Origin of the sequence: Gorillibacterium terrae (assembly GCF_051594785.1) — a bacterium.
Lineage (GTDB): Bacteria > Bacillota > Bacilli > Paenibacillales > NBRC-103111 > Gorillibacterium.
The window spans coordinates 1-57,671 of the sequence record NZ_JBPPGI010000006.1 but is presented as its reverse complement, the minus strand read 5'-3'; the positions used below and the strand labels follow the sequence as shown (position 1 = coordinate 57,671).

The following is a 57,671-nucleotide window of genomic DNA, read 5'->3' as shown; positions in this document are numbered from 1 at the left end:
GCCAAAGCGATTCGCAAAAACATTGACGCGTACTTAAGCGGAACCGGAAATCCGGAATCCGGATGGGGGTGGGAGCGTACCTACGGCGAGACCGGCGCCTTCGCCATTCTCGATCAGTACCAGAAGAACCGCCAGCTGCTGTACGAAAGCTTTGTCGGCAGTCCGACGGCAACCATGCTGGAAAAGCAGTCGGTGTTAAACGAGCTGCAGATCGAGGCGTACATCCGGATTATCATGGGCCATTCCCTCGATGAATTCGACCGGTTCGTCGAGGAATGGCGCAAGCTCGGCGGGGATCAAATCACGGACGAAGTTAACCGCTGGGCAGCGGAAAGAGCTCACGGAACGAATGCAACCAAGCCATGACATGGAGGAGTCCGCGTGCTGAACAATGCCCCCTTCCGTAAAACCCTCTTCGTCCGGCTGGTCATCGTGCATTTGCTGGTGATTCTGCCCGTGCTGCTGCTGGGGATCTACTTATACAATTGGAGTTACGGCAATGCCAATCACAATCTGTCGAAGACGACCATGGTTCAGCTGGCCGACTATCTGGGGGACCTGAACCGGGAGATCGATTGGATGGAGCTGCAGCAGTTCGATATCTTGGAGGACGGCGACTTGAACAAGCTCGCCGTGGCTTGGGAGATGACCGACAATGTCGAGCGCCGGGCGAGCCTGAACCGGTTGGTGCACCGGTTGACCACGATCAAGAGCAGCAATGCCTACGTCAAGGATATCGTGGTGTACATCCGTCCGATCCGCAAGTCGGTGTCGGCCGCCGCAGCCGTCAACGATTTCGACAGCGAGAGCTTCCGGTTTTTCAGCGCACTCAATGAAACCGGGGGAAGCCGGCTGATCCGTTACCGCGACGCTCTCCATCTGAGCGCCTTCAAGCGAAGCGGGGTGAAGGACGAGCCGCCGCTCTACGTCGTCCAGATCGAGCTGGATACGCAGATGCTGCGGGATTCGCTGCATCAAATCGACGTGTATCCGGAAAGCCGCTCCATTCTGACGGAGCGGAGGTCGGGCTTTTTCCTGGGGAGCGATGCGGAAACCGAGCGAATGCTGGAAGCCTATGCCGACCGGTTTAAAGGAACCGACAACCGCTCCTTTGTGCTTGAGATGGACAGCCGGACGTATTCTATCGACACGGCATTCTCCGAATCGATCGGGCTCACCGTGTCCACTTGTCTGCCCGAAGGCTTGGTGCGCAAGCCGCTAAGGTGGTTCAACCTGTGGGCCTGGCTCTTCACCGCCTCGACGATCGGCGCCATCATTCTCTATTCCTATTCGACGTATCGATTGGTTCACAAACCTTTATTGCTGCTGATTCGGAGCTTTCGAAGAATGGAGGAGGGCACTTTGGATATCCCGATCAAGCATGACCAAACCGATGAGTTCGGCTACCTGTACACGCGTTTCAACCATATGCTGGGGAAGCTTCAAGCGCTGATCGATCAGGATTTCAAGCAAAAGCTGATGATGCAGAAGGCGGAGCTGAAGCAGCTGCAGTCGCAAATCAACCCGCACTTTCTCTACAATAGCTTCTTCATTCTCAATTCCCTGGCCAAAGTCGGCGATGTCGACCGGATTGAGCAGTTCACCAACATGCTGGGCGAGTACTTCCGCTTCATCACCCGCAACGGCGAGGATCAAGTGAGACTCGGCGAGGAAATTCGGCATTCCCGCATGTATACGGAAATTCAGAAGCTCCGCTTCTCCAGGCGGATCACCGTTCAGTTCGACGAGCTGCCGAAGGAAATGGAGGACCTGCTCGTGCCGAGGCTGATCATTCAACCGATCATCGAGAATGCGTATGAACACAGCCTGGAAAAGATGGCGGAGGAAGGGCATCTGCGCATCACGTTCGAGCAGGACGCGTGCGAGGTGCGCATCGTCGTGGAAGACAACGGCAACATGGCCGACGACGCGACCCTCGAAGCGCTGCGGGATCGGCTGACGAACCCGAGCCCGTCGCAGGAGATTACCGGGCTGATCAACATACACAAGCGCATTGCGCTCGTGTATGGAGAGCCGAGCGGATTGGTCCTGTCCCGAAGCGAGCTGGGCGGCATGAAGGTGACGGTCCGCATCGGACGAGAGGCATGGACGGATCGGGAACTGCCGGAGAAGACGGGAAGCGGCGGAAGAGCCGGAGAAGCCGAGGGGGGCGTAGACGCATGACGCTCTATCGTCTCTTGATCGTCGATGACGAGGAAATCATAACGGACAGCCTGTACGAGGTGTTCGCCCGCTTCAACCCGGATGAACTCGATGTATGTAAGGCTTATACCGCCAGGGAAGCGCTGCAATGGATGAATCGAACCCGCATCGACCTCGTGCTGACGGATATCCGGATGCCGGGGATGAATGGGCTGGAGCTGACCGAACAGATTCAAGCCCATTGGCCGCATTGCAAGGTGATCTTCCTGACGGGATACAGCGAGTTCGATTACGCTTATCGGGCCATGCAGCTCCCCGGCATTCGCTATGTGCTGAAAACCGAAGGCTACGACAAGGTCATACGCACGGTCGAAGAAGCCATCGGGGACATTCGCCGCGACCATCAGCTCGCCCGCTTGCAGGAGCAGTCGAAGGAGCAGGAGCTTGCCCTGAGGCTGCTGACCCAAGGGAACTATCTCCTGGATCTGCTGCAGGACAGCCCGGTTCCCTGTGACGAGCGCACGCTGCTGGACGATTTCCAGTCGCTTGGCCTTGAGCTGGACCCGGCCGCACCGGTCGTACTGGTGCTGGGGAGGCTCGCCTATCCGGCGAACGCGGCCTATCGGGAACGGAATCGGCTTCTGATCGCCTCCAAACGAATCTGGGAGTCCTACCTGTCCGGATCGGTCCGGCGGGTCGGCATTCTCGACCGGTACGGGGATGCCGTCTGGTTTATCCAGCCCGCCCGGGAGGAGGGAGAGGACGGCGGGCTTCGGTTGATTCGATACCTGGAGGGAACCCTGGAGCTGGTTCAGGAGGCTTGTCTGGAATCGGTGGGAGTGACCGCAAGCTTTGCCATTGGGGTCCCCTGCCGCTGGCAGGCGATCACCGCGCAGTACGACCGTCTTCGCCAGCTGCAGCAAGCGAAGGGCGGCGGGGACTTGCCGATGATCGTCCTGGAGCGCCCCGCCTTGGAAGGGGCGGCAGGAACGTCCGAATCCGCTGTCAAGGAGGAGTTTCGGCTGGGGCCCAAGCTCGAAATTCTCGGGGCTCATCTGGAGGCGAACGGGAAAGAGAAATTCGAGGAAGTGCTGAAGGAAGTCAGGGACAGTGTCCTCCAAGAATACTTTCCCGCCTCGCGGCGGAGCGAAGCCTACTATTCGATCGCCCTGCTGCTGCTCTCGACGATCAATCGGCGGAATTTGCTTCGGGAAGTCGGCGAGTGCCGCAAGCTGATGCGGCTCGACGACCACGCCTCGCTGCAGGAGGCGTTTGAGTACCTCTCTCGGGTGGCCGGCCGCATCTTCTCCGTCAAACAGGAGGAGGAGCCCCCCTCCTATGTCATCGACCAGCTCTGCACGTATATCGAAGAAAACCTGAATGCCGATCTATCCCTGGTCCGCCTGGCCGAGAAGAGCTATTTCAATCCGACGTACCTGTCCCGCTATTTCAAGCAGGAGCGGGGAATCAACCTGTCGGAGTACATCGACCAAAGCCGGCTGCGAAAAGCATTCGAGCTGCTCCGGGACGAATCGTTGAAGGTGCGCGAGGTGGCCGGCGCCGTCGGCTACGAGTCCGCCCACTCCTTCACCCGCTTCTTCAAAAAGGAGACGGGCATGACCCCCCAGGAATACCGGGATACCTGCGACCCGGCGGGCAGGGCGGCGCATGGCCGCCCGCTCGGGTAGCCCTTCCGGCCCTGTAAGCCAGCCGTCCGGGTGTCACGAACGGCGGGATGAACCAAAGAAAGCGGCAACCCCCGAGGCGATTGGCCTTCGGGGGTTGCCGGTTAAAGGCGGCTGGTTCCCTGTTCCTCGAACACAGGGTTCCGCTCAAGCAATCACGGAGATGCGCTTGCGGTAATCGTTGGCGCTGGTTCCGGTATACTCCCGGAACTTTCGGTAGAACCAGTCGATTTCCGTATAGCCGACCTCTCCGGCGATTTCATAGATGCGCAGGTCGGTGCTCTGGAGCAGCTGCTTGGCGCGCTCCATGCGCTGCTGGAGCAAATAATCGTTGAACGATATGTTCATTTCCTGTTTGAACTTCTGTCCCAGATACGCGCAATTGAAATGCAGAGCTTGGGCGATCTTTTTGAGCGAGATGTTCCGGTGCAGTTCGTTTTGCACAAGCTGTTGGATCAATTCCCCGATGCTCTCCTGGGGATGCCGCTGCCAGCGCAGATCCGTCGCGGGGATAGGCTCCGCGTCGAGGGAATCCTCCAGCTCACGCCTCAGACTCCGCAGGCAGGCGGAGAGCTCTTCCGGTTCAACCGGATCGGGCAAATATTCCTTTACTTGAAGAGTAAGCGCTTTCCTTGCAAGGTTAAAATCATGGGCTCCGCCGAGCAGAACGATCGGAATGTCGCTCGTTTGCCGAATCTGGGAGCAGATGTCCAGTCCCGTCGAATGTAAGCGCTTAATATTGAGGAGAACGAGAGAGATGGATCGGGTTTCGATCAGAGCCAGGGCATCGGGCGTGTTGTTTACAACCTGCTGGAGGAGGAACCCGTGTTTCGTCCAGTCCAGCATTTTCCTCGTTGTTTCCCGCGATTGATCGTTGGGGTCTACCAGCAAGATCCGATGCAACTGAATCAGCCTCGCTTTCGGTGAAGTCATCCAGTAGGAATAGAGGGCGGCCGCTCCTCGAATCGATTGTGGTTCTATTATGTCTGCCTTTTTGGAAGGAGATCAATGTGCATCTCTTTGCATGGGGTGCAATTGTTTACCTTTTGAACAAAGTTAATTTCGAGCTTTTTTAAACCTATAGATTGACGGGTGAACAGCTGAAGGAAGGCAGGTTGTTGAGGATTTTTGAAAGCGTTACACTTTGCCTGTAATCCAAACCTAGAGGGGGAAAATCGATGCGCATCAAACCGATCGCTGCGCTGTTCGTCAGTTTATCCTTAGCCGCTTCCTTGGCCGGTTGCGGAGGAGGATCTACCACCAAGCAGGGGGAAGAAACGACCAGCCCCGCGCCGTCCGCAGCACCCAGCGAAAGCGCCAGCGCGGCTCCGGCCGAGACGAGCCAAGGCACGCCGGATATGGATTTCGACATGGGCGGCCGGGTGATCAAGGTCGTCGCTTGGTGGGATATGACGATTCCGGAGGATAACCCGGACAACATTCAGCGCAAGAAGAACCTGGAGGCCCTGCAGAAGAAGCACAACTTCAAGATGGAATACGTCAACATCAATTACAACGAGTACGAAAAGAAAGTGACCGCTTCCTTGCTGGCCGGCGAACCGATCGGCGACATCGTGCGGTTGGGCCGAAACTATACGGTCCCGGCGCTGGTCAAGCAAGACCTGCTGTGGCCGCTGGACCAATATGTGAAGAATGAGAAAGTATTCAACATGAAAGTTACCAACGAGTTCTACACGTACAATGGACGCGGCTACGCCTTCACCGAGGATCCGGGGAACGGAGGCTCGGGTATCATCTACAACAAGACGCTGATGAAGCAGCTCGGTCTGAAGTCCCTGCAGGACTATGTGAACGACGATACCTGGAACTGGGATACCTTCATCGAGGTCGCAAAGTCGGCGAACCGGGACACCAACAACGACGGCAAGCTGGACCGTTGGGGCTTGGCCAACAATGGGGTATTGGATCCGGCGCTGTACTCCAATGAAGCGACGCTCGCCAAGGGCGACAAGCAGACGCTCGACGATCCGAAGACGGTGCAGTCGTTTAACTTCCTGAACAAATTGGCTACCGAAAAGGTCTACCGCCCGACCGAAGGCGGAGATTGGCAGGAGCCGGGTCAATTCTTCCGGCAGGGCAACACGCTGATGGTCGCCGGCGCCTTTTATCAAGTGAACGATTACAAGAAGGACATGAAGGACTACGAGCTGGGCTTCCTTCCCTTCCCGAAAGGACCGAGCGCAACCAATTACCACACCGGCGAAATGCTGTACCAGGCGCTGACGATTCCCAAGTCCGTTAAAGACCCGGACAAATTGATCTATATCTGGGAGAAGATCAACGATATCCAATCGGTGGACGATTATCCCGGACAGTCCTATTACGAAAGCGTGCTGTCCAGCGAAGACGATATCAACAACATTCGCCAAGTTTCGGCCAACGCCATCGTCTATGAGCACGGAGCCTATCCGAAGTTCCCGTACTGGGAAATCAACGCCGATCTGAACAGCGGAACGTCTCCCTCGACGATCATCGAGAAGTACAAAGCCAAAGCGCAAGCGGCGATTGACGAGGTTTACAAAAAATAAGAGGAACAGGCTGGCCAGTCCCCATTTAGGTTCCTTCTAAAAATGGGGACTGCTTCTATCCTAAGGATCTCTTGCTGCTGGAGGGGAGAAGAGTTGAAACTCGGAAAGAGGAAACGCACCATCGCCATCCTCGCCATTGTGGCCTTGCTGGCGTCCGCCTGGACATTCTATCCATCGGGCCGGTCGTCTCACGGGAAGGCCCATGCTACGGGCCTATTCACGCCGGTTATCGACAGTGAAGCCAAGGACGGTTATGACGCTTATCGGGCTGCTCATTCGACGGCCGATCATCCGGAACCGATCATTCGCGTCGAGGGCGAAAGCTTCGCGGAGACCGAGGGAGACGGATTCGAGGTCGCCGACGGGTACGAAGGACTGGACGGAAAGGCGCTGCTCACGCCGGATACCGGCTCGGTCAGCTGGAACGTGAAGATTGACCGGCCCGGTCTCTACAATTTGCGGATTCATTATTACCCCATCGAGGGCAAGAGCTCGGCCGTCGAGCGGGAGGTCCGGATTGACGGGGCCCTGCCGTTCAAGAGCGCAGGGAACATCCTGTTCTCCCGGCTATGGGGCAACCGCGATGCCGAAATCAAGCGCGACGACCGGGGCAACGATATCCGCCCCAGGCAAGTGGAGAAGCCGAGCTGGCAGCTCGCGGCCTTCGCCGACAGCGAAGGCCTGTACGAGGAGCCCTACCAGTTTTATTTCGACGGAGGAACCCGGCGGCTGACCTTGAAGGCCCAGCGGGAACCGATGGCGATCGATTACATCGAGCTGTACCAGGAGAAGCCTGTCCCGACCTACGCCGAGGCGAAGGCGGGCTATGAAGCCGCGGGACTTCAACCGGTTAAAGATCAGTCCATTCTCATCCAGGCGGAGGAGGCCGCCCTGAAATCCTCTCCGACCCTGTACCCGCTGTCCGATCGGTCCAACCCCTCGGTCATTCCGTACCATGTCTCCAAGATCCGCATGAACGTCATCGGCGGCGTCAACTGGAAGCTGCCCGGTCAATGGATCGAATGGACGGTGGATGCACCGGAGGACGGTTTGTATCAAATCGCCCTGAAGCGAAAGCAGGATCAGCTACGCGGCATTTACGCCACACGGAGCCTCACCCTCGATGGGGAATACCCCTTTGAGGAGATGAAGCGGCTGCGCTTTGATTACAACATGGGCTGGGAGATGGAGGTGCTCGGCGGCCCGGACACTCCCTACCTGTTCCATTTGACCAAAGGCACGCATCGCATTCGCTTGACGGTCACCATGGGCGACGTCGCCCCGCTGGTGCAGACCATCGAGTCCAGTGTTCTGAAGCTGAATGAGATGTACCGGAAGATTCTTGTCATCACCTCGAATACGCCTGACCCGTATCGCGATTACCAACTGGAAAAGCGCATCCCCGACCTGGTGGATACCTTTAAGCGGCAGGCCGAGATCATCGGCAGCGTCGCGCAATACCTGGAGCAATCCACCGGAGAAAAGAGCGATAAGGTGTCCGTTCTCTATACGATGGTTACCCAGTTGAACGAAATGACGGCGAACCCGGATACGGTGGCGAAGCGGCTCAGTTCGTTCAAGGTCAACGTGGGCGGTCTCGGCACGTGGATTCTGACCGTACAGCAGCAGCCGCTGACGCTCGATTATCTGGTTGTCTCCTCGCCGGGAGCGAAGCTTCCGGCCGCCAAGGCCTCCTTCTTCTCCCGGGTAAAGCACGAGCTGGGCGGCCTGTTCGCCTCCTATACACAGGATTACGACAGCATCGGCAATGCCAAGAAGGGAGAACGTTCCGTCACGGTGTGGGTGACGGCGGCGAGAGACCAGGCGCAGGCGCTGAAGGGACTGATCGACGATACCTTCACGCCGGAGACGAACATCTCGGTCCAGCTGCGGCTTGTTCCCGGCAATATTTTGCTCCCGGCGACCCTTGCCGGCCAAGGGCCGGATGTCGCTCTGCAGATCGGGGAAGATGTCCCCGTCAACTACGCGATGCGCAAGTCGGCCGCCGACTTGACCCAATTTCCCGACTTCCAGGAGGTGGCCTCGCGGTTCCGCGACAGCGCCCTCGAGCCCTACCGCTATAACGGCGGGGTATACGCCCTGCCCGAGCAGCAGACCTTCCCGATGCTGTTCTACCGCAAGGACGTATTGAGCCAATTGGGCCTTACTCCGCCCAAGACCTGGCAGGATGTTTACAACCTGATCTCGGTGCTGCAAAAGCACAACATGGATTTCTGGCTGCCGATCGAGAATCCGACGAACAATGCGACGCTCGCCCCGAATGCCACCTTCGCCATGTTCCTGTACCAGAACGGCGGCTCGTTCTACCAGCAGGACGGCAAGCGGAGCGCGCTCGATTCCGACATTTCCATGAAGGTGTTCAAGAAGTGGACGCAATTCTACACGAGCTATAAGTTCCCTTTGATCGCCGACTTCCCCAACCGGTTCCGGACGGGCGAGATGCCGATCGGCATCGCCGATTACACGACCTATAATTCGCTCAAGGTCATGGCCCCGGAAATCAAAGGGCTGTGGGATTTCACCGTCGTTCCCGGAACGGTCCAGTCCGACGGAACCGTCAGCCATGAGGTAGCCAGTCGTACGGTCGGAGCGATGCTGCTGAATAATTCGCAAGACAAGCAAACGGCCTGGGAATTCATGAAATGGTGGACCGACAAAGAGACTCAGGTCGCCTACGGTCGGGCGATGGAAGGACTGCTCGGCGAATCCGCGCGTTATCCGACGGCCAACATCGAAGCCCTCGAGGAGCTGCCTTGGCCGGTCAAGGACTACAAGAACCTGGAAAGCCAATGGCAGGATGTGAAGGGAATTCCGCAAGTGCCCGGCGGTTATTTCACCGGCCGCCATCTGGACAATGCCTTCCGCAAGGTCGTGAACGCGGGCGAGAACCCGCGCGAGGCCCTGTCCGATTACATCCTGTACATCAACGACGAAATTGGCGTTAAGCGCAAAGAGTTCAATCTATCGTATTAGTTTGGGGGGTTGACGATGCAAGCAGAACCATCCGTGCGGCCTGAACCCCGCTCCATGCCGATCCACCATCCGACCCGGCGGGCCATGAAGTGGAGAGAGATCAAACGGAACAAGCACTATTACATCCTGATGAGCCCCTACATGGTCATCTTCTTCACCTTCACGGTCATTCCGGTCGTGTTCTCGATGATCCTCAGCTTGTTTTATTTCAACATGCTGGAATTTCCGCGGTTTGTCGGCCTGCAGAACTATTCTCGGCTGCTGCTGAACGACGACGTCTTTTTGATCGCGGTAAAAAATACGCTGATGTTCGCCGTCATTACCGGCCCGATCAGCTATTTCGCCTGCTTTGTCTTCGCCTGGATCATCAATGAGCTGTCCCCGAAGGTTCGGGCCTTCATGACGCTGGTGTTTTATGCGCCGTCGATCGCAGGCAACGTCTATTTTATCTGGCTGGTCGTCTTCTCCGGCGACCGCTACGGCTATCTGAACGGATTCCTGATGAAGATCGGAGCCATTCTGGAACCGGTTCAGTGGCTGACGAACGAGAAATATATCATGACGATCATCATCATCGTTCAGCTCTGGCTGAGTCTCGGAACCAGCTTCCTCGCTTTCATCGCCGGCCTGCAGACGATTGACCCGTCGCTGGTCGAGGCGGGGGCGATCGACGGCATCCGCAACCGCTGGCAGGAGCTGTGGTTCATCACGCTGCCCTCCATGCGGCCGCAGCTGCTGTTCGGCGCCGTCATGCAGATCACGGCAGCGTTCTCCGTGGCGGATGTCTCGATCTCGCTGGCGGGCTTCCCCAGCGTCAACTACGCGGCTCATACAATCGTCACCCACCTGATGGACTATGGGACGATTCGCTTTGAGATGGGCTATGCTTCGGCGATCGCGACGGTGCTGTTCGCCATGATGATGGGCGCCAACCTGCTGACGCAGAAGCTGCTGAGAAAGGTCGGTGAGTAAGGTGAGCGTAAGAACTCTCCGCCTGCTGCGGCCGGCCCACCGGATCAACCGGTCCTTCGCCGTCAGCTTCCTGCTGTTCGCGCTGCTCGCGGTCTTCGGCGCCTTCATGGCGCTGCCGCTGGTCTATGCCGTGAACAACGCCTTCAAGCCGCTCGACGAGCTGTTCATCTTCCCGCCGCGGTTCTTCGTGGTCAATCCGACCGTCAACAATTTCTTCGACCTGGTCGCCCTGCTGGGCAATTCCTGGGTGCCGCTGTCGCGCTACATCGCCAATACGGTGCTCATCACGGCGGTGGGAACGCTCGGCCACATTTTGCTGGCTTCGGCAGCCGCCTACCCGCTGGCGAAGTTCCGTTTCCCGGGGTCCCGGGGACTGTCCCGGATTGTCGTGCTCTCGCTCATGTTCTCCGCCCAGGTTACGGCCATCCCCAACTACATGGTGATGTCCTGGCTCGGCTGGATCAATACGCATGCCTCGATCATCGTTCCGGCGCTGGCGTTCCCCCTCGGCCTGTTCCTCATGCAGCAATTCATGCAGCAGATTCCCGACGCGCTGCTGGAGGCCGCCAAGATCGACGGAGCGAACGAGTACCGAATTTACTGGAGTATCGTCATGCCCAACGTCAAGCCGGCCTGGTTGACGCTGTTGATTCTGCAGTTCCCCATGCTCTGGGGTACCGATGGCGGCAACTTCATTTACAGCGAAAACCTGAAGACGCTTCACTACGCGATGGGCCAGATCGCGGCGGGAGGGGTCGCCCGGGCGGGCGTCGGCGCGGCCGTCGCGCTGCTGCTGATGATCGTTCCGATTACGCTCTTCATCATCTCCCAGAGCAGCGTCATCCAGACGATGGCGACTTCCGGGATGAAGGAGTAGAGGGGACATGAAGCCGATGAAGCAAAGCCTACGAGGGTTCAATCGATACCTGGTCATCGTCCTATGCGCACTGCTGGGCTGGGGCGCCGCAGGGGCGACCGCCCGCGCCGACAAGGCCGATGCCTCCTACAACTATTCGTATTGGGAAGACACGGTTGCCGCTCCCCAAGCTTACCAGGCCACCCGCCTGTACAAAGGGAGCGATTTCGGCGTGGGTCCGCTCAAGGAGCCGGCCGACCTGCATGTCACGGCCGACAAGCAGATCTATCTGCTGGATTCCGGCAACAATCGCATCATCATCCTGGACGCCGATTTCCGGCTGCTGCGCGTCGTCGATTCCTTCGACCGGTCCGGAAAGAAGGAGCAGTTTAACAAGCCGCAGGGGCTATTCGTCACGAACGACAAGCACGTGTATGTGGCCGATACCGGCAACAAGCGGGTAGTCCATCTGGATGAGGCCGGCAAACTGGTGCAGATAATCGAATCGCCGAAATCGGAGCTGCTGCCCGGCAACTTCGAGTTCCAGCCGATTCGGCTCGTCGTGGATAAAGCCCAGCGGGTCTACACCATGGCGGCCGGCGTCTTCGACGGCTTGATGGAATTCAGCAGCGATGGGACGTTCACCTCGTTCATGGGCGCCAACCGGGTGTCGGTCAATCCGATGGATTACCTGTGGAAGCGGCTGTCCACCAAGGCGCAGCGGAGCCAGATGGTGATGTACACGCCGACCGAATTCTCCAACCTGGACATCGACGACGAGGATTTCATCTATGCGACGAACAGCCAAAGGCACGATAACGTCAAGAAGCTGAATGCCCAAGGCAGCGATATTTTGCGCCGGCAGGGCTATTATCCGCCCGAAGGCGACCTCTACTATACCAAGGAGACCGGTGCCACCCGGCTGGTGGATATCGATGCCGGCGACAGCGAGATGTATTCGATCCTGGACGCCACCCGCGGCAGAGTCTTGACCTACAACGGAGACGGATTCCTGCTCTACGTGTTCGGCCGGCTGGGCAACCAATTGGGCGAATTCAACTCGCCGGTGGCGCTGGATCGCTTCGGAGACGATATGCTCGTCCTGGACAAAGGGCTGGGCGAGGTCACCCGCTTCCAGACCACCGCCTACGGGCGGACGCTGAACGAGGCGGTCCGCAGCTATTACAAGGGCGAAGAGGACAAAGCGGCTCGTTCCTTCGAACAGGTGATCAACTTGAACGCGAACCTGGAGTATGCCTACGACGGTATCGGCAAATCGCTGATCCGTCAGGGCAGGTACGCGGAGGCGATGAAGTATTTCAAGAACGGCATGGACCAGTCGCACTATTCCAAGGCCTTTCTCCTCCACCGCAAGCAGGTGATGAAACAGCATTTTACGGCTATCGCGCTCGGATTGCTGGCCGTGGTCGCGCTGTTCATCGCTTGGAAAAAAATCCGTAAACGGAGAGGAGGGAACCGATTTGCTTCCTTTGGCCAGAGAGTCGGTTAAAGATTCGTTTCACCTGATGCTGCATCCCTTCGATGGCTTTTGGGATCTCAAATACGAGCGGAGCCGCAAGCGCAACTTGATCCTTTCCGTCGTGATCCTGATTCTTCTCGGCCTGACCAACATCGTGCGGACGCAATATACCGGGTTTGTTGTCCAGATTGTCTATCCCGACAGCATCAACAGCCTGATGGAGTTTCTGTATGTCATCGTGCCGGTGCTGTTTTGGACGGTGGCCAATTGGTCGATCACCACACTGATGGACGGAGAGGGCAAATTTGCCGAGATCTTCATCTCGACGTGTTTTGCCTTGATTCCGCTCATCCTGATCAACCTGCCGCTGGTCGTGTTAAGCAATTACATCTCCGTCCAGGAGCTTGCGTTCTATCACTTCTTCGGCAATCTGGCGGTTCTCTGGTCGGCGTTCCTGCTCTTCGTCGGCAACATGACGGTGCAGCAGTTTACGCCGTCGAAGACGATCGGGACCATTGTGCTGACCCTGGTCACGATGGCCTTCCTGGCCTTCCTGTGCATGCTGTTTTTCAGTCTCATTCAGCAGATCGCCGGGTTCGTCTTCACCCTGTACCAAGAGATCAACTTGAGAAGCTGAGGAAGGAGGTCCCGATATGAAAAAGCTTCGATACACCCTGCTGGCGGCCTGTCTCAGCCTCAGCGTAGCGGCGGCAGGCTGCTCCTCCTCCGCATCCAAGCAGACGGGCGGCGAGCCGGCCGTTCCCGCGCTTGCGCCGGGAGCGGCCCTAGCCGCGGCCTTCACCGATTCCAAGGTGCCGGGGATGAAGGGCGTCGCCGAGAGCGACCGGCTGAAGCTGTTTGCCGACGAAACGACGGGCGCGATCGCCGTCCTGCAGAAAAGCAGCGGGACGGTGTGGTACAGCAATCCGCCGGAGCGCGACAGCGACTCGCTGGCCACGGGGGTTAACAAGGACCTGCTGTCCGCTCAGCTGCAGATCGATTTTTTCAACAGCTTCGGCCAGTTGACCTCGATGAATTCCTACTCGGACAGCACGGCCTACAAGCAGATTCAAGCCACCGTGATCGACGGAGGCGTCAAGGTCACCTACCAATTCGGCACGACGAAAAAATCGGCGGAGGATCTGCCGCCTAAGCTCAGCAAGGCCCGATTCGACGAATGGAACGGGAAAGTGGACAAGACGGGCCAGCGAGCCTTGAAGATCGCCTACACCCTCGATCCCGACAGCGGGCTGTACGAGCGCAACGACAGCGCCCTGCAAGGCCTCCAGCTCGATCGGGCGCTTAAGGCCATGGAAGATGCCGGGTACACAGAAGAGGACATGAAGAAAGACATGGCCGAGCTGAACCTGACGCAGACGAAATCGGAGGCTCGGGTCTTCCAGGCCTCCATCGAATACACCCTGGACGGCGACAGCCTGGTGGCAAAGGTGCCGGTGTCGGATATCCATTATCCGCATGCTTATCCGATCAACAGCGTCTCGCTTCTCGGCTTCTTCGGCGCGGGAGGAACCCAAACGAAGGGATCGATGATGGTCCCGGACGGGTCGGGGGCGCTGATCCACTTCAACAATGGCAAGACCGGCTACCCGCCGTATCAGCAACTCATCTACGGCAAGGACCAGACCCAGGATACGGCCGAGGACAGCGCCCGGGAAGAGGAAGCCCGGCTGCCGATCTTCGGAATCGCCCGCGAGGACGGAGCCTTTCTAGGCATCATCGAAAAAGGGGCATCGGTTGCCACGATCCGGGCGGATATCAGCGGCCGGCTGAACAGCTACAATTACGTTTATCCGAGCTTTTCCTTCATCGCCAAGGACACGGTGACCTTGGAAGCGAACTCGCAGGTTCGGTCGCTGCCGAAATTCCAGGAAGACCCGGTGAAATCCGATTTTCAGGTCCGTTATGCCTTCCTGGACGGCCCGAACGCCGGGTATCCGGATATGGCACGGTACTACCAGAACTACCTGATTCAGCATCAGGGCCTGCCCGAGCGGCAGAACGGGACGAAAGCCGAGGATAGCCCCTTCTACCTCCAACTGGTCGGCAGCATCGACAAGAAGAAGCGCTGGATGGGCATTCCTTACCGGGCGCTCGAGCCGCTCACCACCTTTGAGCAGGCGCAGAGCATTGCCTCGGAGGCGCTCGAGCGCGGCATCCGCAACATTAGGCTGAACTACACCGGCTGGTTCAACGGCGGGCTCGACCACCAGGTTCCCGACCGCATTTCCGTGGACAGCGTGATCGGCGGCAGCGGCGGCTTGAAGAACTGGATTGCCTTTGCCCAGGAGCATGGAATCTCGTTCTTCCCCGACGTGTCGCTGTTGACCGCCCATTCCGCCAAAGGCTTCGACGTATCCAAGGAAGCGGCGCGAACGATCAAGAATGCCCCCGCCGCGCTGTACCCGATCAACCCGGTCATCAACCGCAAGGACCGGTTCCGAACGCCTTCTTACGCCGTCTCGCCGCGGCTCGTGGAAGGATACACCGAGACCGTCCTCGGCAAGCTGGCCGATTACGGAATCGGCGGCATCTCCTTGCGGGACCTCGCAGACAAACTGAACAGCGATTACCGCAAGAAGCATCTCATTGACCGTACCGAATCGGAAGGCGTATCGGTTCAAGCCTTCAACCAGATCCGGGACCGGAAGCTGCAGGTGATGGGCAATGGAGGGAACGCCTACGCCCTCCCGTTCCTGACCGACCTTACGAACGCGCCTCTGTCGAACAGCGGCTTCAAGCTGGAAGACGAGGAAATTCCGTTTTATCCCATGGTCGTTCGCGGCTATCTGGACTACACGGGGGCGCCGTTCAACCTGTCGACCTATCCGAACGAGCAGAGCTACGTGCTCAAATGCCTGGAGTACGGGGCGAATGTCTCGTTCGAATGGATCTACGAGGCGAACGACAAGGTAAAGGACACGGAGCACGACGACCTGTACTCCGTTCATTACCGGCAATGGCTGGACAGCGCCGCCGACCTGTACCGGCAGGTCAACGAGGTCCTGAAGCAGGTGCAGGGCCAAGGGCTGCGCTCGCATGAACAATTGGCCGATGGGGTATTCAAAACCGTCTACGACAACGGGATCTACGTAATCGTCAATTACAACACCTCTCCTGCGGAGGCAGACGGCAAGCGCATCGAAGCGGAAAGCTATATAACGGGTGGTGAACAGCCTTGAATGCGATACCTCAACCGCGCGTCAAGCGGAAGTCCTACGATAACAAGAAAGCCTTTTGGGGATTCATCTACGTCCTGCCCTGGCTGCTGGGATTTATCTTTTTCTTCCTGATTCCCTTGCTCAATTCCCTGCGGTTCAGTTTAAGCTCCGTCGAAGCCAATTCAAAGGGAATCCAGGTTCACTACATCGGCTTCTCCAACTATTGGCACGCCTTGACCGTCGATACCAGCTTTAACCGGACGCTCACCGAGTCGATCCTGAACATGGTGATCAATGTTCCGCTCATCGTCGTCTTCAGCTTGTTTCTGGCCGTACTGCTGAACCAAAAATTCTTCGGGCGGACGGCGGCGCGCGCGATCTTCTTCCTGCCGGTCATCCTGGCGTCGGGCATCATTATGAGTCTGGAGAGCACCAGCCTGGTGCAGGCCATCAACGACCAGAACGCCGGCGGCAAGGTCGTCTCCGGGCTCGGCAGTCTCGAATTGGCCAATATGATGGTCCAGGCCGGCGTGAGCGACAGCATCGTCGACTACCTCCTCAGCGCGGTAGACCGAATCTATCAGATCGTCAGCCAGTCGGGCGTGCAGATTCTGATCTTCCTGGCCGGTATCCAGTCGATCTCGCCGCAGCTGTACGAGGCGTCCAAAATTGAAGGGGCCACCGGATATGAATCGTTCTGGAAGATCACGTTCCCGATGGTCAGTCCGCTGATTCTGGTAAATGTGGTGTACACGATCATCGATTCCTTCTCGGCCAACAAGATGACGGACCTGATACGCGACACGGGGTTCAAATCGTTCCATTTCGGCCTCAGCTCGGCGATGGCTTGGCTGTATTTCCTGGCGGTCGCGTTCATCCTGCTGATCAGCACCTTCATCATTTCGAGGAAGGTCTTCTACTACGACTAAAAGGAGATGAGCGAAGTGCACGCCGCTCGATTGCTCTCAATCGATTTCTGGAAAAAATGGCTGTGGTCGGCCGTCCGATTTACCCTCATCGTAGGTCTGTCCTTCGTGATCCTGTATCCGATTCTGCAAAAGGTCTCGACCGCAATCAAGGACAAGGCGGATCTGTATTCGCCGATCGTCGTCTGGATTCCGGAGCATCTGTCCCTGGATAATTTCCGCCAGGTCATCTCAATCATGGATTATTGGCATACGCTCGGCAATACATTCGCGCTGTCGGTGGTCACCACCCTGCTCACCGCCTTGTCCTGCGCGTTCGCAGGCTACGGTTTCGCCCGGCTGAAATTCCGCGGCAGCAACCTGCTGTTCATCGGCGTCCTGTTGACGATTCTGGTGCCGCCGACCACCATCCTGATCCCGATGTACCTGAACCTGAAAGATTTCTCTTTGCTCGGCCTGATCCCGCTCCTGACGGGCAAGTCGTTCAATCTGCTGAACTCCTATTGGCCCTTCATCCTGACCTCTCTGACGGCCAATTCGATGAAGGCAGGCTTGTACATCTTCATCTTCCGCCAGTTCTATCGCGGCATTCCCAAGGAGATCGAGGAAGCCGCCTACATCGACGGGGCCAGCATCGGCAAGACGTTCCTGCGGATCATCCTGCCCAATACCATACCGGCCATCGTGACGGTGCTGCTGTTCTCGTTCGTCTGGCAGTGGAACGACAGCTTCTTCACCACCACCTACCTGACCACGAGCAAGGTCATGTCGATTCAGCTCGGATCACTGCCATACAACCTGGGAATCAGGCTGGGCGACGGAACGACGTCACAGGTCGACCCGTTCTACCTCAGCATGGTTCAAGACACTGGCATTCTCCTCGCCATTCTGCCGCTGATCCTCATCTATATCTTCGTCCAGCGGTACTTCGTCGAAAGCGTCGAGCGTACCGGTCTGGTCGGTTGAGGCGGGCAGGACGATCCGGAGCGAAGGGCACAGCCCAACTCACAAGAAGAAGGGAACATCGACCATGGCAACCATAACTCTCGCGGAAACGCCCAAGCTGCAGGAGGTATTCGGCGATCAGTTCCGGATCGGAGCGGCGGTGAATCCGATTACGATCCATACGCAGCGCGAGCTGCTTGCGCATCATTTCAACAGCATCACCGCAGAGAATGAGATGAAATTCGAAAGCGTTCATCCCGAAGAGGACCGCTATACCTTCGAGACGGCGGACCGGCTGATCGACTTCGCTGCCGAGCACGGTATGGCCGTGCGGGGACATACGCTGGTCTGGCACAACCAGACGCCTTCCTGGGTTTTCGAAACCGCCGATGGCCGCCCATGCGATGCCCAAACGCTGCTGTCACGGATGCGCTCGCATATCGAAACCGTGGCCGGCCGGTACAAGGGACAGATTTATGCTTGGGATGTGGTCAATGAAGCAGTGTCCGACAAGGAGGGAGAACTGCTGCGCCCCTCCCGGTGGTTGGACATTGCCGGAGAGGACTTCATTGCGAAGGCATTTGAGTACGCCCATGCCGCCGACCCGAATGCCTTGCTGTTCTACAACGACTATAACGAGTCTGATCCCCGCAAGCGGGAGAGGATCTACACGCTCGTCAAGGGCTTGAAGGAAAGGGATGTGCCCATTCACGGGATCGGACTGCAGGCTCACTGGAGCGTGGCGCATCCGGCTCTCGAGGACATCCGCAGCGCCATTGAACGCTATGCCAGCCTTGGCGTAAAGCTGCACGTAACCGAGCTGGATGTCTCCCTCTTCTCCTTCGACGACCGAAGAACGGATCTGACCGCTCCTCCGGAAGAGTTGCTGGAGCGGCAGGCCGAGCGGTATGAGCAATTCTTCCGGCTCTTTCGGGAATACAGCGGGGTGATCGATTCGGTTACCTTCTGGGGAGCGGCAGACGATTACACCTGGCTGGACGGGTTTCCGGTGAGGGGCCGGAAGAATTGGCCCTTCCCGTTCGACACGCAGCACGATCCGAAACCGGCGTATTGGCAGATTCTGAACGCGGCGCGCCGGTAAGCAAGCCGAGCGTGCGGCAAGAGTCGGCCCATCCGTTCCGCGGGAAACCGCCGGAATGGGCTGTTGCGCCCTGCCGGAAGTCCGACTCTGCAACGCCCGATGGCCTAACAAAACGCTCGCACAAGCAGGGTTGTCAGACTTCCCTGCCGGTGCGAGCGTTTGCGTTGATTGATTCACGTATGCGATTTGCGCTTCACGGGTTCGGTCAGCGTTCGCGGTTCAGGAAGAAGATCGCGATCGTGCCGGGGCCGGAATGCGCCCCCACGGACGCGCCGATCATGGTGATGAGCACCTCCGGCGTTCCGAAGGCCTCCTTGATCATGGCCGCCACTTGCTCGGCCGCCTCCAGGTCGTCGCCGTGGCTGATGCCGATGGTCTGCTTGTCCAGGGCCGCGCCGCGTTCCCGGATGATCTCGATCATCCGCTGAAACACCTTCTTGCGGCCGCGGACCTTCTCGATCGGGATCAGCTTGCCGTCCTCGACGTCGAGGATCGGCTTAATCTGGAGGATGCCGCCGATGAAGGCGGCGATGGGGCTGACCCGTCCGCCGCGAAGCAGGTACTTCAGATCGTCGACAGTGAAGATATGCTCCATATGGTGGGCATAGAAGCCGGCCGCTTCGACGAGCTCCGCCATGCTCTTGCCCTCGGCGGCCAGCTCGGCCGTCTTCAGGACGACCATGCCCTCGCCGAAGGAGGCGCATTTCGTGTCCAGGACCTCAAGCTCGAAGTCCGGATAGTGCTCCTTGAGGTCGTTTGCGACCATGGTGCCGGTCTGGTACGTTCCCGAGAGCTGGGAGGAGAAGGCCAGATACAGGCAGCTTTGTCCCTTTTCCGCATAGGGGATCAACCGGTCATAAAGCGCCTGGTAGGAAATTTGCGAGGTCTTGTAAGCCGTTCCTTCGCGCATGCCGCGAAACAGCTCGGCCGGCTCCAGGGTCACGTTGTCTTCGTATTCCTTGTCGCCGTCAATGACCATGAGCGGAAGCACTTCAATGCCGTATCGCTGAACCAGGTCCTTGGGCAGGTCGGCGGCGCTGTCCGTAAATAGTTGGATTGTCATCTCTTGACTCCTTTGGCCCGGAAGGCGTTGGATGCCCACCGGAAGCTGGTACTCCCATCATACCATTCGCCGCCCCGCTGTGAAAAGAAAACGGGTTTCCGCCCGGACGGATGGAAATCGGCGAACGAGGGCAAACGGGATGCGCTTACAGCTTCAGCTCTTTTTTCAACTGGCTGATGCGGGCCTGGCTGATGCCGAGCATGGCGGCTAAATCTTTTTGGCTCGCGCCGGGATGATCCTGGAAGGCCTGCTTCAGCCGCTCGAGCATCTCCGAGGTTTTTCCGCGCTTGCGGCCGGCGAGCTCGGGCTCGCGCCGAACCGGGGCGGGGGAGTGAATGGCGGTGGCGTTGCCCTTCTTCAGCTCCTCCAGACAGTCCGCGCAGATGAATTGTTCGTGGTAATAGCTGACCGTGTCCAGCCTCCGGCAGAACGCGCACTCCGTGGACTTGTACTTGCGCATGACGATGGTGTAATCGTCGGTGATAAAAAACTCCAAGGGATCCCCGATCTCAATGTTGCGCGTCATGCGAATCTCCGTCGGGATGACAATTCGCCCCAGGCTGTCCAGGTTGCGGACCATTCCGGTATTTTTCATACGGCTCCCTCACTCGCAGCGTAATGAATTCTTGATTTAACTATATCAGATTTTAATTGAGAAGCGTACTCGCAATCGGCAAAAATCCAAAATAATCCGGGATATTCCCCGATTTTGCCGATTGCGCCAAGTGGGTTAAACCAACGCTTCCAGATATTTGAATTCAAACGGGCGTTGTCGGCCAAGGGAAGAAAGGGGGAGTTGGGAGGGCGAACGCCTTGCGGTATAATGGGGGAAAAAGACGAAGAGGCGGCGGAAGAGTGGAGGCAAGCAAATTTGTAAAGGACACCCGGTGCTACAAGATCTCCCGGGTGTTTCCGTTCGACGTGAACAACCATTATACGCTGTTCGGCGGCAAGCTGATGTCCTACATCGACGACATCGCGTCGATCTCGGCGGCCAAGCTGTGCCGGGCGACGACCGTAACGGCTTCGACCGACTCCGTGGATTTTCTCTATCCGATCCGCATGACGGATTCGGTGGCCCTGGAATCCTACGTCACCTGGACCGGACGCAGCTCGATGGAGGTGTTCGTCAAGGTGGCCACCGAGGACCTCAAAACGGGGGAACGCCGGATTGCGGCGACGGCTTTCTTGACCTTCGTGGCGCTGGACGACGACGGCAAGCCGGTGGCGGTGCCGCGGGTGGTGCCCGAATCCCCGGAAGAGCATCTGATGTTCGAGGGAGCGGAGCACCGGGCGGAGGTCCGCAAGCGGCGGCGCGCCGACAGCAAGCGGTTCGCCGAGCATCTGAGCACGGCCTCGCCTTGGGAGTGACGATGTGACCGGTTTTGTCAATACTTGAAATGACGGCGCAGGGCCGATATAATGCGTAAGGTCGACTTCCTGTTAGTGCTGCCGGCCTAGAGGGAGCACGAACGGAATAAGAACGGAACCGGTGGATGGAGCCCTGGCGCTTCGTCCGCCTTTGTTTTGAACATCATGGGGAGGAATTTCGCTTGAGTTTAGCCGAACAAGAAGCCGCAGACAAACCGCAACTGGAAGCCACGCCGATTTACCGCTGCAAGGACCCCGAGTGCAAGGCCTGGGTGCGCGAGGAATTCTTGCCCGCCGACAAGGCGTGCCCGCTGTGCAAGGGACCGATGCTGAAGAGCATGAAGCATTTGCCGCCTTCCGGCAAGCCGAAGAAGAAGGCGAAGCGGCCGGCCGCCAAGGCCGCCCGGTAGAAGGAACGATTGGGAAGGAGAGGGACGCCGCCGAACAAGCGGCGGGTTCCACGCATCCCTTCCCCCATCATACAAGAGCCGCCCACGGGACAACGCGATTAGCCGCGCTGTCCCGTTTGCGTTTTCCGGGACGACCGATAGAGGGCAACGGCGATTGAAAGGATGATCCGGCTGCGAAGCGATGACTTTTGCAGCGCCGGACCCTCTGCTTGTCTACGGGGGTTTTTGTCTTTCGAGTAGAGGATTTTATCCCTCTTTTATTGAAATGTGAACCTGCCCGGAGGAAAAGCCCGCTTCTATAATAAAGACAGCAACGTAAGCCCGTTGCCATATCAGGTCTAGGAGGGTCACAAAGAATGAAGAAAAAGTTGTCGCTGCTTCTCGTTTCGGTCATGGCGCTTTCCTCGCTTGCCGGTTGTGGAAGTAAAAATGAATCCGAATCCGCAAGTCCTTCCGCATCGCTCGCGCCGTCGGCGTCGACCGCCCCGTCGGAATCTCCGTCGCCCGAGCCGACGAAGGCCGCCGAGCCCTTTAAGGTATCGCTTCGCCACATCCAGATCGGAGACGCACAGAAGAACCGCAAGAAGATTCTCGATGATGTGGTGGCCAAGACCGAATCGGAAATTCCCGGACTCAAGTTCGAGCTGGACGGCGTAGAAGACAACACGAACCGCTTCACCAAGCTGCCTGCCGAAATGGCGGCCGGCAACCCTCCCAAGATCATGGACCTGTTCGGCGGCGAAGGCGACGCGCTGAAATACGGCAAGGCCGGACGCCTGCTTGATCTGACCCCGATCCTGGCCGAGCTCGGCATCAAGGAAGACCAGTTCGTCAACCTGAACCAGTTCAAGGACGGCGACAAGCTGTACGGACTGCCGATCGGCGGCAACTCGGAAGGCATCTACTACAACAAGGACCTGTTCGCCAAATACAACATCGCCGAGCCGCAGACGCTGGAGGACCTGGAAAAGGCGGCGGAGACCCTCAAGGCCAATAAGATCACGCCGTTCGCCATGGGCTCCAAGGGCGCTTGGGTGCCGCTGATGCTGGTCAACACGCTGCTGGGCCGCTACGCCGGTCCGGATATCGTCAAGCAACTGCCGACGGGCGAGAAGAAATGGACCGACCCGACGGTCGTCGCGGCGTTCGCCAAGTTCAAGGAATGGGAAGACAAGGGCTACTTCACCAAGGGCGAGCTCGGGCTCGAGTACGGCCAGATGCTCGACCAGTTCATCACCGGCAAGGCCGGCATGATGTTCGACGGCAGTTGGCGCTCCTCGGTATTCAAGGATGAGAGCCTGTCCAAGGATCTGTTCGAAAAGGCCGGTTACTTCGGAATGCCCGCCGTACCGAACGGCGTCGGCGACCAGAAGGCGATCAACGCCAACTATTCCAACGGCTACGGCTTCTCCAGCGACTTGAACGAGAACGAGCTGAAGGCGGTCAAGGGCTTCATCAAGAACCTCTTCAATGAAGAAATGCAGCTGCGCGGCCTGTTGGAGGACGGCGTGCTGCCGTCCATGAAGCTGTCGGCCGACGCCAAAGCCAAGGTGACCGACCCGATTGTCACAACGGTCATGGCCCAATTCGATGCCACCACGAACGCATTCTCGCACTTCGATTCCACCGTGAAGACGGAGGTCTACCAGGAAGCCGAGAAGCAGGTCGCCAAGCTGATCGCCGGCCAGACGACCCCCGAGAAGATGGGAGCAGCCCTCCAGGCTGTGCAGGATAAAGTGGCTGCGGCCAAGTAAGCCTCAACCGCAGGAGGAGGAAGACGGCGCTGCCCGCCCGGTGCGGGCGGCGCCTTTTCTCCCGCGCAAGCGGCAACCGGGCAGCGCCCGCCGTCCCGCGGCGGCGATCGCTGCTTCCAAACTACGACACGACCGGCCGGACGGCCGCATTCCGGGAGCGTGCTTCCCTCCCGCCGGATGCGCCGGACCGTATCTTCCGGGCAGGGAGCTGGGTGAATAGCCATGTCGAAAGACGTTTTGAAGAATCCTTGGATCTACCTGTTGTTCATTGTTCCGACCATCGCCTTGTATTTTCTGTTCTTCATCTATCCGATGGGCAGCTCCGCGTTCTATGCGTTCACCGACTGGAGCGGCCTTGATTCGACCAAGTTCATTGGGCTGCATAATTTCCGCGAGGCGTTCGGCGATGTGGACTTCCGCCATTCGATCGTCAACAATCTGTGGTTCATCGTGTTTTCGGTCTTCATCCAAGTTCCGATGATTATCTTCTTCGCGCTTTTAATCGGCAATGTGAAGCGGCTTCAGGGCTTTTACAAGACCACCGTCTTCATGCCGTCGATCCTCTCCACCTCAGTCATCGGCATCCTGTGGAGCTTCATCTACGAGCCGGAGGTCGGGTTTCTCAATACCTTCCTCGGCAAGCTGGGGATTTCGCCGATTTATTGGCTGTCCGACCCGCATTGGGCGATGTTCTCGATCCTGATGACGAACGCCTGGCAATGGATGGGCTTCTACATCGTGCTCGTGCTCGCGGCGATCCTGGCTATCCCTAAGGAAATCAACGAAGCGGCGGCCATCGACGGGGCCAATGCCTTTCAACAAGCGGTGCGGATCACGGTGCCGCTGATCCGGCCGATCATCTCGGTCGTGGTCATGCTGTCCATCGCCGGAGCGATGCGCGTCGTCGATATCGTGCTCGTCATGACCGACGGCGGACCGGTCGGCTCCACGGAGGTCATGGCCTCCTACATGGTGCACCGGTCGATCAAGATCGGCCAGTTCGGCTATGGTACCGCCATCTCGCTGATCATCTTCGCCTTTGCCCTCATCTTGACGTCCCTCTATCAGCTGACGTTCGGAAGAAACAGCGAAAGGATTGAATACTGATGCCCATCGCCGTGAAAAAAATCCTTCCCCACGTCGCGCTGATGTTCTATGTGCTGGTCGTCCTGATCCCGTTCTTGTTCATTCTGCTCTCGTCGCTCAAGGGCGGCAACGCGGAGATCGCCACGCACCCTTTCTCGCTGCCGGACAAGTGGGTGTTTGCCAACTACCGGGAAGCCTGGATCAAAGCGAAGATCAACGTCTATTTCTTCAACAGCCTGTATATCTCGCTGGCCTCCTCGATCGCAGGGGTGCTGCTGTCGGCGGGGACGGCGTTTGCCCTGACCCGGATGAGGTTCTTTCGCACGAGCAAATGGATTTATCAGTTCGTGCTGATCGGTATGCTCATTCCCGGCAACGTGCTGTTCATCGCCCAGTACATCCTGGTGATGAAGATGCACATCCTGAACACCCATTGGGCGTTGCTGCTCCCTTATACGGCGGGCGCTCTGCCGATGAGCATCCTGCTCATCGCGGCGTTCATGCGCAACCTGCCGCTCGAGCTGGAGGAAGCGGCGATCATGGATGGATTGAGCGCATTCGGCTTGTTTGTTAGAATAGTACTGCCGCTTACCGTTCCTGCGATGGTGACGGTATTTATCATCAACTACCTCGGCAACTGGAACGAATACCTGCTGGCGAACTTCTTCCTCAGCAAGGAGTCGCTGAAGACGCTGCCCACCGGCATGGTCGGCTTCCGCGACGCGTTTCAGACCGATTACGCCCTGATCTGTACGGGGATCGTCTACAGCGTCACGCCGGTGCTGATCCTGTACGGCTTCCTTCAGGAGAAGATCATCGAGGGTCTGACGGCGGGGAGCGTCAAGGGCTGACGGCCGCTTGGCCTTAAGACCCGCCGGAACCGGAAAGGAAGAGAAGCAGATGCGAATGAGCCTAAGAGCCAAGCTGTTCACAGCTTTTTTCACTCTCATTCTGCTGCCGCTCTTCCTTTTCGGCATCTTCGCCTATTCGTTTCTCTCGGATCTGCTGCAGGAGAAGTACACCCGCCAAGTGGAGATTACCCTGCGGGCTCTCTATCAGAGCGTGGATTTCATCTTTCAGGAAATGAACAAGGTTACGGACAGCACCATTGCGAGCAACGCCATCCAGGAGGTCCTGAGCAAGCCGGGAACGAGCGTAACGGAGACCGATTACCTGAAGCTGAACGAGGTGCAGCGGAATTTCCGCGACCTGCTGGTCAACCATCCGTCGGTCAGCTATGCGTTTTTGTATACGATGGAAGACGGGATGATCATTCCCTTTTATGAAAAAGACCGGTTTGTCGCGCTCCCCTTTAACGTGTTTACCAAGGATTCGCTATACTCCGAGGTGTTGCTGCGCGACGGCAAGCCGAAGTGGGTGGGCCCCTTCGAGTATCCTCAGCTCACCGGAACCGATCCGGTGTTCACCCAGATCCGCGTCGTCAAGGATATCGTCACCCTCGCGGACAAAGGGATCCTGGTAGTGCAGATAAAGAATTCCGCGCTGGAGGACCTGTTCTCCTACTTCACGTATAAGCAGGAGACGTACCAGACCCGTTTTTTCATCGTCAACCGCACCGGGATGATCCTGTTCGACAGCTCCTATCAGAGCGAGGGCCGGTTCCTGCGGGAATACACGAAGGATTTGCCGCAACTGAAGGCCGGAACGCAGAGCCGCCGGCAGGCGTTCCAGGAGGTCGACAGCATCGTCTCCAGTATTAAGCTGGAGAACGAGGGCTGGCAGCTCGTGTCGGTGACGCCCTGGAGCTCGCTGTCCAAGGAAATAATCCTCTACACCAAATGGGTCGGGCTGATTCTCGCGGCGTGCCTGCTGTCCGCCTTCGTCTTCCTCTTGTTCTTCGTGAACCGCATCACCCGGACGATCTCGCGGATTGCCCGGACGATGCGGCGGGTCGAGGAGGGGGAGCTGGAGGTACGGGTGCCGGAGAGCGGCGCCGACGAGCTGCACCTGCTTGCGCGCAGCCTCAACAGCATGATCGCCCGCATCCAGGAGCTGCTCGGGCGCGTGAAGAAGGAGCAGGAGCAGAAAACCCAGGCGGAAATGCGAGTGCTGGAGGCGCAGATCAAACCGCATTTCCTGTTCAATACGCTGGAGTCGATCAACGTGCTGGCGGTGCAGAACGAGGGCCGCAAGGTCAGCCAGATGGTGCTGCGGCTGGCGAGCATCCTGCGGATCAGCATCCACGGCAACCGCATCATCCCGCTCCGGCAGGAGATCGAGCACCTGCGCAGCTACCTGGAGATTCAGCGCTTCCGCTTCGAGGACCTGTTCGACTACGAAATCGACGTGCCGGAGGAATTGCTTGAGGCTTCGGTGCAGAAGCTGACGCTTCAGCCGCTGGTCGAGAACTGCATCCAGCACGGCTTTAACGGCCTCACGGGAACGGGCCGCATCCGGGTAACGGCGGAGCGGTCCGCAGGACGGCTCGTGCTGACGGTGGAGGACAACGGCGTGGGTATTCCGAACGAGCAGCTCGCGCGCTTTCAATACCTGTCGGCGCCGCCGGAAGGCGGAGCGGTGCCGGAGCGGAGCTCTCCGGCTGCCGGCGGCGGAGAGCCGGAGCGGCGGGGACTCGGGGTGCGCAGCGTCGCCGACCGCATCCGCATCCAGTTCGGCAGCCGGTACGGGCTGTACATCTGCTCGCTGCCGGGCGCCGGGACGGTTATCAAATGCGTGCTGCCCTTAATGGAACGGGGGGATGAGAATGAGGCTCAAGGCCATGCTGGTGGATGACGAGATGCCGATCTTGAACAACCTGAAGAGCATTCTGCCCTGGGAGCGAATGGGGCTGGAGCTGGTCGCTCTGGCGCGCAACGGCCAAGAGGCGCTCGAGGCCGTGGGCGAGCACCGGCCGGACCTGATCCTCTGCGACATTCGCATGCCGGTGATGGACGGGTTGACCTTTCTGGAGGAGGTCCGAAAGGTCGACCGCACCTGCGAAATTCTCATGCTGACCGGCTACCAGGAGTTCGAATATGCCCGGACGGCCATGCAATACGGCGTGAAAGATTATATTCTGAAGCCGATCGATTACGAGCAGCTCGAGGCCAAGGTGGCCAAGACGGCGGAGGAGCTCCGCGAGAAGCGCGCGGAGGACATGAAGAAGGAACGCAAGTGGGGAAAAGCCGCCAGCCTCGCCTACGAAAAGATTTTGCGCGACGTGGTCATGGGGCTCCCGTCGGTCAGCGCGCGGAATTTCCTGGCCGACGAAGGCCTGGGCGTCGACGACCTGGCCTATGCGATGCTGCTGGCCGACATCGACGGCTATTCCGTGCAATCGGTCAAGTGGACGGACAACGAGCGGCGGCTGTGGAACTTTGCCGTCGGCAATGTGCTGCAAGACGCGCTCCTGCCGTTCACGCTCCATTATCAGGTGCTGCAGGTGCGCGAAGGCGAATGGCTGATTCTCGTGGAGCGCCAGCGCGGCGGGGAGGCTGCGGTTCCGACCGCGGAGATGGAGCGGTGGTTGACCGCTCTGCAACAGGCGGTCCGCGACAACGTCAAGCTGAGCGTCAGCGTAGGCGTGCATCCGGAGCCGGTGAGCTTCGGGGATCTGGCCAATACCTACCGGACGATGCAGCGGATGCTCTTGATCAGCTCGGGCGAGAGCAAGCAGCTGGCGGTGACCGACGAGGTGCTGCGGCTCGCGGACAGCAGCCGCTCGCTGTGGAAGCTCATGGAGGAGATGATCTCCGGCCTGCGCAAGCAGGATCGGGCGCGGATCGACGCCTCCTTCGACAGCCTGCGGCGGCATTTCGCCGCCGAGCCGAACGGGGCGGCCGTCGCGAAGGCAGAGACGGTGCTGCATTACCTGATCGTGCATCTGCTGCGGGAAATGCGCGAGATGGATATGGTCGCGCCGCGGGACGAGGACGAGATCTGGACGAAACTTCAGCACAGCGTCGGCGTCAAAGATGTGATGGACGCGGTGGTGCACCTCGTCGACCGTTCGCTCGACGCTGTGCTCGGCAAGAAGCCGGGCGAGCTGCTCATGCTGAACGCCAAGGATTACATTCACAAGAGCCTCGCCTCCGATATCGGCGTGGAGGAGGTAGCGGGTCATCTCGGCATCAGCTGCAGCTATTTCAGCCTGCTGTTCAAGGCTCACTTCGGCGAGACCTTCGTCGAATATGTGACCCGGCAGCGGATGGAGCTGGCGAAGTCGATGCTGCTCATGACCGACAAGAGCATCACCAAGATCGGCGCGCTGGTCGGCTACGCCGAGCGGCGCTATTTCACCAAGGTGTTCCTGCGGCATACGGGCCGGACGCCGTCCGAATTTCGCGAGAGCCGGGGGGACGCGGAGGGAAATCCCGGGTAAGGTGCGGGAAAGGAACGGGAACGGCATGGGAAAGCCACGGATGGAAGAGCAAGGACCGTCGAGGCGGAAGAGGAGCAATCGGCGAGCCTTTGACAAGGGGAGGATGAGGGCAAATGGAAGACTGGAGAGCGTGGAGTCTGGAGCGGAAGATCGGCCAGCTGTTTATGGCCGGCTTCGACGGGTTGTCTCCCTCGGAGGGCATTCTGGATTTGATCGGGAACGAGGCGCTCGGCGGCGTCATCTATTTCCGCCGGAACATCGGCGATCCCGGACAGGTGGCGGAGCTGTCGCGGCGGCTTCAGGAGAAGAACGCCGAGACGGCCGGGCAGCCGCCGCTGTTCATCGCCATCGACCAGGAGGGAGGCATGGTGTCGCGCATCGACCGCGGCATCACGCTGATTCCGGGAGCGATGGCGCTCGGAGCGGCGGGGAGCGCCGAGCTGGCCTACGAGACGGCCGGCATCAGCGGCCGCGAGCTGCGGCTGATGGGCATCAACGTGAATTTTGCCCCGAGCCTCGACGTCAACAACAACCCGCTTAATCCCGTGATCGGCGTCCGTTCCTACGGCGAGGACCCGGAGCGGGTCGGGGAGCTGGGAACGGCCGCCGTGCGCGGCTATCAGGAGGCGGGAGTCGCCGCCACGGTCAAGCATTTCCCCGGTCACGGCGATACCGAGTTCGATTCGCATTACGGGCTGCCGCTCATCGCCCACGACGCCGAGCGGCTGGAGCGGGTCGAGCTGGCGCCGTTTAAGCGGGCCATCGCCGAGGGTGCGGACGCGGTGATGACCGCGCATGTCATCTTCCCGGCGTTCGAGCCGGGCGGCTTGCCTGCGACGCTGTCGCCTGCCGTCATCACCGGCCTGCTGCGCGGCCAGCTCGGCTATGAGGGCGTCGTGTTCTCCGACTGCCTCGAGATGCATGCCATCTCGCGCCGCTTCGGCATAGCCGAGGGAGCGGTGCTGGCGGTCGAGGCCGGCGTCGATGTGGTCCTCGTCAGCCACACGCTGGAAGAGCAGCGGGCGGCGATCCGCGCCGTGGCTGAAGCGGTCCGCGGCGGGCGGATTTCGCCGGAGCGGATCGACCGCTCCGTGGAGCGGGTGCTCGCGCTGAAGGCGAAGCGCGGCATGGAGCGGGGAGCGGCGGCTGCGGCCGAGCTCGCCGGACAGCTCGGCCGCGCCGAGGACTGGCAGACCGTGCGCGAGGCCAGCGAGCGCAGCATCACGCGGGTCAAGGACGCGGCGGGTCACCTGCCGCTCGCCGCCGACCGGCCGACGCTGGTGGTCTGGGCGGAGCCGCGCGAGGCGACCCAGGTGGTCGAGATCATCGACCAGGACGAGTCGCTTGCCGACGCGCTGCGGCCCTACCTTGCCGTGGTGCGGGAAATCCGCATCGGGCTGGACCCGGCCGAGCCGGAGCTTGCGGAGCTGCTCCGGACGGCGGAGGGCTACGACCAGATCGTCGTGGCCACCCACAATCCCGTATCCCGCCTGCCGGAGGGCCAGGTGCGGCTGGTGCGGGAGCTGGCGGGCCGGCCGGGGCTGCGGCTTACGGTCGTCTCCACGCGCAATCCGTACGACCTGAACCAGTTCCCGGAGGTCCCGACCTACCTGGCCGCTTACGAGAACCGTCCGCAGGCGATGGAATCGCTCGCCCGGGTGCTCACGGGGCGGATCGCGCCCCAGGGCAAGCTGCCGGTGACGCTGGCGGCCGCCTCGGCCGACTGAACGGCCAGGCCCATGTAAGAAGCCCCCTGCTGAAGCGGACGACCGCTTTGGCAGGGGGCTTTTGGCTTGCCGGCGCGGGTCCGCCGCATTAGTTCGGTTGCTTGCGCAGCAGCAGGCTGAGTAAGAGGCCGCAGAGGGCGAGGGCCAGCGTCAAGAGAAAGGTGTCGTGGAAGCCGCCGACCATGGCTTGAAGCGGATTGGCGGAGCCGGTGGCGTGCTCGGCGATCCGGTTCGTCAGAAACCCGGAGACGATGGCGACCGCAAAGGAGTTGACAATCTGCTGCGAGGAAGAGGTCAGCGGCGTTACGCGGCTGATCCATTCCTTCGGGGCCGCTTTGAGCACGTGCGTGCCGACCTGCATCGTGGTCAGCCCTTGCCCCAGCCCCAGCAGGATCAGGAAGCCGATGATCGCGGCTTCCGGCGTGTCGGCCCGGAGGCCCGAAAGCAGCAGAATCGCCGTCGAGAGCACGCAGAGGCCGGTGAAGACGACGGGACGGGTGCCACGCTTGTCGAGCCATTTGCCTCCTGCCATCATGCCGAGGAAGGAAGCGAGCGCCTGCGGGATGACGAGCAGGCCGGAGTGAAACGTGCTGAAGCCCCGGACCTGCTGCAAGTAGAGCGGAATCAGCAGGATCGTACCGAACATGGCAATCTGGTTGAACCAGGTCAGAATCATGCCTTTGGTGAATTCCCGCGAGCGGAAGGCTTGCAGAGCCAGCAGCGGCTCTTTTTGGCGAATCTCTACGAGGACGAAGGCGACGAGCGCCGCCAAGCTGACGGCGAGCAGCCCGAGCGTGCCGTAGCTTCCGAGGCCATCCGTACCCGCGCGGTGAACGGCAAAGACGAGCGTGGCGAAGGCGAGCGGCGAGAGCAGCATGCCGGGAACATCGAGTCGGGAAGTCCCGCCGCCGTTTCCGCCGGAGGGAAGGAAGCGCAAGCCGAGCAGGACGGCGGCGAGCCCGATCGGCAGGTTGATGAGGAAAATCCAGTGCCAGTTGACGTACTCCAGCAGGAAGCCGGAGAGGGCGGGGCCGAGTACGGGGGCGATCAGCATCGGCAGGCCGAGAATGCCCATGATCGAGCCGCGTTTGTCTGGAGGCGCGAGCTTGAACGAGATCGCCATGCCGATGGGAAAGACCATGCCGCCGCCGATGCCCTGTACGATGCGGAACAGGATGAGCTGAGCGGCGGTTTGCGAGGCGGAGCAGAGCAGCGAACCCACGACGAACAGGCCGATGGAGACGAGGAAGACCCGCTTCGCCGTGAACCGGTCGGAGAACCAGCCGGACAACGGAATGACAACGGACAAGGCCAAGGTGTAAGCGGTGATCGCCCATTGAATGATCTTCAGGCTGACATGAAACGTCTCTTCCAGCCGGGGAACGGCAACGTTCATGATGGTGCTGTCGAGCATCACCACGAGCATTCCGACGATGAGGGTCAACAAGACGGGGAGAATGGCCCGGACCGAGAAAGCCGGTACGGCTTGCGGCGCTCCTTCCGCCTGCAGAGGGGCGTGTGACATGGGAACACATCCTTTTTTGGACTTGGAATCATCGCCGATTAATCTAACGATGTTAGACTGAATATAACACCGTTAGATTAACTTGTAAATCAAAAAATCTAACGATGTTAGATTGACTTTTCAGGCTGTACGGGATGGCGTATGATAGAGGGAGGAGGCTGGTGCCATGAGGCTGAAACATGTGCAAATCAACGAGGAAGCGATCCGATCCGCCGCCTGGGAACTGCTGCGTACGGTCGGCATCGAAGAATTCAGCATGCGCAAGCTGGCGGACCAATTGAACATTCAAGCCGCATCCTTGTACTGGCATTTTAAGAACAAGCAAAGCATCTTCCAGGCGCTCGCCAACATTGTGGCGAAGGAAGCGGTGGAGGGGGCCGAGCTGCACGGCGATTGGCAGGAGCGGCTCGTCCGCTTTGCCTTCAGCATCCGCGCCGCACTTGGCAAATACCCCTGCTCGGCGCAGCTGCTGCTTCGGACGTATCCCTCCGAGCCCGATTTCTTGAACCTGCAAAACACGCTGCTGCAGATCATCGATCCGCTGCCGCTCAGCGACAGCATGAAGCTGGCCTCGACGATGAGTCTGCTCAACTACGTCATCTCCTTCGAGCTGGACCTGTACGAGCAGGAGAAGCTCAATGCCGCTTTGCTCGCGGAGGGCAAGGAGATGCCCCAAGGCGAGTTTCTCCGGGCGGCCGAGCTCCTGGCCGGTGGCGGCCCCAATGTGGTGCTCCGGCTGTATCAGAATGACGTGCTGGCTTTCTTGGGCTCCGATGAACTGTTTCACGCCGGAGTCAGCATCCAGGTTCGCGGCATCGAGCAGTTGGCCGTCCACGGTCCGATTCCTCTCACCCCGGGCCCGAATCCGGCGCTTTCCTAAGACCGGTACCACGCCAAAAAAGCCCTTCCCGTCCGGCGCAGCGAATTCGCTTGCTCCAAATGGGAAGGGCTTTTTATTAGGGTTTAAAAGGCTGCGGGTCCGCGTGGTCGGTCAGGGTTAGCCCGACGCGTCCTCCAGAAGCTCCTCGTGATACGGCAGAGCGTGAATGGTCACGCGCTCGATCCGCAGGTTGTCGAGCTCGGCGATCTCGAAGCGGATGCCTTCGTAGAAGACCTGCATGCCGACGCGCGGCTTTTCCTCCAATTGCTGATAGACCCAGCCGGCGACCGTGTCGATCTCCTCGTCCTCGATGTCGAGGCGGAACAGGTCGTTCAGCTTATCGAGCAGGAAGCGGCCGTCTACGGAGGTGTAAGTGTCGAACACCTCGACCTCCGGGCGCTCCTCCTGCCATTCGTCATGAATGTCACCGACGATTTCCTCGAGGATGTCCTCCATGGCGACAATCCCGGCCATGCCGCCGTATTCGTCGACGACGACGGCCATGTGAACCCGCTCCCGCTGCATGACTTTCAGCACCTGGCTGATCTCCATCGATTCGGGAATGTGCGGGACGGGGCGGATCATCGGCTCCAGCTTGATCAGGGAGCGATCCGGAGCGGTAAGCGCCGCGTTATAGATATCCGATGAAAGGATGAATCCCAGGACGTTGTCCTTCTCCTCCATGACGACGGGATAGCGGGTATGCCGCGTCTCCATGACCGATGTCAGGTTCTCCTCAAAGCTCAGGTCGGCGTAGAGGCATTCCACCACGGTGCGCGGGATCATCACTTCCCGGGCCAGCCGCTCGGAGAACTCGAAGATGTTCTCCACCAGGGTCAGCTCGTTCTCGTCGATATGGCCGCCCTTCTGGCTTTCCTTCATCAAGATGCGAATTTCTTCTTCGGTGTGGCTTGCCTCATGCTCGGACGCCGCTTCGATGCCCATCCAGCGGAGGATGGTGTTGGCGGCCCCGTTCAGCAGCCAGATGATGGGGTACATCACCCGGTAGAACCACAGGAGCGGAGCGCTCAACCAGAGCGAGGTTGCCTCCGCGCGGAAAATGGCGATGGATTTCGGGGCAAGCTCCCCGAGTACGATATGCAGAAAGGTAATGACGGCGAACGCGACGCCGAGCGAAACCGGGTGCACCAAATATTCGGGCGCGCCGACCCAATGCATAAACGGCTGCACGATGAGATCGGCCACCGCCGGCTCGCCCACCCAGCCGAGACCGAGGGACGCCAGGGTTATCCCGAGCTGACAGGCAGACAAGTAAGCATCGAGCTTCGAAGAAACATGCTGGGCGACCTTCGCCCGGCTGTTGCCGGTGGCCGCCAGTTCAGACAGACGACTGGAACGGACGCGCACGAGCGCGAACTCCGCTGCCACGAAAAAAGCGTTCAACAGCACAAGAAAAATTACGACAATCAGGTTCCATAGAATCGATAAACCATCGTCCAAGCGTTCATCCTCCCCGCACGCGGGTTCGGATATTCACCTCCGGGATTTTTGAGTGATTGAAGTTATTCGACTGTATGAATGTATGCGTCAACTTTCCAACTCAATCACCCCCCCTTTCACAATATTATATGGGAACCCGCTGGAAGACACAACATCATAAGATTTCTTAAGAATGGACGGCAGGGGCGGACGCCTGCTCCGGAATTGGTTATGATAGGGGAAACGAAGGTTTTGCAGAAGGAGTTTGGAGCATGGATTACCGCATTCTGGTCGTGGACGACGATCCGGCGATTGCCGGGTTGGTTCGGATCTACCTGGACCATGAAGGAATGGCCTGCGATACCGCGGCGGACGGCCAGGAAGGGTTGGAGCGGCTCGCGGAGAACGAGTACCACTTGGTGGTGCTGGACGTCATGATGCCGCGGATGGACGGAATGGAGTTCTGCCGGCGGGTGAGGGAGACGCGCTCGATTCCCATCCTCATGCTGAGCGCCAAGGCGGAGGAGATGGACAAGATTGCCGGCATGATGACCGGAGCGGACGATTATCTGGCAAAGCCCTTTCACCCCCTGGAGCTGGTGACGCGGATCAAATCGCTGCTGCGCCGCACTTACCAATACAACCGCAGCTCGGAAAAACGGGACGAGATCCGCATCGGCCCGCTGACCATCGACAGCCGGACGCACACGGCCACGGTAAACGGCAACGATCTGCACCTCACCTCGAAGGAATTCGGCATTCTGCATCTGCTCGCCAGCCAGCCGGGCCGGGTGATGGGAGCGGAGGAGATTTTTCGCCAGGTGTGGCAGGAGCAGTATTACGATTCGAACAACACCGTCATGGTGCACATCAGCAACCTGCGGGACAAGCTGGAGCGGGAGATGCGCGAGCGGATTCTCGTGACGGTCTGGGGAGTGGGGTATAAGATCGATGGCTAATTCCGTGTTCCGTCTCATCCGGCAGCTCGTGCTGCAGCTGTTCGGGAGCTTTGTGCTGGCGTTCCTGACGCTGTTTACGATCCAATCGGTCTACGAGCGGATCATCAAGCTCGCGCAGCGGTACCCCTCGCTGCATTTGTTCGATGTCATCCGCTTCTTCGGCGGCACGAAGGTCATGGTGGAGCTGCTCTTCGGCTTGTTCATCGTCCTGTACATGGTTCTCTTCAACGTGAGGCGGTTTATCTACGTCAGCCAGATTCAGCGCTCCGTCAAGCGGATTGCCGCAGGCGATTTCCGCGAGACTGTGCCCGTGCGGCAGAACAACGAGCACACCGAGCTGGCCGTCCAGATCAACGGGCTGGTGCGGCGGCTGCAGGATTCTCTGGCCGAGGAACGGAAATCCGAGCAGACCAAGAATGAGCTGATCACCAACGTCTCGCACGACTTGCGGACGCCGCTGACCTCCCTGATCGGTTACCTGGAGCTGATCGACAAGGACAACTACCGCGACGAGGTGGAACTCCGGCATTACGTCCAGATCGCCTCCGACAAGGCGGCGCGGCTGAACGAGCTGATCCGCGACTTGTTCGATTATACCCGGCTGCGCAATGAGCAGCTGCCGATCGCGCTGCAGCCGGTCGATCTGGCCGAGATGGCGGGCCAGCTCCTCACGGAGTATCGGATTCAATTGCTGGAGATGGGGATGGAAGGGCGGCTGTCCCGTCCGTCCGGGCCGCTCCTCGTTGCGGGCGATCCCGGCAAGCTGATCCGCGTCTTCGAGAATCTTCTGGCGAACGCCATGCAGTATGGCGCAACCGGGCGCTATATCGACGTGGCTGTGCGCCGGGAAGGGCAGCAGGCGGTCGCCGAAGTCATCAATTACGGAGAACCGATTCCGCTTGTGGATTTGCCTTACGTATTCGACCGCTTCTACCGCGTGGAGAAATCGCGCAGCGAGCATACCGGCGGGTCCGGCCTCGGGCTTGCGATCGCCAAGAGCATGATCGAACGCCACGGCGGGAAGATCGAGGCGGACAGCGACGGGACGAGGACGGTGTTCCGGTTCCGGCTGCCGCTTACGGAGGAGATATTCCCGCTTCGCCCTTCTTCTTAAGGAATCTTAAGCTCTTCTTAAACGGCGCTTAAACCCTGCCCGTTATACTTAGGGCAAAGACATGAGAGAAAGGGTTGGAGCCCGATGAAACGCATAACCGCCATTGTGACCATTCTGGTCGTCCTTGCCGCCTCGCCCCGCATCATCCGCTACGCGCTGGACCAACGCGGCGGTTCGCTGCCGGCCGCCGCGGCTTCGGTCTTCGGCGGCGTGGAGGCAAGCGCCCTTTACCTGCTCGACGTGACCGACGGGAAGGTGCTGTTCGAGCGCAACAGCCAGCAGGAGCTGCCGCCGGCCAGCATGACCAAGATGATGACTGAATACGTGCTGCTGGAGGATATCGCCGCAGGCCGGATCGGCTGGGAGGACGAAGTTGAGTTCAGCGCTTACGCCGCTTCCGTTCCCGGAGCAGGCATGAATGCCCGGGAAGGCGAGAGCTGGTCCGTGCGGGACCTGTTTGCGGCGATGGCGATTCATTCCGCCAACGACGCGGCCGTCGCCTTGGCGGAGTATGCCGCGGACGGCTCGGAGAAGGAGTTTGTGGAGCGGATGAACCGGACGGCCTCGGACCTGAAGCTTAGAGGCACGGTGTTCCACAACGCTACCGGGCTCGGGAGCCGCGATCTGGAGGGGCTCGGCAAGGACGCGCCGAAGGGAGAGAACCGGATGTCGGCCCGCGATGCGGGCATGCTGGCGTCCCATTTGATCCGCAAGTATCCGGACGTTCTGCAGATCACCAGCCAGCCGGAAGCGCGGCTGAAGAACGGGTCGGTGGTGCTGCCGACGACCAACGAGATGCTGCCCGGCGGCCGCTTCGGCTTCAGGGGCAACGACGGCCTGAAGACGGGCTACACCAGCGACGCGGGCTACTGCTTCACGGGCACCGTCAGCCGGGAAGGCAAGCGGCTGATCGCCGTCGTCATGGGCGCGCCGACGCCGGAAGCGCGCTTCACCGAGGCGGAGCGGCTGTTCGAATACGGGCTGGACAAGGGCGTCTGACCGGGGCCGGTCCTTTACATCGGCGGACAGGCCTTATACAATGGCCTTGAGAAGCGGACGCGGGGAGGGAGCGGAACGTGGCGGAGGCGCATGGCCGCCGCTATGGCCTTTGGCTCCTTCGCGCCCCGCTGCCTAGCCATTCTACCGGGAAAGGAACCGACCTCTTGAAGCCCTTCATCCCGCTCGCCCGGTCCCTCCGCCTGGCCCGGCTTCATCCGCCGCAGGTGCTGGCCCTGGGCTTTATCGTCATCATCGCCATCGGCGCGTTCCTGCTGAACCTGCCGATCGCTTTCCACGGCGCCCGGGACCTGCCGTTCCTGGACGCCCTGTTCATGTCCACCTCCGCCACCTGCGTCACCGGACTGTCGGTGATCAGCCCGGGAGAGGATTTTACCTTATTCGGCCAACTGGTCATTCTCACGCTCGTGCAGCTCGGCGGGCTGGGGTTCATGACCATGGCGACGCTCGTCGCCCTCGTGGCGAAGCGGCGAATCACCTTCAAGGAGCGGCTGATCCTGCAGGAAGCCATGAACCACGGCTCGGTGGAGGGCATCGTTCGGCTGATCCGCCGCGTACTGCTCTATTCGCTCGTGATCGAAGCGGTGGGAGCCCTCCTGCTGTCGGTCCGTTTCCTCCTGGAGATGCCGGCCGACCAGGCGATCTATTTCGGCCTGTTCCACAGCATCTCGATCTTCAACAACGCCGGCTTCGATCTGTTCGGCATGTTTCCCGGACGGCCGGGCAGCCTCATCGGCTACGTGGACGACCCGTTCGTCAACGTGGTGACGATGGTGCTCATCTTCCTCGGCGGCATCGGCTTCATCGTCATCGACGATCTGCTGCACTTTCGCGAACGGCGCAAGCTTACCCTGCACAGCAAGGTGGTGCTGTCCGTTTCACTTTTCCTGATCGTCTTCGGGGGGCTGGTCATCCTGGTCTTCGAGTACACCAACCCGCTCACGCTGCAAAAGCTGTCCTTTCCCGAAAAGATGCTCAGCTCGCTGTTCCAATCGGTGTCGATGCGCTCGGCCGGCGTGACCACTTTGGACGTCGGCGGCATGCGGCAGGCGACCCAATTCTTCTCGATCCTGATGATGTTTATCGGGGCCGCGCCCGGCTCCTCCGGCGGCGGCATCAAGGTGACGACCTTCGCCATTCTCGTCGGAGCGGTCATCGCCATGCTGCGCGGCAAAGAGGACATCGTGCTGTTCAAGCGCCGGCTCGCCCGCGACCGCGTCAACAAAGCGATCACGTTCACGCTGTTCTCCTTCTTCTTCATCATCCTCGGGGCGATGATCCTGTCCGTCACCGAGAGCTACGACTTCCTCGGCATCCTGTTCGAGGCGACCTCGGCATACGCCACGGCCGGTCTCTCGACCGGGCTCACGCCGCAGCTCACCGGCTTCGGCAAGGCGCTGCTCATGGCGATGATGTTCGTCGGCCGGCTCGGTCCCGTGACGCTGGCCTTCGCTCTTACGCCGAAGCACGAGAAGGAACTCGTGCGCTACCCCGAGGGCAAGATCACCATCGGCTAGCGCGGTGCGGCCTGGTGGCAAAGCCAAGAGCGGCGTCCCGCGCAGAAAAGCATATCGGCGCCCGTTTGACCGGCATAGAGCGCAGAAAAGCATATCGGCGCCCGTTTGACCGGCATAGAGCGCAGAAAAGCATATCGGCGCCCGTTTGACCGGCATAGAGCGCAGAAAAGCATCCCATCCCCCTGTTTGAAGCGGGGGATGGGATGCTTTTTTTGGCATGGGAAGCCGACAGCATTCCCGCTTGCGGACGAATCAATACGTCCGGGCGGCGATGCTGTCGAGGCTCTTGAATTCGTAGCCCTGCTTGCGGGCGTCGTCGATGATTCGGGCGAGCGCCTGGGTATTGTCCCGCGAGACGGAGTGCAGCAGGATTACTGCGCCGGGATGAAGCTGCGCCATGACCTGACGGTAGGCGTAATCCGCGCCGCGCTGCTCATTCGGGTCCCAGTCCTTGTAGGCGACGGACCAGAACACGTTGGAATAGCCCTCCTCCGCGCAGACGCGGAGGACCCGCTCGCTGAAGATGCCGCGCGGCGGCCGCACGAAGGCCATCTTCGGGACGCCGGTCAATTCCGTGACGGAGGCTTTGACCTTGGCCAGCTCCTCGCGGATTTTGCCGTCGGAGACCTGCGTCATATCGGGGTGGCTCCAGGAGTGGTTGCCGATGAGATGGCCTTCGGCGGCCATCCGCTTCACCAGCTCCGGCTTGCTCAGCACATAATGGCCGGTCAGGAAAAAGATCGCCGGAACCTTCTTGTCGCGCAGCACATCGAGAATAGCCGGGGTAAATCCGTTCTCGTAGCCGTTGTCGAAGGTGAGATACAGGTCCTTGGCTCCGGGAACGGCGGAAGAGGTGCCCCGGAAGATGGCGCGGTGCTTCTCCAGGATGTCCTTGAAGCCCTCTTCGTCGATGGAGGCGGGCTGCCCCCCCTTGCTTCGCTTGAAGCCGAAGTGGAAGGCGCCGTCGGCTTGGGCGGGAACGGCGGGAACCGGAGCGGCCGCAGCCAGGTCAGCGGCAGCCGGATTGGCCGCAGCGGCGCTCCGCTTAGCCGCGGAAGCGGTCTGCTGAGCGGCGGAGACGGTCTGCTCGGCTGCGGAGGCGGTCTGATCAGCAGCGGAAGCGGTCCGATCAGCTCCGACTGCGGACGAATCGGCCAGCTCGGCGGTTCGGTTGGCATGAGCGGTGTCGGCCCGCGAGCCGGTCAGCGCGGTGAGGGGGAGACTGGCAAGGAGCAGAATAACGGCGACGACCGCAAGCGCGGAGGAGCGGTACAGTTTCGACATGGGAAGCCTTCTCCTATTCGTGGCGGGAATGGCGCCGGCCGCTTCAAGCGGGACGCTTTGTCTACTATCCCACTTCCCCTTTGCCGTTATGCGTTCTGTCGGCACTTTTGCCGTTCGGCCGCTCCTTCTCTCACTTCATCAGCTTGCGCAGCAGGCCCAATCCCGCTTTGGAATCGGGGTAGCGGAAGGGCAGGTCGAAGCGGCTTGTCTGGTGCAGCACGCTTTTGTAATGCGTGAAGGTGTCGAAGCTCGCCCGGCCGTGGTAGCTGCCGGTGCCGCTCGTTCCGACGCCGCCAAACGGCAGATACGGACTCGCCAGGTGATAGACGGCATCGTTCACCGCTCCGCCGCCGAAGGACGTCTCCCGCAGCACGCGGCGGGCCATCTCCCGCGATTCGGTGAACAGGTAGAGCGACAGCGGCTTCGGCCGGCTGCGGATGCCGGCCAGCGCTTCGTTCAGGTCGCGATAGGTAAGGACCGGCAGGATCGGACCGAAGATTTCATCCTGCATGACGGCGGAGTCCGCATCCATGGCTTCCAGGACGGTCAGCTCCATGGCCCGGGTCGCTTCGTCATAGCCGCCGCCGAAGACGACGCGGCCCTCGTCCAGATACGAGACGAGCCGGCGGAAATGCCGCTCGTTCACGATCCGGGTCAGATCGGGATGGCGCAGCGGGTCGCTTCCGTAAAAGGCGTTCGCCTGTTCTCGCAGAGCGGCCAGCAGCGGCTTCTTGACCTCCTCGTGCACGTACAGGTAATCGGGGGCGACGCAGGTCTGACCCGCGTTCAGGGTTTTGGCCCAGGCAATGCGTCTCGCCGCCTTGGCGAGATCGGCATCGCGGTGGACGATGACCGGCGATTTGCCGCCCAGCTCCAGGGTGACGGGCGTCAGATGGCGGGCGGCCTTCTCCATGACGATCCGGCCGACCGCCGGGCTGCCGGTGAAGAAGAGGTAATCGAACGGCTGGGCGAGGAGCGCCTCGCTTGCGTCCACCCCGCCCTCCACAACGGCGATGTAATCGGCCGGGAAGGTGTCGCCGATCAGGCGGGCCAGCACGGCGGAGACCCGCGGCGTCAGCTCCGAAGGCTTGACCACGGCGCAGTTGCCGGCGGCGATCGCGCCGATCAAGGGAGCGATGGCAAGCTGGACCGGATAATTCCAGGGAGCGAGGATGAGGGCGCTCCCGTAGGGCTCCGGATAGATCCGACCGACGGAGCCGATATGGGTAAGCGGCGTAGGCACGCGCTTCGGCTTCATCCAGCGGGCGAGCCGCTTGCGGATGAAGGAGATTTCGGTCAGGCACAGCGCAGTTTCGGTGAGGAAGCTGTCCCGCTCCGATTTGTGCAGGTCATCGCGAAGCGCGGCAAACAGATCGGCTTCATGCGACTCGAGAGCGCCGCGCAGCCGCTCGAGCTGCTCCAGACGGAAGGACAGGGGCAGGGTGGCCCCGGTGGCAAAGAAGGTGCGCTGGCGGTCCAGCAGCAGGTCCGGATTCATGAGAAGCTCCTTTCGCAGGTCTTGCCTCAAGCGGGGAAATCCCACTTTTTTCAGTATACACTTCAGTATACACCAAACCCCGCTGCGAGCCCCGCGCCACACCAATACCTGCGTGCAAACCTGCGGTTACCCCGCTGCGGGCTCTGCTCGATTCATGGAAGGCCCTCCAGTGAAGCGGCTGGCCTTGATAAACGCACGCTTGTCGGGCGATAAGCCGGACTTTCTCCGGAAGACGCTTTACCGAGATAAAGAGGCGAAAACGGGAGCATGTTTTCATTAGGCCGTCTTCCCGGGGCGCAGTCTTCCGAAGATGGCGGATTTTACCCGGGAGAGCGGTAAAATCCGGTTTTATCGCTCCGGCAAAACGCGCTATAATGAAAAACATTGAAACAAGAAAGCGGGCTTCCCGGAGGGGAGGCAACCTCTTTCGAACCGGCCGTCTCCGGCAGCCGGTCCTCGCGCGTTCGCCGGGGCCGACCGTCGGACAGAGCCAATTCAAATTAGGGAGTGGACGAAGTTGACCCGTGAACAAGTGTTGGAACGCCAGTCGGAGATGCTGAAACGCAATATGCAAGAGCTGATCATGAAGCAGAATCAGCGCGGACTCAGCAGGCAAGACGGAAGATACCTGCAGCAGGTCATCAAGCAGTTTCATCAGAATGTTCATAGCCTTCACGACTCCGCCAAATAGAGCCTAAGCCAAGACGACGGCTTTTTAAACCAAGCGAGCAGACGAAAGCAGGCGCCCCGTCCTTTTGGGAACGGGGCGCCTGTTGTGCAATCGATGCCGTAGAGAGGACGTAAACGGACATGTTCATGTCATTGTGGGGAACCATCATCAATGCGCTGGCGATTGTCGCCGCCAGTCTGCTCGGCCTGGTTTTGCCGAAAATGCCGGAGACGATGCACCGCACGGTGATCCAAGCGATCGGCATCTTCACCTGCGTGCTCGGAGCGGGTATGGCGCTGAAGGGAGAAGAGCCGCTCTATCTGGTCGTGAGCCTCGCCGCCGGCACGCTGATCGGCGAGGCGGTCGGCGTGGAACGGGGCTTCGAGCGGGCGGGCGCCTGGCTGGAGCGCAAGGTCGGGGCGGCCGGCTCGGGCAAGGTCGGCGAAGGCTTCGTCACGGCGACGCTGATCTTCTGCATCGGCGCCATGGCTATCCTCGGGCCGATCGAGAGCGCAACGGGCCAGGGGCACTCCCTCTTGTACACCAAATCGATCATGGACGGCATGGTCGCCTTAATCCTCGCTTCTACGCTCGGCATCGGCGTTATCTTCTCGGCGCCTGCCGTATTCGTCTACCAGGGCGCGATCGCGCTTGCGGCCTTCTGGTTTGCCGGCCGGTTCAGTCCCGGCGCGCTCGCTTTGACGGTTAGGGAGATTTCCGCCGTCGGCGGGGTCATGATCGTCGGGGTAGGGCTGAATCTGCTGGAGATCAAGAAAATCCGCGTTGCCAACATGCTTCCCGCCCTCGTCGTCATGGCGCTGTTGATGGCTTTGCTGCGGTAGCGGCCTCCTCCCGGGCAAGCCCCGAAGCCTTCATGCCGATAACCGCCAGCGTCCAGAACCAAATGTTGAGCGAATTCCACCAGAACGTTTCCAGCACAGCGGAGATGAGCAGGAAGGCGATGATCGCGAGCAGCACGGCTCCGCAGAGCAAGCGGTAATGGCCCCGGCCGCGGAGGAATCCGCGTGCGACGGACCAGGTGACGGCGCCGATCAGCAGCAGGAACAGACTCAACCCGACGAGTCCCGTCTCGGAGACCATCTTCAGGTACGTATTGTCGAAGGTGTTGAGCGCGTTCGGGTCGCCGCTGTCGAGATAGCGGCTCTCGCCGGAGACGAGCGGGTAATTGCCGAAGCCGATGCCGATGTAGGGGCTATGCTTCAGGATGAGCACGGCGCTCTTGAACTTGTACATCCGGTGCCAGTAGGAGCCCGTGTCCACGACCTGCTCGGGACTGAGCCGCAGGCTGAGCTTCTCGGCGGCGGCGGTGCCTTGAATGGCCGGAAGGACGAACCCCCAGACGAACAGCGCAGCGGCGGCGACGATCGACAGGGTGCGCAGCTTGTTCCGGCGAAAAGCCAGGTACAGGAGCGCAATGAGCGCAAGTGCGAGCCAAGAGGTTCTTGACATGGTGCAGTACAGCGAAGCGAGCTGGAGGACGAATGTCGAGCCGTACAGCCATTTCTGCAGCGGACGCACGCCCCGGCGCATCCGATAGACGAGCAGCGGCAGCAGGGTCACGTTCAAGCAGGCGAGCACATTGGGCAGCGCCGTGGTCGAATAAGCCCGATACACCCGGTAGAAAGTCAGATTCGGCATCGGCTGGTGCAGGAGCGTGTGGAAGATAAAATTGTCCTCCAGGAGGTATTCGACGACCGCGAGGGCCGACATGACGGAAAAGCAGAAGGCAGCCGCGTCGATGACGAATTCCAGCCGTTTTCCGTCGGTGAGCAGGTAGTGCATCGCCGTGTAGACCAGCAGAGAACCGGTGACGAACCGGAAGGTCTGATACAGCGTAGCGGAGGGATATTCCGCCGCGAAGGCGCTGACGAGCACGGCGAGCAGGAACACCGCGAAAAGGCTGAAGAAGGGGGCTTTGCGCGCCGATACGGGCTCGTCCTTGGCCTTGTACAGCAGGGCGAGCGCAAAAGCGGCAAAGACGGTGAGATTGAGCGGGTTGAGCGGGCCGACCGTAAGCGACGGGGGCCAGAAATTCGACGGCGGCAGGACGACGACCGCCGAGACCCCGAGCAGAAGCAGGCGGGGCAGGCCGAGGCGGAAGAACAGGACGGCAAAGACGGCCGCCCCCAGGCTGAAGGCCAAGAGAAGGGCGGGCTGTATCGCCGCAGCCGCTCCCGTCAAGGCGAAGAGAAGCAGGGCGGCTGCCTTGAGAGGAAGCCGTTTTGGCGCGAGAAGGTCCATGCTGGCGTTCGCCTCCGATCCGCCGGCGAAAGAGGCCGGCTGTGTTCTGATATCGACACTGATACAAATTGTAACATATTACATAATGTATCATGGCGGCGGCCTTCCGGCAAGAATGCGCGACAAAAAAGACCGCCCGGATGGGCGGCCGTTGAAACGGGGAGAAACGGTATCTTTTCGAATAAGAGCCTTAGTGCTTACAAGGAATGACTTGAGCGGAAGCTCTCCTTTATCGGTACACTCCGATTAAGCGAACCTTTATTTTTGAGCAGAACGGGGTTGCGAGAAGATTACCGGGCCCGCTCTTTGCCGGGCATGGACCAGGTACGGTGGAAGAAAGGAATGAGAGAGAGCGCGATGGCCAGCATGAACGCGGCGAGGATGAGCGATGCGGCAAAGACGGCCGGATGCTCGTGCTGCTTGACGGCGACTCCGGCGAAGGCCCAGACGAAGACGGCTGCGAAGGCCGGATCGCGGTAAGCTCGGCTCACCGCGGTCGCTAGCGCTGCTCCCGCTGTCAGGATCGCCACCGCCCAGAAGGTGTCGCTGAGTCCGAAGCCGTTCCACTCCGACTGATAGAGGAAAACGGCGACGTTCACCAAGGTGGCCATGGTGATCCAGGCCGTATAGAGGCTGAAGGGCAGAAGCACGAAAAGGCGGTCGCCAAGACCCGGCTTTGCGTTAACGGAGCGGGTGCGCGTATAGAGAAGAACGAGCGTGATGAGCAGCAGCACGATCACCAGGGTCGAGGCAAAGATCCGGTCATTGCTCCACAGGAACAGCCAGGCGATGTTCAACAGGCAACTGAGCAGGAACAGCCCGTCGGTTCGGCGGATTCTCCGGTTGTTCAGCGTGCCGGGCAGCGCTTGATAAATACAGAAGGCGATCACGAGTGCGTAGATAAGGCCCCAGATCACCGGGAACACGTAACCGGCCGGGGTGATCATCACCGGGTATTTAGCGGAAATTGCCTGGGTGGTTTGCCCGCTGGGCGGGTTGGTCGAGAACAGATAGTTGACGATCAGCATGGCAACGGCGGCCAGCGGATTAAGCCAGCGCCACAGCTCGCGGCTTCCGGCGGCAGACAAGGAATTCGGGTTCATTTTTATACGCCTCCTTGGATGGGGGTCGATTCAGGATGTCCTCCCTCTCTTTACCCATATTCCGGATCGGACTAGCGGTATGCCTGTTCATATGGGGATAATCGGTGAAGAAACCTCATTCGGGCCTAGCGTATTCGTGGTATAGTGATGAAAAACTTCGGCGAGGCAAATCCGGCCCGGCAAGGAGGACGTTTCATGAAGCAAGCAGACCCGATGCGTCAGCGCATCGCCGCTTACGAGGAATTCGCCGCCAATACCTGGCCGGCGCTCTCCGTTCAATGCCTGGGGGGCTGGCTCCTGCGCTCCGCCGGGGGGTATTCCAAGCGGGCCAATTCGGTTCTGCCGCTTTATCCGTCCCCGCTTCCGGTGGACGAGCATATCGCCCTGTGCGAGGAGCATTACGCGCGGCTGGGGGCTTGTACGGTGTTCAAAATGACCGACGCGTCGCAGCCGGAAGGGTTGGACCGGGAACTGGAGCGGCGGGGCTACCGCAAGGCGGAAGTGGTCAGCGTCCAGACGGCGAGGCTGGAAGCCTTCGGGGAGGAGGGGGCGGGAGGCTGGGACGAAGGAATCGAACGCTTGGAGCCTGAGCCTTGGCTGGAGCACTACTTGGCGCTGAACCCTGGACTGGAGCTGCACCGGTCCACCATCTCCCGGCTGTTCGGGCTGCAGCCGAACCCCAGCGTATACGTGCGGATAGGCGAGAACGGGGCGACGGCGGCCGTCGGCCTCACCGCCGTAGCGGGAAGGCGGGCTGCCGTGTACGACTTGATGACCGCGCCCGGCTTCCGCAGGAGAGGATACGCCGGCCGGGCGCTGCGGGCGCTCTGTGCGGAGGCCCGCCGGCTTGGGGCGGAGGAGGCGTTCCTGCAGGTGTTGGCGGATAACCATGCGGCGACCGCCCTCTACGAAAAGCATGGCTTCCGCGAGGCCTACCGGCAGTGGTACCGGATTCAACCGACGCGATAAAATTACAGCATTGACAAATTATTGAAAGTGTCCTACTGTCAGTAGTAAAAAAGCCAATTGGAGCTTGCTGGAAAGAGGAACGAAGTTGGACATGTCTTTTTGGAAGCTACAGCGCAACGTCAAGGCGCGGATGATCGAGCGGGTTATGACGCATATGATCAACAATTGTATTTTTCCGTTTATGGGCATCTACCTGGCCTCTCAATTCGGAAAACAACTGACGGGAATTCTGATGACGGCCACTGTGTTTCTCGCCTTTGCGGCCGGCATCTTCGGGGGACATTTATCCGACCGGATCGGCCGAAAAGCGCTGCTCGTCGGGACGGAAATTCTCCGCTTCGCGGCGATCGCCGGAATGGTCGTCGGCAGTACGGCGGCCGTTCACTCTCCGGCATTGGTCTATACCGGCTTCTTTTTCTGCTATTTTTGCTCCGGACTGTCGGGACCGGCGGGAGACGCGCTCATCATCGATTCCAGCGAGAGCGAAGAGCGCCGCTACATCTATAGCCTCGACTATTGGCTGTGGAACATTTCCGTGCTGGTCGGCATGATCGTCGGCGGCTTCTTCTTTAAGCTGCACCGGCTGGAGCTGTTTGTGGCGCTGGGCGTCGTCTCGCTGCTCTCCATCGGCATTCTGGTATTTTTCATCAGGGAAAGCCGGAAATCCGCCTCCCCCCCGGAATCGGAGGAACGCCAAGGCTTCCTGCGAAGCACGGCCGCCAATTACCGGACCGTGGTGACGAACGGGGTGTTTCTGGTATTTCTCGCGGCCTCGCTGCTCGACATTTCCATTCAACTGCAATTCAACAATTATACGCCCATTCACCTGTCCGACGCCGTAAGCGAAACGGCCTTGTTCACCGTATTCGGCCACACCGTGAGCGTGGACGGCTATAAGCTGTTCAGCCTGCTGAACATCATCAACACGGTGGCGGTCGTCCTCCTCGGCACCTGGATCCGCAAGCGGACGATGAAGCTGAAGGACAACACCGTGATTTTGGGCGGGCTTGCGCTCTACACGCTGGGCTACGTCTTCCTCATCTCCTCTACCGTTCCGTGGCTGCTGATTGCCATGATGGTGGTCGTCTCCTTCGGCGAACTGATCTACGCCCCGCGCAAGCAGGCGGTTCTCGCGGATCTCGTTCCGGAGGACCGGCGCGGCTCCTACATGGCGGTCAACGCGCTGACGCTGCGCGGGGCGATGATGATCGGCGCCTTGTCGGTGACCCTAGGCGGCTTCATCCCTCCCTGGGCGATGGGAGTGGAGCTGGCATTGATGGGGCTGGCCAGCTTGGCCCTCTACCGCCGGATGTTCCGGCTGAGGCGCCCGGCTTCCTCCGACCCGAGCGCGGCGGCCCTGTCGGCGGCTCCCCCTTCAACCTGACAGCGGCGCCGCCGACGGTTCCCCCTCTTCCTGATAGCGGCCCGTCGACGGCTTGAGGCACATGTCCCCTCCGGACATGTGTTTTTTTGGTCGGCCGACTGGTCAGACTCGGGAGCGGCGGGTAGAATGGATGAAACGATGGCCTGCGGGTGCGACCGCTGCCGCGAGCGGCAAAGAATAGGAAGGGCAACGAAGCGAAGAAAACCGGACGGAGGGAGAAAGAATGGCGGGAATCTGGTACCGCGGCGGGCGCGACCCGCTTGCGGAGAAGCAAGAACGCAGCCTGTCGATCTATACGGAGGACGGTCTCATCCGGGCGGTCGGGACCGATCGGGACATCGGCCTGCAGCTTGCCGGACGAGCGGACCGGCAGGTCGACCTGGAGGGCGGTTATGTGCTGCCCGGTCTCGCGGATTGTCACATGCATCTGTCGATGCAGGGAATGAAGCTGGCCGCGCTGGATTTCAGCGGCGCAGCCTCGAAGGAGGACATGCTCGGCCTGCTGCGGGAGCGGGCGGCGGCCACTCCGCCGGGGCAATGGATTCTCGGGCTCAATTGGAACGAGAATGCCTTCCGCCCGGCGGTCGCACCGAACCGCGACGAGCTGGACGCGGTGACATCGGAGCATCCCGTTCTGCTGACGCGCGTCTGCTACCATTCCTGGCTGGCCAACAGCGAGGCCTACCGCCGGGCGGGCATCGGCGAGGACGCCGAAGACCCGGCCTCCGGCGCCTATGGCCGCGACGAGCGGGGGAGGCTGAACGGGCGCATCTACGAGGATGCGGGAGTCGCCTTCCAGGCGGTTCTGCCGGAGCCGGATTACGCCGCCAAGAAGGCTTGCATCCGGCGGGCGGCCGAGTATGCGCTCTCGCTCGGCCTGACCGCGGTGCATACCGACGACCTGCGCTACCTCGGCAGCCTCGACCTCCTGCTTCGCCTTCACCGCGAGCTGCGCGAGGAGGGCATCCGGCTGCGCACCCATCAGCTCGTCTATTACCCGTTCCTCGCCGAAGCCGCCGAGCTCGGCCTGCGGGCGGGAGACGGCGACGAATGGCTGCGCATCGGCGGCGCCAAGCTGTTCGCCGACGGCGTTCTGGGCGGGCGAACCGCCTGGCTCGGCGAGCCTTACGCCGACGACCCCGGCAACTGCGGCATCCCGATTCACACGCCCGAGGCCTTCGCCGCCATTGTCCGCGAGGCGCGGGCGGGCGGCTTCCCGGTCGCCGTCCACGCCATCGGCGACGCCGCCGCCGGGCTCGCGCTCGCCGAGATGGAGCGGCAGCCGGTCCAGGCGGCGAGCCCGCTTCCCGACCGGCTGATCCACGCGCCCGTGCTTCGCCCGGAACAGCTCGTCCAGATGCGGCGCTTGAGGCTCGCCGCCGACATCCAGCCGCCGTTCGTGGCAAGCGACTACCCGTGGGTACGGGAGCGGCTCGGCAGCCGGCCGGTCCACCGCTACGCCTGGAAAACGCTGCTGCAGGCCGGCATTCCCTGCGGCGGAAGCAGCGATGCCCCGATCGAGCCGCTCAGCCCATACCACGGGCTGTATACGGCGGTGACCCGCCGCAAGCCGGGGGAACGCCATGAGGGGTACGAGCCGGACGAGAGGCTGACCCTGGCCGAGGCGGTCCGGCTGTACACCCGGGGCAGCGCTCAGACGGCGGGCGAAGAAGGGCTGCGGGGCAGCCTGGCCTCCGGGTACGCCGCCGATTTTACGGTGACGGACCGGCCGTTCGCGGACGACCCGGAGGAGTGGCTGGGCATTCAGACCCGCTTCACGGTCGTGAATGGAGAAATTGCGTTCCGCCGCGGCTGACGGGCATCTGCCGCAAGTTCGGCGCCAAGGCGTCAGGGCAGACAGCAGGGCAAGGGCGAGAGCCGTCAAGGAATCAGCAAAATGCGGGCACGAAGGCCCGACGGGAGAGGGTTGCCATGGAGCTAGAGACGGAACGGCTTGTTCTGCGCGAGTATGCAAGCAACGATTATAAAGCGGTACATCGCTACACATCCGATGCCGAGACGACGAAGCATATGCTATGGGGACCGAACACGGAGGCGGATACGCGAGCGTTCCTCGCTTCGGCGGCGGAAACGGCGGGGGCCGACCCGCGCACGGGCTTTGAGCTGGCGGTGATCCGGCGCGAAGACGGCCGGCTTGCCGGCGGCGTCTGTCTGTACCGGGACGGCTTCCGCGGCGAGCTCGGCTACTGCTTCGCCCCCGAGCACCGCAATGCCGGTTATGCCACGGAAGCGAGCCGGGAGCTCATGCGGTTCGCCTTTGAGGAATTGGGGCTGCACCGGCTCTACGCCACCTGCCGCCCGGAGAACGCGGCGTCGGCGCGCGTCCTGGAGAAGCTCGGGCTGCAGCGGGAGGGCCATCTGCGGGAGCACCGCTTCGCCAAGGGGCGGTACCACGATTCCCTGCTCTACTCCATGCTGGACCGGGAATGGAGCGGCAGCCGATGAGACCGTATGCGATCGGTTTCCTTGCGCTCATGTTCATCGGCTATCTGATTCTGGCCTGGCGTTCCCTCAAGGCCTCGGCGCTGGCGGGGGAGCCGGTGCTTAAGGGGAGTTCCCTCATCGTCAGGCCGTATGTCTATCCTCTTAATCTCTTATGGATGTCTGCGATCCTCGCTCTTCACGTCAACCCGTGGCAAGCCGGTCTTTTGGCCGCGCTGCTCGCGCTGCCGCTTACGGTTGGCATGCGCTTCAAGCTGGGGGAACGCGGGCTGCAGGTCGGCCCGACATTCGTCCCGCGCGAGAAGCTGCTCGGTTATTCGGTCTATGGGGACAGCTGGCGGCGAATCGAAGTTATGCCCAAGCAGGGAAAGGATCTGTACCGCGGCCAGTTCAAGCGAAAGCTGAAGGAAGACGAGATCGCCGATCGTTTGGCGGCGTATTTTGCAGCGGCTTCAGCCAGTGAGTCGGAGGAGAGGGGGAGCGAAAGCCATGAACGAAGAGGCGGAAGCGCGAACAGCGGATGAAGCAGGCCGAGTAAAAGGTCGGGAAGCGAGCGCAGGCCGAGCGGAAACTGCGAACCGGGTGCGCAAAGTCGGCGTCTTGTTATTCGACGACGTGGAGGTGCTGGATTTCAGCGGCCCTTACGAGGTATTTGCCATGGCCGGCAAGCAGGGCGGAGATTTCGAGTTATTTACGGTAGCGGAGGAAGTCCGGCCGATCCGGGCGGTCGGCGGCTTGAAGCTGCTGCCGGATTATACGCTCGGGGATTGCCCGATCCCCGACATCTTCCTCGTACCCGGCGGGCTCGGGACGCGCCGCGAAATCTCCAATCCGGCGCTGCTCGACTGGATCGCCGCGACGTCCGGAGCCTGCGAGATGCTCTTGTCCGTCTGCACGGGAGCGCTGCTCCTGGCGGCGGCCGGTCTTCTCGCCGGGCTCGATATCACCACGCATCATCATTCCATCGCGCTCTTGCGTGAGCTCGCTCCCCAGTCGGCGCGAATCCGCGAGGATGCGCGCTACACGGACAACGGGCGGATACTGCTGTCGGCCGGCGTCTCGGCAGGGATCGATATTTCCCTGTACGCGGTGGAGCGGCTGCTCGGGCCAGAACGGGCGCTGCAGGCGGCCCGGCAGATGGAGTACGCCTGGGAAGGAGCAGAGACCGGCAAGCAGCAAGCCGAATAGCAGTCGACCGAATAGCAGCCGAACCCGATGAAACCGGCGACCGTCTTTTGCGTTAAATTAGGAAAGAGTTTACTTTTAACCTGAAGGGATCGGTCGATGGTGGAGGAGAGCGGCTTTAACGGAGAACAAGGGGAGCAGCGACGGAATAACGGCATGGGCCCAAGAGGATGGACCTGGCGGCGGTGGTTGCTGGTGCTGGCTGGAGCGCTGATCCTGGCAGCGGTCGTATGGTCCATCCCCCGGTTCGGCGACCCGGTCTTTCATGTGGATGGGGCCAAATACCGGTATGCCGGAACCAGCGGCGGCGGCGAGCTCTACCGGACGAAAGGGCAGGGCGAACCGATTACCATCCGGCATGACGGCAAGCGGACCGAGATTCATATCGGGCAGGAAGCTTTTCAGGTGCAGCGGATGGACGCGGTCGAAGGGGCCGATCAATACGAAGTGACCGATTCCATCGGGACCCGGGTGGCTAAGGAGCTGAGCGGGTTGGTTCTGGTTCGCCAGGAGAACGGAGAATTCGTTCCGGAGTTCATCGGTTATGCCGTTACGTCGAACGGAGAACGGATTTATTCCGACCCGCAAGAGCATCCGGTCCCGGCCGGTACGCTGGTGCAGATAGCTGATCCCACTCTCTGGACCAAGGACGGGCAGGTTGGCTATTACCTGCTTGGCGTCTTCCTGCTCGCGGTAAGCTGGCTTCGCTGCCGGTTTGTCGAGTTTTTCTTTCGGCTCGAATACGGGCTGTGGGTCGAGGACCCGGAGCCGACCGACTTCTATCTGCTGGTGAACCGGGTGGGGTCGATTGCCTTTGCGGTGGTCGGGGTGTGCTGCCTGCTTGGCGGTGTGCTGTCCGTGACGTAACTCGATTTGCAAACAAAGGAGAAGCAGCATCCGATGAACAAGAAGGCAAAAGCGACTCTGCTGCCGCCCGGCATGGAGGACGGAACGCCCCGGCAGCGGGATGCGGCGCGGACGCTGAAGGAGCTTCGGCTCGCGGAAGAGCTCGCCGACGGTTCGCCGAGGCTGGTGGGCACCATCCCGCTCGGAATCGATGTCGAAGGCTCCGATCTTGATGTGATCTGCGAGGCCGCCGACTTGACTGCTTGGCTGGCGCGGGTGAAGGAGCTGTACGGGGAACGGGAGAACTATCGCGCAAGCCCGGACGGCTTCGAGATGGCCACCGCCAGCTTCCGCCACCGGGGCTGGGAGATCGAGCTGTTTGCGCAGAACCGCCCGACGGAGGAACAGAACGGATACCGCCACATGGCCGTGGAGGCGAGGCTGCTTCGGCTGATGCCGCCCTGGGCCAGGGAGCGGATCGTCGCCTGGAAGGCGGCGGGGATCAAGACAGAGCCCGCCTTCGCCCGCTTGCTCGCGATTCCGGGCGATCCGTATGCGGCCTTGTTGGAGCTGGAACGGCAGACGGACGAGGCGCTCGCCCGGCTCCTGGCCGACGCCGGAATCGAATGAACGCATAGAAACGCCGCCAATCCCCGTAGTCGAGGGAATGGCGGCGTCTTTTGGCTGACTGATGAAATCCCGGAATGGCGTCAGCGATCCTCGCGGGGGTCCACCCGGCGGAAATCGTCGTCCGGGTCGTCGGCGCCTGCCCCGTTCAGCAGATCCGTCCCGTTGACCACGTCGGTCGGAGGTGCGGCCGGATCGACCGGGGAATCTGCGGCGATCTCATCCGCATCGGGCACGGCGGCCAGGTCGATGGCGCCGACCGGCTCGTCGGGATCGTAAGCCTCGGGTCCCTCTTGGGCGAAGGCGCGGCCCGAATGAAAAGCGTCGGTCGGCTCCTCCCGATCCGGAGCACCGGACAATCCATCGCCTTCGACCGCATTCCAGGCCGGGGTAGCCAGATCGTTCGGGGTGGTCCCGCCGAACACATTTTGTCCCCAGGTTCCTGCTTTTTCCGTAACGCGTTTGTCTTCTGCCATCGCTGCTTCCGCCTCCCGCTTGAATTTGCCTATTCTTACCCGTGAGGGTCGTCCGTTAAACGTTTCCCGGAGCCGGGGCCCTTTATTCAGCGGGGGATGGCCATCAGGCGGCAACGTCCCGCTTGGTGAAGACCGCCCAGGACAAGGCATTCATGGCGATGAAGTAACCGACAAGCACCAGGATGGAGAAGGTCAGGGTCATGTCTGTGCGCAGCGGTCCTCCGGTTCCGTTAATCATCGTCATATCCCCGCGCGCCGTTCCGTCCAGGTAAACGGACAAATCCGTGTTGGCGAACAGGTAGTATTTGATCCACCAATAACCCTTGAGCAGGGAAACGGCCGTGTTGCTGAGCAGCAGCACCGCCATGGACAGCGCGATGGCCAGCGAGCTGGAGCGGAAGACGGTGGAGATCATGAAGGCCAGCGTAACCGTCATGAGCAGGCTGACACAGGACAGTCCGTAGGTGGTGAGCACATGGACCAGCAGGCTCTGCTCGTGCACCGTTCCGTCTAAAGCTTGATAGAGATGATTCGGGATCGAGGCATCGAAGCCGTTCCACAGTACCCCAAAGCCGTACGAGGAAGCGAGCAGAACCAGCAGCAGGAAAAAGCTGAATTGCAGGGCGGCGAGGTATTTGGCGAGCAGGATCTTGGCGCGGCTGTGCGGCCGAATGAGCAGCAGCTTGACCGTACCCTGGGAGAATTCGCCGGCCACCGCATCGGCAGCCGCGATCACCGTAAAGATCGTCACCAGAATAATCAATTGGCTCAGATCGAGCAGGGTGCCCCAAGCGGTTCCGGTCGTCGGAGGCACCTCGTGGTCCAATCGGTACTGGTTCAGCTTAAGCTGCCCTTCATAGTAGGCGCGGGCTTCCGGGGAGGGGTCGTCCTGCAGATACTTCTCGTAATTCTGGCTATCCGCGGTCACGGCTTGCTTCCAATCGGCGGGAGCCGGCTGGACGCGGTGAATCTGGTAAGAGGCGAAGGCGGCGATGCCGACCAGCAGCAGCACCAGAATCCAGGTGCGCGGACGGCGGTACAGCTTCATGTTCTCGTTCTTGATGAGCCTAAGCAATGCGATCACTCCCCGTCATTTCCAAGAATTTGTCTTCCAGGCTCTTCGTCACCCGGCGGAAGCCGTATAACCGAACCCCGGCCCGAATGAGCGCGGCGGCGAACTCCGCCGCTTCCTCCCGTTCGGCCGCGACCTCGATGCCGTCCGCCACGATTTCGGCTTCGCGCGCGACGGAGATCACTTCCTTCGCTTTGAACGGGTCGTCGACCTCAAAGACGAAGCGGCTTGCCTCTCCGCCGGCCACCAGCTCCTGCATCGAGCGCACATCGACCAGCCGGCCGTTCTGGAGAACGCCGATGCGGTCGCACATCAGCTCCATCTCGGACAGCAGATGGCTGGAGACGAGCACCGAAATGCCGCCCTCCCGGGCCAGCTTCCGCAGGTAATCGCGCAGCTCGCGGATTCCCGCCGGATCGAGGCCGTTGGTCGGCTCGTCGAGAATCAGCAGCGAGGGCTTGTGCAGGAGCGCCTGCGCTACGCCGAGCCGCTGCCTCATCCCGAGCGAGTACCGCTTTACCTTGTCGTGAATGCGGTTCTCGAGGCCGACGAGCTTCACGACCTCCAGAATCCGCTTGCGGGTTACCCCGGGAACCATGCGGGCGTAATGGACCAGATTGCGGTAACCGGACAGGTACTTGTAAAATTCGGGATTCTCGACGATGGCGCCGACATGGCGGATGGCCCCCTCGTAATCCTTGGAGACGCTTTTGCCTTCGATCAGCACATCGCCTTCGGTCATGCCCATGAGCCCGACCATCATGCGGATCGTCGTCGTCTTGCCGGCGCCGTTCGGGCCGAGGAAGCCGAAGATTTCCCCCTTGCGGATCTCGAAGCTGAGCCGGTCGATCAGGGTTTTGCCGCCGATCCGTTTGGTCACTCCGAGTAGCTGCGCCGTCGGTGTTTCCATGATTTGTTCCCCCTTGTGATTTATCGCTTCTCTCAGTTTAGAGGGCGAAGGCGGGGAGGAAAACCGACCGGGGCCTGTTTCGGTTCCTGGACCGAGGTCGGGGACGGAGCGGGGCGAAAGGTCGGGATCTCATCCTTGGGAGGCGCCGCCGACAGCCGTGCGCATGAAAAAAATTCCGTCCATATGCATCCTTTCGACAGCCTGATCCGTCCTATTCTTCGGGCAGCGGCACCCGTGCGTGGATACCCGCCGCGAAGCGGCCCGGTCTCGATGCCAGGCCCGACAGAACGCGCAAGACCCGTTCCGCACTCCGGATGATTTCGCCAAGAGCGATCTCCGGCAGCGAGTATGATTCTATGAGCGGGATAATACCATAGAAGAGAGAAAAGCGGCGTTTCGGGCCAGGATGAGGAGCGGCGGCGAAATTCGGAGACATTTTTCGGGAAATTAGCAGAAAAAACTAGAATTTTCGCAGAATAGACACAAATAAGCGCCCGGATCGAGGTAAAATGCCGTAAGTACCCTTAGTGCCGATTAGGAGGGAATGCATGAAAAAGACAACCAAACGCTGGATCGTCGGAGTCTCCGTCACCTTGGGCGTCGTGCTCTGCGCCGGAGGCGCGTATGCCGGTTATATCTACCACAAGGCCGACCAGGCCATTCACCATATCGCCGCTTCCCCGACTCCCAAACCGGCGGTGAGCTCGTCTTCTCCGGCGGCAACGCCCGCTCCCGAGGAGGAGGATAAGCCGATCTCGTTCCTGCTGACCGGGGTGGACAGCCGCGGCGGCAGCGACGGCTCGATGAACACGGACGTGATCATGCTGCTCGCGCTCAATCCGAAGACGGATTCGGCGACGATCGTCTCGCTGCCGCGCGATCTGGAGCTGAAGCCGGGGGACATTCGCAGCCACAAGGCCAACTACTTCTTTCCCCATTACTACCTTGAGGACCCGTCGACGGCTTTTGCCAATACCAAGGCGCTGTACAGCCGGCTGCTCGGCGTTCCGCTCGATTACATGGCGATGATCGACTTTCAGGGCTTCCGCGAGGTGGTGGACCAGCTCGGCGGGGTGAAGGTGGACGTCGACATGGACATGAAATACCGCGACACCTCCGACGGCACCGACATCGACCTGAAGAAGGGCGTTCAAACGCTGAACGGCAAAGACGCGCTCGACTTCGTCCGGTACCGCAAATCCAACCAGGGAACGGCGGAATCGTCCGATCTCGCCCGCAACGGCCGCCAGCAGCAGGTTCTCAAGCAGATTCTCGAAAAGCTGACCTCCGTCAACGGACTGGTCAATCTGGGCGATCTCCTCGACATCGCCGGCAAGAATGTCAAGACGGATGTACCGGAGAACGAACTGAGAAGCTGGATCGCCCGCATTCGCGATCTCAAGCCGGATGAGACGGAGTTCATCCCCCTGGAAGGGGAGTGGATCAGCCCGTACATCGTTCCGAAGGAGTCCGATTTGAAGACGGCGCTGACGGCCTTCCGTAGCCGGCTCGGACTCACGACGACGGAAGCGGATGGCGCGCAGCTCGACCGGCTCGCCGACGGCGTCGGACTCATCGCCGACAGCGGAGCGGACGGAAGCTCGGACGGTCCGTCCGGCCAGACGGGCGGAACCAAGAGCGCGAGCGGTCCGGAGGAACAAACCGGCACGAACAATTGACCGTCTCCGGCATGAACGGAAGACGGGTAACGCTGAAAACGGCAAAAGCATCCGGGTTCCTCGGAACTGACCCCCGTTTGCGAGACAGGGATCAAAACACCTTGCGTCATGAAGCAGCCAGTTGCCGGTATTCAATCGGTGACTGGTTGTTTAGTTTCGCTTGAATTCGTATTGCGTTATAATAATG

General features: G+C 60.5%; 49 protein-coding genes (1 of these 49 running past the window's edge). 37 read left to right on the top strand and 12 right to left on the bottom strand.

What is annotated here, in order from left to right; all coding sequences use genetic code 11:
- The 3 genes in view from ACSEXS_RS18880 to ACSEXS_RS18870 are tightly spaced (at most 15 nt apart) and all read left to right on the top strand, a layout consistent with a single transcriptional unit that may run on beyond the window.
- Positions 1 to 366, top strand: partial view of an extracellular solute-binding protein gene (locus ACSEXS_RS18880; RefSeq protein WP_438434800.1) — the 3' portion only. The gene continues 1,338 nt to the left of window position 1, outside the view; the window shows 366 of its 1,704 coding nt (coding positions 1,339-1,704); the start codon falls outside the window, past its left edge; the stop codon is at positions 364 to 366.
- 15 nt (positions 367 to 381) lie between these two features.
- The gene (locus tag ACSEXS_RS18875) at positions 382 to 2,184 is read left to right on the top strand and encodes a sensor histidine kinase (RefSeq protein WP_438434799.1); all 1,803 of its coding nucleotides are present in this window, start codon (positions 382 to 384) and stop codon (positions 2,182 to 2,184) included.
- Complete coding sequence (locus ACSEXS_RS18870) at positions 2,181 to 3,851, top strand: response regulator (RefSeq protein ID WP_438434798.1); 1,671 nt, start codon at positions 2,181 to 2,183, stop codon at positions 3,849 to 3,851. Before ACSEXS_RS18875 ends, ACSEXS_RS18870 begins: the two co-directional genes overlap by 4 nt.
- A 144-nt stretch (positions 3,852 to 3,995) precedes the next feature.
- On the opposite strand, the gene ACSEXS_RS18865 is transcribed toward ACSEXS_RS18870, so the two are convergent.
- Positions 3,996 to 4,781, bottom strand: coding sequence for a response regulator transcription factor (locus ACSEXS_RS18865; protein WP_438434797.1), 786 nt, complete (start codon positions 4,779 to 4,781; stop codon positions 3,996 to 3,998).
- A gap of 245 nt (positions 4,782 to 5,026) precedes the next feature.
- Here ACSEXS_RS18865 and ACSEXS_RS18860 point away from each other — a divergent pair, with 245 nt between their 5' ends.
- The 10 genes from ACSEXS_RS18860 (at position 5,027) to ACSEXS_RS18815 (ending at position 18,851) form a co-directional block, all read left to right on the top strand.
- Positions 5,027 to 6,397, top strand: a complete 1,371-nt coding sequence (locus tag ACSEXS_RS18860; RefSeq protein WP_438434796.1) for an extracellular solute-binding protein — start codon at positions 5,027 to 5,029, stop codon at positions 6,395 to 6,397.
- Positions 6,398 to 6,490: 93 nt separating this feature from the next.
- Positions 6,491 to 9,391 (top strand): extracellular solute-binding protein, encoded by a 2,901-nt coding sequence (locus ACSEXS_RS18855; protein ID WP_438434795.1) that lies wholly within the window; start codon positions 6,491 to 6,493, stop codon positions 9,389 to 9,391.
- A gap of 54 nt (positions 9,392 to 9,445) precedes the next feature.
- Complete coding sequence (locus ACSEXS_RS18850) at positions 9,446 to 10,363, top strand: carbohydrate ABC transporter permease (protein ID WP_438435049.1); 918 nt, start codon at positions 9,446 to 9,448, stop codon at positions 10,361 to 10,363.
- A 1-nt stretch (position 10,364) separates the two neighbouring features.
- Positions 10,365 to 11,240: a carbohydrate ABC transporter permease gene (locus ACSEXS_RS18845; RefSeq protein WP_438434794.1), complete on the top strand. Its 876-nt coding sequence runs from the start codon at positions 10,365 to 10,367 to the stop codon at positions 11,238 to 11,240.
- A 16-nt stretch (positions 11,241 to 11,256) separates the two neighbouring features.
- The gene (locus tag ACSEXS_RS18840; RefSeq protein WP_438435048.1) at positions 11,257 to 12,729 is read left to right on the top strand and encodes an SMP-30/gluconolactonase/LRE family protein; all 1,473 of its coding nucleotides are present in this window, start codon (positions 11,257 to 11,259) and stop codon (positions 12,727 to 12,729) included.
- The gene (locus ACSEXS_RS18835) at positions 12,710 to 13,336 is read left to right on the top strand and encodes a Yip1 family protein (RefSeq protein WP_438435047.1); all 627 of its coding nucleotides are present in this window, start codon (positions 12,710 to 12,712) and stop codon (positions 13,334 to 13,336) included. The genes ACSEXS_RS18840 and ACSEXS_RS18835 overlap by 20 nt, the downstream gene beginning before the upstream one ends.
- Positions 13,337 to 13,352: 16 nt before the next feature.
- Positions 13,353 to 15,899, top strand: coding sequence for a DUF5696 domain-containing protein (locus ACSEXS_RS18830; RefSeq protein ID WP_438434793.1), 2,547 nt, complete (start codon positions 13,353 to 13,355; stop codon positions 15,897 to 15,899).
- Positions 15,896 to 16,807: a carbohydrate ABC transporter permease gene (locus ACSEXS_RS18825; protein ID WP_438434792.1), complete on the top strand. Its 912-nt coding sequence runs from the start codon at positions 15,896 to 15,898 to the stop codon at positions 16,805 to 16,807. Before ACSEXS_RS18830 ends, ACSEXS_RS18825 begins: the two co-directional genes overlap by 4 nt.
- A gap of 15 nt (positions 16,808 to 16,822) precedes the next feature.
- Positions 16,823 to 17,770: a carbohydrate ABC transporter permease gene (locus ACSEXS_RS18820; RefSeq protein ID WP_438434791.1), complete on the top strand. Its 948-nt coding sequence runs from the start codon at positions 16,823 to 16,825 to the stop codon at positions 17,768 to 17,770.
- A gap of 64 nt (positions 17,771 to 17,834) precedes the next feature.
- The gene (locus ACSEXS_RS18815; protein ID WP_438434790.1) at positions 17,835 to 18,851 is read left to right on the top strand and encodes an endo-1,4-beta-xylanase; all 1,017 of its coding nucleotides are present in this window, start codon (positions 17,835 to 17,837) and stop codon (positions 18,849 to 18,851) included.
- 205 nt (positions 18,852 to 19,056) lie between these two features.
- Here ACSEXS_RS18815 and ACSEXS_RS18810 read toward each other — a convergent pair whose 3' ends face one another.
- Both ACSEXS_RS18810 and ACSEXS_RS18805 read right to left on the bottom strand, forming a co-directional pair.
- Positions 19,057 to 19,914, bottom strand: a complete 858-nt coding sequence (locus tag ACSEXS_RS18810) for a DegV family protein (RefSeq protein WP_438434789.1) — start codon at positions 19,912 to 19,914, stop codon at positions 19,057 to 19,059.
- 145 nt (positions 19,915 to 20,059) lie between these two features.
- A complete protein-coding gene (locus ACSEXS_RS18805) occupies positions 20,060 to 20,509 on the bottom strand; it encodes an AbrB/MazE/SpoVT family DNA-binding domain-containing protein (protein ID WP_438434788.1) in 450 nt (149 codons plus the stop codon).
- Positions 20,510 to 20,769: 260 nt separating this feature from the next.
- Between ACSEXS_RS18805 and ACSEXS_RS18800 the strand changes: the two genes are divergently transcribed.
- The 8 genes from ACSEXS_RS18800 to nagZ all read left to right on the top strand — a co-directional run bounded on the left by ACSEXS_RS18800 (position 20,770) and on the right by nagZ (position 30,604).
- The gene (locus tag ACSEXS_RS18800) at positions 20,770 to 21,285 is read left to right on the top strand and encodes an acyl-CoA thioesterase (protein ID WP_438434787.1); all 516 of its coding nucleotides are present in this window, start codon (positions 20,770 to 20,772) and stop codon (positions 21,283 to 21,285) included.
- Positions 21,286 to 21,467: 182 nt separating this feature from the next.
- On the top strand, positions 21,468 to 21,695 hold the full coding sequence (locus ACSEXS_RS18795; protein WP_438434786.1) for a cold-inducible protein YdjO-related protein: 228 nt from the start codon (positions 21,468 to 21,470) through the stop codon (positions 21,693 to 21,695).
- A 356-nt stretch (positions 21,696 to 22,051) separates the two neighbouring features.
- Complete coding sequence (locus ACSEXS_RS18790; protein ID WP_438434785.1) at positions 22,052 to 23,449, top strand: ABC transporter substrate-binding protein; 1,398 nt, start codon at positions 22,052 to 22,054, stop codon at positions 23,447 to 23,449.
- 222 nt (positions 23,450 to 23,671) lie between these two features.
- On the top strand, positions 23,672 to 24,556 hold the full coding sequence (locus tag ACSEXS_RS18785) for a carbohydrate ABC transporter permease (protein WP_438434784.1): 885 nt from the start codon (positions 23,672 to 23,674) through the stop codon (positions 24,554 to 24,556).
- A complete protein-coding gene (locus ACSEXS_RS18780; protein ID WP_438434783.1) occupies positions 24,556 to 25,386 on the top strand; it encodes a carbohydrate ABC transporter permease in 831 nt (276 codons plus the stop codon). The genes ACSEXS_RS18785 and ACSEXS_RS18780 overlap by 1 nt, the downstream gene beginning before the upstream one ends.
- Positions 25,387 to 25,435: 49 nt before the next feature.
- A complete protein-coding gene (locus ACSEXS_RS18775) occupies positions 25,436 to 27,289 on the top strand; it encodes a cache domain-containing sensor histidine kinase (RefSeq protein ID WP_438434782.1) in 1,854 nt (617 codons plus the stop codon).
- Positions 27,261 to 28,877, top strand: a complete 1,617-nt coding sequence (locus ACSEXS_RS18770) for a response regulator transcription factor (protein WP_438434781.1) — start codon at positions 27,261 to 27,263, stop codon at positions 28,875 to 28,877. The genes ACSEXS_RS18775 and ACSEXS_RS18770 overlap by 29 nt, the downstream gene beginning before the upstream one ends.
- Before the next feature lie 113 nt (positions 28,878 to 28,990).
- The gene (gene nagZ, locus ACSEXS_RS18765; RefSeq protein ID WP_438434780.1) at positions 28,991 to 30,604 is read left to right on the top strand and encodes a beta-N-acetylhexosaminidase; all 1,614 of its coding nucleotides are present in this window, start codon (positions 28,991 to 28,993) and stop codon (positions 30,602 to 30,604) included.
- Positions 30,605 to 30,692: 88 nt separating this feature from the next.
- On the opposite strand, the gene ACSEXS_RS18760 is transcribed toward nagZ, so the two are convergent.
- Positions 30,693 to 32,129, bottom strand: coding sequence for an MDR family MFS transporter (locus tag ACSEXS_RS18760; protein ID WP_438434779.1), 1,437 nt, complete (start codon positions 32,127 to 32,129; stop codon positions 30,693 to 30,695).
- Between the two features lie 166 nt (positions 32,130 to 32,295).
- Here ACSEXS_RS18760 and ACSEXS_RS18755 point away from each other — a divergent pair, with 166 nt between their 5' ends.
- Positions 32,296 to 33,009, top strand: a complete 714-nt coding sequence (locus ACSEXS_RS18755; protein WP_438434778.1) for a TetR family transcriptional regulator — start codon at positions 32,296 to 32,298, stop codon at positions 33,007 to 33,009.
- Between the two features lie 117 nt (positions 33,010 to 33,126).
- Here the strand turns inward: ACSEXS_RS18755 and ACSEXS_RS18750 are convergent, their stop codons facing one another.
- Positions 33,127 to 34,470, bottom strand: coding sequence for a hemolysin family protein (locus ACSEXS_RS18750; protein WP_438434777.1), 1,344 nt, complete (start codon positions 34,468 to 34,470; stop codon positions 33,127 to 33,129).
- Between the two features lie 251 nt (positions 34,471 to 34,721).
- Here ACSEXS_RS18750 and ACSEXS_RS18745 point away from each other — a divergent pair, with 251 nt between their 5' ends.
- From ACSEXS_RS18745 to ACSEXS_RS18730, 4 genes are all read left to right on the top strand, one after another.
- Positions 34,722 to 35,408, top strand: a complete 687-nt coding sequence (locus ACSEXS_RS18745; protein ID WP_438434776.1) for a response regulator transcription factor — start codon at positions 34,722 to 34,724, stop codon at positions 35,406 to 35,408.
- Entirely contained in the window at positions 35,401 to 36,522 is a 1,122-nt protein-coding gene (locus ACSEXS_RS18740) for a sensor histidine kinase (protein ID WP_438434775.1), read from the top strand. Before ACSEXS_RS18745 ends, ACSEXS_RS18740 begins: the two co-directional genes overlap by 8 nt.
- 84 nt (positions 36,523 to 36,606) lie before the next feature.
- On the top strand, positions 36,607 to 37,521 hold the full coding sequence (locus tag ACSEXS_RS18735) for a D-alanyl-D-alanine carboxypeptidase family protein (RefSeq protein WP_438434774.1): 915 nt from the start codon (positions 36,607 to 36,609) through the stop codon (positions 37,519 to 37,521).
- A 176-nt stretch (positions 37,522 to 37,697) separates the two neighbouring features.
- Entirely contained in the window at positions 37,698 to 39,056 is a 1,359-nt protein-coding gene (locus ACSEXS_RS18730; protein ID WP_438435046.1) for a TrkH family potassium uptake protein, read from the top strand.
- Positions 39,057 to 39,308: 252 nt separating this feature from the next.
- On the opposite strand, the gene pdaA is transcribed toward ACSEXS_RS18730, so the two are convergent.
- Together pdaA and ACSEXS_RS18720 are read right to left on the bottom strand one after the other, a co-directional pair.
- Positions 39,309 to 40,064 (bottom strand): delta-lactam-biosynthetic de-N-acetylase, encoded by a 756-nt coding sequence (pdaA, locus tag ACSEXS_RS18725; RefSeq protein ID WP_438435045.1) that lies wholly within the window; start codon positions 40,062 to 40,064, stop codon positions 39,309 to 39,311.
- Between the two features lie 406 nt (positions 40,065 to 40,470).
- Positions 40,471 to 41,838 (bottom strand): aldehyde dehydrogenase, encoded by a 1,368-nt coding sequence (locus ACSEXS_RS18720; RefSeq protein ID WP_438434773.1) that lies wholly within the window; start codon positions 41,836 to 41,838, stop codon positions 40,471 to 40,473.
- Positions 41,839 to 42,355: 517 nt separating this feature from the next.
- Between ACSEXS_RS18720 and ACSEXS_RS18715 the strand changes: the two genes are divergently transcribed.
- Both ACSEXS_RS18715 and ACSEXS_RS18710 read left to right on the top strand, forming a co-directional pair.
- On the top strand, positions 42,356 to 42,529 hold the full coding sequence (locus ACSEXS_RS18715; protein WP_438434772.1) for a hypothetical protein: 174 nt from the start codon (positions 42,356 to 42,358) through the stop codon (positions 42,527 to 42,529).
- Between the two features lie 119 nt (positions 42,530 to 42,648).
- Entirely contained in the window at positions 42,649 to 43,350 is a 702-nt protein-coding gene (locus ACSEXS_RS18710; protein WP_438434771.1) for a DUF554 domain-containing protein, read from the top strand.
- Here the strand turns inward: ACSEXS_RS18710 and ACSEXS_RS18705 are convergent.
- Together ACSEXS_RS18705 and ACSEXS_RS18700 are read right to left on the bottom strand one after the other, a co-directional pair.
- Positions 43,319 to 44,770: an O-antigen ligase family protein gene (locus tag ACSEXS_RS18705; RefSeq protein WP_438434770.1), complete on the bottom strand. Its 1,452-nt coding sequence runs from the start codon at positions 44,768 to 44,770 to the stop codon at positions 43,319 to 43,321. The two genes, ACSEXS_RS18710 and ACSEXS_RS18705, sit on opposite strands and share 32 nt — an antisense overlap.
- A gap of 290 nt (positions 44,771 to 45,060) precedes the next feature.
- Complete coding sequence (locus ACSEXS_RS18700) at positions 45,061 to 45,873, bottom strand: TspO-related membrane protein (protein ID WP_438434769.1); 813 nt, start codon at positions 45,871 to 45,873, stop codon at positions 45,061 to 45,063.
- Between the two features lie 195 nt (positions 45,874 to 46,068).
- Between ACSEXS_RS18700 and ACSEXS_RS18695 the strand changes: the two genes are divergently transcribed.
- From ACSEXS_RS18695 to ACSEXS_RS18660, 8 genes are all read left to right on the top strand, one after another.
- Positions 46,069 to 46,842: a GNAT family N-acetyltransferase gene (locus ACSEXS_RS18695; RefSeq protein ID WP_438434768.1), complete on the top strand. Its 774-nt coding sequence runs from the start codon at positions 46,069 to 46,071 to the stop codon at positions 46,840 to 46,842.
- Between the two features lie 91 nt (positions 46,843 to 46,933).
- Positions 46,934 to 48,226 (top strand): MFS transporter, encoded by a 1,293-nt coding sequence (locus tag ACSEXS_RS18690; RefSeq protein WP_438435044.1) that lies wholly within the window; start codon positions 46,934 to 46,936, stop codon positions 48,224 to 48,226.
- A 223-nt stretch (positions 48,227 to 48,449) separates the two neighbouring features.
- Positions 48,450 to 50,042 carry an amidohydrolase gene (locus ACSEXS_RS18685; RefSeq protein ID WP_438434767.1) on the top strand — a complete coding sequence of 531 codons (1,593 nt, stop codon included), beginning with the start codon at positions 48,450 to 48,452 and terminating at the stop codon, positions 50,040 to 50,042.
- A 116-nt stretch (positions 50,043 to 50,158) separates the two neighbouring features.
- Complete coding sequence (locus tag ACSEXS_RS18680) at positions 50,159 to 50,692, top strand: GNAT family N-acetyltransferase (RefSeq protein WP_438434766.1); 534 nt, start codon at positions 50,159 to 50,161, stop codon at positions 50,690 to 50,692.
- Entirely contained in the window at positions 50,689 to 51,213 is a 525-nt protein-coding gene (locus ACSEXS_RS18675) for a hypothetical protein (RefSeq protein WP_438434765.1), read from the top strand. The genes ACSEXS_RS18680 and ACSEXS_RS18675 overlap by 4 nt, the downstream gene beginning before the upstream one ends.
- Positions 51,179 to 51,877, top strand: coding sequence for a DJ-1/PfpI family protein (locus ACSEXS_RS18670; protein WP_438434764.1), 699 nt, complete (start codon positions 51,179 to 51,181; stop codon positions 51,875 to 51,877). The genes ACSEXS_RS18675 and ACSEXS_RS18670 overlap by 35 nt, the downstream gene beginning before the upstream one ends.
- A gap of 96 nt (positions 51,878 to 51,973) precedes the next feature.
- On the top strand, positions 51,974 to 52,741 hold the full coding sequence (locus ACSEXS_RS18665; protein ID WP_438434763.1) for a DUF6199 family natural product biosynthesis protein: 768 nt from the start codon (positions 51,974 to 51,976) through the stop codon (positions 52,739 to 52,741).
- 33 nt (positions 52,742 to 52,774) lie between these two features.
- Positions 52,775 to 53,350, top strand: coding sequence for a DUF4269 domain-containing protein (locus ACSEXS_RS18660; RefSeq protein ID WP_438434762.1), 576 nt, complete (start codon positions 52,775 to 52,777; stop codon positions 53,348 to 53,350).
- Between the two features lie 80 nt (positions 53,351 to 53,430).
- Here the strand turns inward: ACSEXS_RS18660 and ACSEXS_RS18655 are convergent, their stop codons facing one another.
- The 3 genes from ACSEXS_RS18655 to ACSEXS_RS18645 all read right to left on the bottom strand — a co-directional run bounded on the left by ACSEXS_RS18655 (position 53,431) and on the right by ACSEXS_RS18645 (position 55,805).
- Positions 53,431 to 53,823 carry a hypothetical protein gene (locus ACSEXS_RS18655; RefSeq protein ID WP_438434761.1) on the bottom strand — a complete coding sequence of 131 codons (393 nt, stop codon included), beginning with the start codon at positions 53,821 to 53,823 and terminating at the stop codon, positions 53,431 to 53,433.
- 103 nt (positions 53,824 to 53,926) lie between these two features.
- Positions 53,927 to 54,907 (bottom strand): ABC transporter permease, encoded by a 981-nt coding sequence (locus ACSEXS_RS18650; RefSeq protein ID WP_438434760.1) that lies wholly within the window; start codon positions 54,905 to 54,907, stop codon positions 53,927 to 53,929.
- Positions 54,891 to 55,805, bottom strand: a complete 915-nt coding sequence (locus ACSEXS_RS18645; RefSeq protein ID WP_438434759.1) for an ABC transporter ATP-binding protein — start codon at positions 55,803 to 55,805, stop codon at positions 54,891 to 54,893. The genes ACSEXS_RS18650 and ACSEXS_RS18645 overlap by 17 nt, the downstream gene beginning before the upstream one ends.
- A gap of 548 nt (positions 55,806 to 56,353) precedes the next feature.
- On the opposite strand from ACSEXS_RS18645, the gene ACSEXS_RS18640 reads away from it, so the two are divergent.
- Positions 56,354 to 57,484, top strand: coding sequence for an LCP family protein (locus ACSEXS_RS18640; protein WP_438434758.1), 1,131 nt, complete (start codon positions 56,354 to 56,356; stop codon positions 57,482 to 57,484).
- The last annotated feature ends 187 nt before the right edge of the window (positions 57,485 to 57,671 follow it).

Excerpts from the sequence above, each read along its gene's own strand:
- ACSEXS_RS18870 (WP_438434798.1), top strand. The coding sequence starts at position 2,181 with ATGACGCTCTATCGTCTCTTGATCGTCGATGACGAGGAAATCATAACG.
- ACSEXS_RS18865 (WP_438434797.1), bottom strand. The coding sequence starts at position 4,781 with ATGACTTCACCGAAAGCGAGGCTGATTCAGTTGCATCGGATCTTGCTG.
- ACSEXS_RS18860 (WP_438434796.1), top strand. The coding sequence starts at position 5,027 with ATGCGCATCAAACCGATCGCTGCGCTGTTCGTCAGTTTATCCTTAGCC.
- ACSEXS_RS18850 (WP_438435049.1), top strand. The coding sequence starts at position 9,446 with ATGCCGATCCACCATCCGACCCGGCGGGCCATGAAGTGGAGAGAGATC.
- ACSEXS_RS18840 (WP_438435048.1), top strand. The coding sequence starts at position 11,257 with ATGAAGCAAAGCCTACGAGGGTTCAATCGATACCTGGTCATCGTCCTA.
- ACSEXS_RS18830 (WP_438434793.1), top strand. The coding sequence starts at position 13,353 with ATGAAAAAGCTTCGATACACCCTGCTGGCGGCCTGTCTCAGCCTCAGC.
- ACSEXS_RS18815 (WP_438434790.1), top strand. The coding sequence starts at position 17,835 with ATGGCAACCATAACTCTCGCGGAAACGCCCAAGCTGCAGGAGGTATTC.
- ACSEXS_RS18810 (WP_438434789.1), bottom strand. The coding sequence starts at position 19,914 with ATGACAATCCAACTATTTACGGACAGCGCCGCCGACCTGCCCAAGGAC.
- ACSEXS_RS18805 (WP_438434788.1), bottom strand. The coding sequence starts at position 20,509 with ATGAAAAATACCGGAATGGTCCGCAACCTGGACAGCCTGGGGCGAATT.
- ACSEXS_RS18790 (WP_438434785.1), top strand. The coding sequence starts at position 22,052 with ATGAAGAAAAAGTTGTCGCTGCTTCTCGTTTCGGTCATGGCGCTTTCC.
- ACSEXS_RS18785 (WP_438434784.1), top strand. The coding sequence starts at position 23,672 with ATGTCGAAAGACGTTTTGAAGAATCCTTGGATCTACCTGTTGTTCATT.
- ACSEXS_RS18780 (WP_438434783.1), top strand. The coding sequence starts at position 24,556 with ATGCCCATCGCCGTGAAAAAAATCCTTCCCCACGTCGCGCTGATGTTC.
- ACSEXS_RS18775 (WP_438434782.1), top strand. The coding sequence starts at position 25,436 with ATGCGAATGAGCCTAAGAGCCAAGCTGTTCACAGCTTTTTTCACTCTC.
- ACSEXS_RS18770 (WP_438434781.1), top strand. The coding sequence starts at position 27,261 with ATGAGGCTCAAGGCCATGCTGGTGGATGACGAGATGCCGATCTTGAAC.
- nagZ (WP_438434780.1), top strand. The coding sequence starts at position 28,991 with ATGGAAGACTGGAGAGCGTGGAGTCTGGAGCGGAAGATCGGCCAGCTG.
- ACSEXS_RS18760 (WP_438434779.1), bottom strand. The coding sequence starts at position 32,129 with ATGTCACACGCCCCTCTGCAGGCGGAAGGAGCGCCGCAAGCCGTACCG.
- ACSEXS_RS18755 (WP_438434778.1), top strand. The coding sequence starts at position 32,296 with ATGAGGCTGAAACATGTGCAAATCAACGAGGAAGCGATCCGATCCGCC.
- ACSEXS_RS18745 (WP_438434776.1), top strand. The coding sequence starts at position 34,722 with ATGGATTACCGCATTCTGGTCGTGGACGACGATCCGGCGATTGCCGGG.
- ACSEXS_RS18740 (WP_438434775.1), top strand. The coding sequence starts at position 35,401 with ATGGCTAATTCCGTGTTCCGTCTCATCCGGCAGCTCGTGCTGCAGCTG.
- ACSEXS_RS18735 (WP_438434774.1), top strand. The coding sequence starts at position 36,607 with ATGAAACGCATAACCGCCATTGTGACCATTCTGGTCGTCCTTGCCGCC.
- ACSEXS_RS18720 (WP_438434773.1), bottom strand. The coding sequence starts at position 41,838 with ATGAATCCGGACCTGCTGCTGGACCGCCAGCGCACCTTCTTTGCCACC.
- ACSEXS_RS18710 (WP_438434771.1), top strand. The coding sequence starts at position 42,649 with ATGTTCATGTCATTGTGGGGAACCATCATCAATGCGCTGGCGATTGTC.
- ACSEXS_RS18705 (WP_438434770.1), bottom strand. The coding sequence starts at position 44,770 with ATGGACCTTCTCGCGCCAAAACGGCTTCCTCTCAAGGCAGCCGCCCTG.
- ACSEXS_RS18700 (WP_438434769.1), bottom strand. The coding sequence starts at position 45,873 with ATGAACCCGAATTCCTTGTCTGCCGCCGGAAGCCGCGAGCTGTGGCGC.
- ACSEXS_RS18695 (WP_438434768.1), top strand. The coding sequence starts at position 46,069 with ATGAAGCAAGCAGACCCGATGCGTCAGCGCATCGCCGCTTACGAGGAA.
- ACSEXS_RS18690 (WP_438435044.1), top strand. The coding sequence starts at position 46,934 with ATGTCTTTTTGGAAGCTACAGCGCAACGTCAAGGCGCGGATGATCGAG.
- ACSEXS_RS18685 (WP_438434767.1), top strand. The coding sequence starts at position 48,450 with ATGGCGGGAATCTGGTACCGCGGCGGGCGCGACCCGCTTGCGGAGAAG.
- ACSEXS_RS18680 (WP_438434766.1), top strand. The coding sequence starts at position 50,159 with ATGGAGCTAGAGACGGAACGGCTTGTTCTGCGCGAGTATGCAAGCAAC.
- ACSEXS_RS18675 (WP_438434765.1), top strand. The coding sequence starts at position 50,689 with ATGAGACCGTATGCGATCGGTTTCCTTGCGCTCATGTTCATCGGCTAT.
- ACSEXS_RS18670 (WP_438434764.1), top strand. The coding sequence starts at position 51,179 with ATGAACGAAGAGGCGGAAGCGCGAACAGCGGATGAAGCAGGCCGAGTA.
- ACSEXS_RS18665 (WP_438434763.1), top strand. The coding sequence starts at position 51,974 with ATGGTGGAGGAGAGCGGCTTTAACGGAGAACAAGGGGAGCAGCGACGG.
- ACSEXS_RS18660 (WP_438434762.1), top strand. The coding sequence starts at position 52,775 with ATGAACAAGAAGGCAAAAGCGACTCTGCTGCCGCCCGGCATGGAGGAC.
- ACSEXS_RS18655 (WP_438434761.1), bottom strand. The coding sequence starts at position 53,823 with ATGGCAGAAGACAAACGCGTTACGGAAAAAGCAGGAACCTGGGGACAA.
- ACSEXS_RS18645 (WP_438434759.1), bottom strand. The coding sequence starts at position 55,805 with ATGGAAACACCGACGGCGCAGCTACTCGGAGTGACCAAACGGATCGGC.
- ACSEXS_RS18640 (WP_438434758.1), top strand. The coding sequence starts at position 56,354 with ATGAAAAAGACAACCAAACGCTGGATCGTCGGAGTCTCCGTCACCTTG.